The organism is Beijerinckiaceae bacterium (genome assembly GCA_004564215.1).
Lineage (GTDB): Bacteria > Pseudomonadota > Alphaproteobacteria > Rhizobiales > Beijerinckiaceae > Methylocapsa.
In genome coordinates, this window is record CP024846.1 from 230,414 (window position 1) to 288,084 (window position 57,671).

Here is a 57,671-nt window from a genome sequence, read left to right on the forward strand (position 1 = left end):
CGCATCGCGGCGAGCGCGCGATCGGCCTCCGCCGCCGGTACGATCGCGGCAATTTTCCCTTCATTGGCGAGATAGAGCGGATCGAGACCCAATATTTCGCAAAAGCCCCGGACATCCTCGCGGATCGGTGTCCTCGACTCTTCGATTTCGATCGCAACCCCAGAGGCATGCGCAATCTCGTTAAGGACGGTGGCTAATCCGCCGCGCGTGGCATCGCGAAGGCAGCGAACCCCGGGGGCCGCGACCAGCAATCGATCAACGAGGTCGTGCAGGGCGGCGCAGTCGCTCTCAATCGCCGCATCGAGGGCCATGTCGCCGCGCGCCGTGAGGATAGCGGCACCATGGTCGCCCAGGAGCCCATTCACCAGCACAATGTCACCCGGCTGAGCGAGATGCGCGCCGAGCTCAAGGCCTTGGCGGATCACACCCACCCCTGTCGTCGTGATGAAAAGCTTGTCGCACGCACCCTTTTGGACGACTTTGGTGTCTCCGGTCACGATCTGAACGCCTGCATCACGTGCGGTCTTCGCCATGGAGAGAGCGATCTGACGGATGAGATCGATGGCTACCCCTTCTTCAACGATGACGGCGCAGGCCATGTAAAGGGGCAATGCCCCTCCGACAGCCAGGTCGTTGATCGTGCCGCAAATCGCGAGTTTGCCAATGTCGCCGCCGGGAAAGCACAGCGGATCGACAACGAAGGAATCCGTCGTGAAGGCAAGCCTGTCGCCGTGCGAGGCGAGGGCTGCGAGATCGAGGCGGGCCTGATCCTCCAGCGGGGCCAATGCAGGATTGTCGAAGGCCGAAACGAAAACATCGTCGATCAGATCCTTCATGGCCTTACCGCCGCCGCCATGGGCAAGGGTCACGGTCGGAACGTGCACTTTGCCAAGCGGTCGCGCACGAGGCAAGGAGAGCATATTCATGCGGCGACCCCCGCTTTCTTTGCGGTTGCTTGTTTGATGCCTCCATATTGGAAATAAGCGGCGCAAGCGCCTTCGGAGGAGACCATGAGGGCCCCAAGCGGGGCCTCTGGTGTGCAGGCCGATCCGAAGACTTTGCACTGCCAGGGCTTGATGACCCCTTTCAAAACCTCGCCGCACTGGCAGGATTTGGGATCCGCGATCTTTGCATTGGGGATTGCGAACCGCCGTTCGGCATCGAAGCGCGCATAGGCGTCTCGGAGGGTCACTCCAGAATGGTCGATCGATCCGAGCCCTCGCCATTCGAAGAAGGCGCGCAGCTCATAGACTCGTGAAACGGCCGCGAGCGCAGGGCCGTTTCCGGCTTCCGGCACGACACGCTCATATTGATTTTCAATTTCGCACCGGCCTTCCTGGATTTGTTTCAGTACCATCCAGATCGATTGCAGAATATCGAGTGGTTCGAAGCCGGCGATGACCATGGGCTTGCGATAATATTTTGAAATAAATGCAAAGGGCTCGGTGCCAATCACCATGGAGACATGGCCAGGACCAAGAAACCCGGCAAGTTGTAGATCCGGGCTGTCGAGAATGGCCTTGATCGTCGGCACGATGGTGATGTGATTGCAGAATACGGAAAAGTTTTGGATCCCCTCGCGTTCCGCCTGTAGGATCGTTAGTGCGGTCGAAGGCATTGTCGTCTCAAAACCGATGCCGAAAAAGACGACTTCCCGCGTCGGATTGTTTCGTGCCAGCGCCAGCGCATCCATCGGCGAATAGACCATGCGGACGTCGGCACCCTCGGCCTTCGCTTGCAGTAGGCTTTTTTGGGAGCCCGGAACGCGCATCGCGTCGCCGAATGTCGCGAAGATCACCTCAGGTCGCTCGGCGATGGCAACGCAATCGTCGACCCGTCCCATCGGCAACACGCACACCGGGCATCCGGGGCCGTGCACCAACTCGATCTCCTTGGGCAACATGCCCTCTATGCCGTAGCGAAAGATCGAATGGGTATGACCGCCGCAAACCTCCATGATATGAATCGGCCGCTCGGCGGTCAGGTTCATGGCTCTGACGAGGCTTTCGATTTCGTTGACCAGAATCCGAGCCTTCCCATGATCGCGGAATTCATCGACATATTTCATGCTATGTCTCCGTGGAGGCCGCGGCGCCGCGGTCATCGGCGAGGAGCGTGTGCACAAGGTCCCAAAGAATGTGATAGGCCGCAACGTGGCACTCTTGGATGCGATGGATGGAGGTCGTCGGCACGATCAGGCAATGATCGACGATGCCGGCTGTTTTCATTTTGCCGCCATCGCCACCGGCGAGGCCGATGGTTGTGATGCCAAGTTGCTTGGCTTTGGCGAAGGCCGCGATCAAATTGGTCGAATTGCCGCTGGTCGAAATGCCGATGAGGGCATCGCCGGCCTTGCCCTGGGCAATGATCTGGCGCACGAAGACATGGTCGAATCCGACATCATTGCCGACTGCGGAAATCATGGCGAGGTCGGCGACGAGGTTGATCGCGGCAAGCGCGGGGCGCCCGGCGGTGATCGGATGGACAAATTCAACGGCAACATGCGAGGCATCGCAGCTCGAACCGCCGTTTCCCATGGAGAACATACGTCCGCCACGCCGATAGACCTCGGCGAGCGCATGCGCTGCGGCAATCAGCATCGGAGCCTGGTCGCTGAAAAACCGGGCATTTGTGTCCCGTGAGTCGCGGGCTTTTTCCTCCACCGAGTGGAGCAAGGCGGCGTCGAGCTTGGCTGGGTCCTGCGGTCTGCCGTGCAGGAACGGATAGAGTTCCATGAGGCCGGATTGATTAGACATGCCGCAAACTCCTATGCCAAAGCCTGCCCCGTCGATTCGAAGATGGTTTTCATTTCGGCCTGAGCCTCGCCGAGTTCGGTCAGGATTTTTAGGGTCTTTTGGGCCTGCGCCTCATCGATCCGGCTCATCGCAAATCCAACATGAACAAGAACCCAATCGCCGACACAGGCGGCAACGGGGTGATCTGGGTCAACAATGCAGGTGATATTGATCTGACGCCGAATGCCGCAGACATCGACGGTCGCCACCTCGTTCTCGAAATCGTCGATCTTTACGATACGGCCAGGGATTCCAAGGCACATGGCTTCATCCTATTGTCCGTGTTCGTCTGTGATCCTATGCATTTGGCAGCAGCGATTGCCGCCTGGCCCAGAGCCAGACCACCGTCATTGGTCGGGACGCGCGCGTGGGAGAGAACAACAAAGCCCTCCGTCTCCAGGCCACGCATCACGGCCTCGAAAAGAATTCGGTTCTGGAAGCATCCGCCCGAGAGCGCCACCGTAGAAAATTGCCGACGTTCTCGATGTCCAGCCAGACGCACGGCCATCGCCACGATCGCCAGGGCCAGGCCTTTGTGAAAGCGGCCGGCGATCAGCGGCGCGGGCTTTTGGTTCATGAGATCAACGAGGATCGCGTCCCACATAGGGGAGGGGTCCAACACCAGCATCTCCGACCCTTGCAGAGCCTTTACATCCAGTGGATAGGTTGATGTCTCGTCCTCATGCGCTTGTTCGCCTGCGGCTGCGATTGCCTCCAGCAGCATCGCGGCTTCGCCTTCATAGGCCTGTCGATTGCGAGAGAGATCGAGAGCTGCCGCAACAGCATCGAAGAGGCGGCCGCAGGAAGAGGCTTTCGGGGCGTTGAGGCCGTGCTTGATCATGGAGTCAAGAAGGCTGAGGGGCTTTCTCGCCAAATACCGGCAGAGATTGAGCGAGCCATATTTTGCGGTCATGTCGGACCAGCTTCTATCCGTGGTAAGATGCGCGTAAAGATTTCGCCAAGGTTCACGCACGGCGCTCGCACCGCCCGGCATGGCGACCGGTTTCAGGGCGGCCATGCGTCGATAGGTTTGATAGTCCGCAATCAGGAACTCGCCGCCCCAAATCGTCCCGTCATCGCCCCATCCCAAACCGTCCAGGACGATTCCAAGCACCGGGGGCCCTGCGAGCGGATAGGAATTTTCCGCAAGGCAGGCGCTAACATGAGCGTGATGGTGTTGCACCTCGATCAGGGGCAGGCGGTCTCTTCGAGCCCACTCGTCCCCCATTTTGGAGGACAGATATTCAGGATGCTGGTCGATTGCCAGAATGGATGGGGCATGGTCGAAGAGTTTGCCATAAAGCTCGAGATTTTTTCGATAATCGTCGAACGCGGCGGGATGTTCGAGATCGCCCTGATGCTGCGAGAGAATGGCGCTGCCATCCTTGACAAGGCAGAAAGTGGCCTTGAGCTCGCCTCCCATTGCCAAAAGATCGGGCGCCGTCTCAAAGCCTTCTGGAAGATTGAGCGGTTCAGGCGCATAGCCGCGAGCGCGTCGCATCACGCGGGGCGTGCCGGCCATGATCCGTGCGACTGAATCGTCCAGGCGATTGGCAATCGGGCGATCATGCGTCAAGGCATAGGACGCGATGGGGCTGAGCCGATCCCGCGCTTCCGCATCGTCGATCACTTGCGGCTCATCGGAAATATTTCCGCTGGTCATCACAAGCGGACGATTGATCCGCTGCAAAATAAGCAGATGCAGCGGAGTCGTGGGCAACATGAATCCAAGGACCTGCAAACCGGGCGCGACGGCTTCAGGCAATTTGTCGGGGCCCTTTGCACGAAGGAGAACAATCGGCGCGGACGGGCTCCCAAGGAGCTGCTCCTCCTCCTGGTTTACCGCGCAATAGCGCCTGATCATGCGCAGGTCCCGCGCCATCAGGGCAAACGGCTTGGCATCTCGTCGCTTGCCGCGACGTAAGCGGGCGATCGCATCGGGGTTGGTGGCATCACAGGCAATCTGATAGCCGCCGAGACCTTTGACGGCGACAATCTCTCCCGCTGCTATGAGTTCGCAAGCCGCCTCGATTTCATCTTGTGGCAGCATTCCCTCAAATGTGTTCTCGGTGAGTTGAAGGAGCTTGACACGCGGGCCGCAATCCGCACAGGCAATCGCTTCGGCATGAAAGCGCCGGTCCGCAGGATCATCATATTCGGCGCGACACTGCGGGCACATCGGAAATTCCGCCATCGTGGTCATAGCACGGTCGTAGGGAATGTCGTTCAGGATGCTGAGGCGGGGTCCGCAATGGGTACAGGTGGTAAAAGCGTAATTGAAGCGTCGCTCCCCGGGCAGCAAAATCTCCTTGGCGCACTGCGCGCAAATCGCGGCATCGGGAGAGACTTCCGTATGGGCCGAACCGGCGAGGCTCTCGGTCACTCTAAAGTCTGAAAAGAGAATATCTTCGTAAGCGCAGGTTTCGACCGCCTCGACACGCGCAAGCGGCGGCGCCTCGTCCTTGATCCGATTGATGAAGGCCTCGATTTCAGTGTCGCTGCCCCGGACCCGGATTAAGACTCCGGCGGCATCGTTCAGCACTTCCCCGGCAAGTCCAAGCTCGCGGGCGAGCCGCCACACCGTCGGCCGGAAGCCGACGCCCTGGACTCGTCCCCTCACACGAATTTCGATCGCCGAGGATGTCATCGCAGCTCCAAGAAGCACAGCCACCGGGCGAAAGGCTCACATGGCCCGAATTTTGAGGTAACGAATGATGTCGCGCAGATTAACCACGACGAGGCCGACGATCAGCAAAACAATGATAATCCCGACGATTGCCCAACCGCTCATGGCACGCTCCTTTTTCCCCTTTGATCAACCACATAGGACGATTTAGTGGGCCGGCAAGTTCAGCGGTGACGGCTCGACAGTTGAGGCGCCGATAAGATCGTGCAGCACCTCGTCGACCACGGCCAAGGCTCGGTCTACGGCGGACGCAACCGGCGCGCTCAAACCCATGAAGCCATCTTGATCGTCGCCGAAGGTCAGAGGTTCGCAAGCAATTAGGATAATGCGCTTGCAAGGGCTGCCTAAGCTTGTGGCCACGCGGAGCACCTTTGCGGGATCGAGCTCGTGTGGCGACATCAACAAATCTTCCGGCACGGGCGTGCCGGCGAGCTTTTCAGGTTCGATCACATAGAGCGTTCCAGGAAGCCCGCCGCGTTGCACCGTATCGACCAGCACCGCCGCGGAATAATCATCGAGCAGCGCATAGGTCAGGTCGATACCGCGTATCCCGAAATCGACCACTTTGACGTTGGGCGGCACGGGACGCCGCGCCAGCCGTTGGGCGACTTCCACGCCGAAGGCATCGTCGCCCTTGAAAATATTGCCGAGCCCGGCGATCAGAATGCCGCTCATGAACCAGCTCCATCGCCAAAAGGCTCGACCTCTTCCGGCGAGAAGAAGAAGCGGTGGCCGGGATAGCGACCAAGTCCGAGGTCGCGGCCGGGATCATCGATGAGGGTAACCGCGACGTGAATGCGGTCCTCGAAATCTCGCTCGATGGCCTCGATAACCGCGACCTTATCTTTAAGGGCGAGATCCATGATGTCACCGCCAGCCTTTGGATGGAGGCGCACCTGGTCGCCGACATTCAAACGGGCGGTACTGGATGAGGCTTCGATCGATCCTCCGCTTGCCGCTTTCAGCGGGCTGCCGCCGGCAGTGGCCGCTCGGGGATTTCGCAATACGCCATGAAGCTTGTAGAGATCGGCCGGGGTCAGGGACTCGGTGCGCCGAAGTAGGGCGCGGGCACGTTCATCCCCGGCAGCCATCTCTCGCTTTTCCTCATCGGTCAGAGCAAGAATACGCAGTGTGAGGATCTCGTCGATCTCGGTGCTATCGAACAGATCTCCCGGGCTTTCCGGCGCAATTTTTGGATAGTCATAAAGGATGATCGGAGACGACAAGAGCGTATCCGTGGCGCCTTCTTCGCCGGCTAGAACCGGCCAGGTTCCTTGATTCTCGCAATGCTGGGCGGCTTCCATCAGTTCTTCAGGCGGATCGAGGAGAGAGACGAAACTGCCTTCGCTCACCGCTAGGATCGTGTGGGTCGAGGCGAATGCGTAGCGTTGGGCTTGTTCCCGGCTGAGATCGTCAGTCGCCAGCGGCGTCGTATTCTCGATGCGCACCGTCAAGCGCCAAACATCGGCTGCGATAGGTTCGGCACTGAGGAAGAGGGCGCCTTCGATGGTGAGCGATGTCCGGACCAAATGCGCGGCGATCGCGCTGCCTTTGCCAAGGGGTTCGAACTCAGTCTTTCCAGGAAAGGCGAATTCTCGTCGCACAGGCGCCTCGGCCAGATCGGCCAGAGTTACTGGCATGGAAGCGACCTCGCGTTCGATCGCTTCCTCTCCGGGGAGGACCGGGAGATTGTCGAGCTCCATCGCTGGGATATTTGTGAAGATCGGCGTGGGATCGCAAGACAGGTTTTCTGTTGGGTCTTGCAGCTGGCCGATTTGACGCGCGACGAGATGTAAAAACCGGACCCGCGCCTCAATGACACTTCCAGGGGTGCCGCGAACCAGACATTGGGTCTGCATGCTGGAAGGATCGCCCTCGCCTGAGGCTGCGTATGCGGCTGGAAATATGCCGCCAAAAGTCCATCTCTGACGGTTCTTGATCGAAGACGCGCGATAGGGATAGAGGATATACCCTTCATAGAGCACGGCGGCGGCAATTTCCTTGACAGGATCGAGGTTCATGGCCGCGTGTCTCCGGTTCGCTCATCGAGCAGGGCCTGCAAGGCGAGTTCGAAGGTTGGCAGCCGTCGATGGCGTTTGTAGCGATAGAGCTGTTCGAACACGTCGCGCCGAAGCCGAAGCCAGGTGCTGTCTGGATAGTAGCAGTCCATCATGGTCTGCCAGAGTTTCACGGGAAGGCGAAAGCTTGCCTCCTTGCTCCAGGGAATCTGCGCCGCCTGCAAATTTCCGGCATTGTCGAGGTAGAACACCGACCCGCTGAACAGCAGCAGAAGTGGAACGTCGCCTTCGTTCAGGCCGTAGAAATATTTCGTCGCGGCAATGTTGAAATCATAGCTGCAGGGTACAGGGAGATCAATCGTGCACTGATCGGTGAAAGGAGGCGTCGACGCCGTGGTATGCACCCACAAAAAGCCTTGCAGCGTCTGACCCCAGCGCTCCGGCTCTCCGAATAAATCCAAAAGCCGATCATGATCGTCTGGGGCGTATCTTCGGCGCGTCGGCTCGATCCGCACTTGGCAATTGAGCATGAGGTTTTGGATCGGAACCGCTTGGGATTTATTGGTCACGTGAAGGCTAAAAAAAAGCATGGGTGAAGCGGCTCCCGGTTCCACCCTGGCGCTTTCGATTGCGAAATCGAGGTCAACCATGATGGGCTCCCACGGAGCCAACGGCTCCGTCCTGTTGGCGCAGGCGAGAGAAAAAGGAATTGATTGCGTCCCAGACTTCGGCGCCGCCGGATAGGCCACGCCATTGAGCCCGGATCAGCCCGGCAAGCGCAAAGCAATGATCGATCGACACGAGGTAATATTCGCGTTTTCTTTCGGTCCTGTTGACGAGCAAGGCTTCGACATCCGGGGCTATGTTGGCGAGCCCAGGATTGTTGGAAACAAGCATCGACCAGGCGTCCTCGCCGAGCGGCGATTCTGTCGTGCCAGCCGGCCCCGGATAAAGAGCAATCGGGCGTCGGTGCCAAGTACTGAACAAAAGAAAAGCCAAGCCGATCGGGATACACAAGCCATTCCATTCGGCGTCGGTGAGCCGAAAATCGGAGAGTCTCTCCGTTCGATGTGGCACATGTCGAAGCTTTCCGTCCGTTTTACCCTCAAACAGGAGTGAGCAGGCTTGGCAAGCGCAGACCAAGCGGCGCAACTCCACGTCAATCAGGTGTGAATGGTCTTGCGGGATTTCAGCGTGACAGAGCTCGCAATATTCCGTCGGCGGTGGGCAGACGAACCGTCTCAGCTTGACGACCCATCCCGAGGACGATGAAACGGCTTGCATTGGTCCGCCGCCTTTCGGATCGCATTCCAGGGAAGAGTGCCGATGCACCTTCCGATTTATCCAGCCAGAGCGGTCGTTTGGTTCGGGGCCGCCTCATTGTGTTCTTCGATGACGATCGACTCAAGATCAGGAGCGGCTTCCATCAGGGTTTGCTCGATCTCCCGTAGGCAGCTGCGCTTGGTCTCCAAATTATCGCCATGCACGCGCAGCCGAACAGTTGCGGAGGTGAGGTCGGCCAACTCGATCCGCAGCCCTTGCACGCCAAGCTCGGCTCGCAAGTGATTGACCGCCTTGCGGACTCTCATATCGAGTTCTTCGGGATGCAGGCCATGCAGGACGAGGACCGCCTTGATTTGCGGATCCTCGGCCAAGCTTGGGAGCAGGGTCCGATCGTCGGAATTGGAGGCAGCCGCCATAATCCGCGCAAGAGCCAATGCATGCATGTCGAGGACGATCTCGATCAGTTCGCGCGCCGGCTCTCGCGTGGCCGGGTAAGGGCTGGTCTCAAGCGCGGACAGCAACGCGTCTATGCGCTGCAATGACCGGTCGAGCCGTGCTCTGTCCTTGCTGCTCATCAAGGACTACCTGCTGACGCCGAACATGGGCGAGTGAAAGGTTTTCAGCGTCTTGCCTTCGCCGAGGAACATGTGAACACCGCAAGGAAGACAGGGATCGAAGCTTCGCACCGTCCGCATGATGTCGATGCCCTTGAAATTATCTGGGCCATTCTCCTCGAAGATCGGGGTATTCTGAACCGCATCCTCATAAGGGCCCGGAGTTCCATAGATATCGCGTGGATTGGCGTTCCAGGGCGTGGGCGGGTAGGGGTGATAATTCGCGATCTTGCCGTTACGGATCACAAGATGATGGGAAAGCACACCGCGCACAGCTTCATGGAAGCCGCAGCCGATGGCTTCGTTGGGAACCTTGAAATCGGTCCAGGTTTTGGTCCGCCCGGCCTGCAGTTCGCCAATCGCCTTTTCGACGAAATAAAGCGCTGCTGCCGCGGAATAGGCTTGGAAATAGGTTCGGGCTCGATCGCGCTCAATGGTATTGCTCCACTGCGGAACCTTCCATTCCAGTTCCATCTCGGGTTTCAAGGCCGTCCTCGGCAGATAGATCTTGACGCTATGTCCCGTCGCCTTGACATAGCCAATGTCGACAAGTGCAGCCAAAGCGGTGGCCCAGAGCCGCGCGATCGCGCCCCCGCCCGTGTCGAGGGCGAGATGGTCTCCTGTGCGCTTGTCCAACCAGCGCGGCGACATCACCCATGAATATTTGCCCTCGAAATCCCGCTTCTGCGGTCTGGGCGCGGTCGTCTGGTTCCACGGATGGTTCTGATCGATCTCATTGCCAAGAGGATCCTGGCGCACAAAGGTTTCGCGATTTTCCCAGCCGTCATAATAGGAGCTGCCGAGCAGAATGCGCATTTGAAGATTAATGTCGACAAGGCTGGTGGTCACCAGGTTGCCGTCGACGATCACGCCCGGCGTGACGAACATCGCGCGACCCCACTCGGCCATGTTCCGGTATTGATAGTCGCACTTGTCCGGATCCTGGAAAGAGCCCCAGCATCCAAGTAAGATGCGGCGCCTTCCGACCTCTTCATAGCCAGGGAGCGCTTCGTAGAAGAAATCAAAGAGATCATCGTGAAGGGGCACGCATTTCTTCATGAATTCCACATAGCGCATTAAACGCGTCAAATAATCGGTAAACAATTGCACGGACGGCACGGTCCCTACGCCACCGGGATAAAGGGTCGAGGGATGGACGTGCCTTCCCTCCATCAGGCAGAACATCTCGCGGGTGTAGCGGCTCACAACCAAAGTTTCGCGGTAGAAATCGCCCGTGAAGGGGTTGAGGGCTCGCATGATGTCACCGATCGTGCGGTAGCCATGGTCCGCGGCATGCGGCGCCGGCGTTGCCTCGGCTCGTGCGAGCAGGCCCGGATTGGTCTCCTTGACCATTTGCTCGCAGAAGTCGACGCCGACAAGATTGTCCTGGAAGATGTTGTGGTCGAACATATACTCGGCCGCTTCGCCGAGATTGGTGATCCATTCCGCGATCGCCGGAGGTTGAATGCCATAGGCCATGTTTTGGGCATAGACCGAGCAGGTGGCGTGGTTATCGCCACAAATCCCGCAGATACGACTGGTGATGAAGTGCGCGTCGCGCGGGTCCTTACCCTTCATAAAGATGCTATAGCCGCGAAAGATGGAAGAGGTGCTGTGGCATTCCGCGACTCGTCGATTCTGAAAATCGATCTTGGTGTAGATGCCCAGACTCCCAACGATCCGGGTAATCGGATCCCAATTCATTTCGACCAGCGAACCGGCCGCCGAAGCGGCCGCGCTTTTGCCCTCTACGTCACGCAGAAATTCGGCCATGACCATGTGCCTTTTTGCGATTGGGAGCCCTTGTCTTAATTAGGCGAGTAGCCGGTGGTCAGCTCAGGGCGGTTGTGTCGCCACCTCGGCTCTTTGTTAAGGGTCGTATTGGTGAGGCGGCGGAGGCGTCGAATAATCGCGCCATAAGGGAGGATCGCATTCGAGGAAATGCGCCCGCCTGGAGGTTCGTCCATAAAGGGCATGAATTTATCGGGGAAGCCCGGCATGGTGCAGCCGATGCAGATGCCGCCGACATTGGGACAACCGCCAATGCCGGCCATCCAGCCGCGCTTGGGAACATTGCACTGCACGACAGGACCCCAGCAGCCGAGTTTTACTAGGCATTTGCGGGAGCCGTATTCATGCGCGAAGTCGCCCTGTTCATAATAGGATCCGCGATCGCAGCCATTGTGGACCGTGTTGTCGAAAAGCCACGTGGGCCGTAAAGCCTCATCAAGCGGGATCATCGGTGCAAGGCCCGCGAGCTGGCGCAGGAGATAGAGCAGGGTCTCCATGAAATTGTCGGGTTGGACTGGACAGCCAGGGACGTTGACGATCGGCAAACCCGCTTTTGATATCCAATCCCAGCCTAGATAGTCCGCAAGACCCATGCAGCCGGTGGGATTGCCCTGCATCGCGTGAATGCCGCCATAAGTCGCGCAAGTCCCAATGGCGACCACGCCCAAGGCCTTTGGGGCGAGGCGATCGATCCAATCATTGGTTTTGATCGGCTGGCCCGTTGCGTGATCTGTGCCCATGGCCGCCCAATAGCCTTCGCCGCTGAGCTTTTCGTTGGGGATGGAGCCCTCGACCACGAGGACGAAATTGTCGATTTCGCCCTTCGCCGCGCTATGAAACGGAAGCAGAAATTCATCCCCGTTCTCAAAGGCCAAGACTGGATTGTGAAGGTGAACCTTGGGAAGGCCAGGGATCGCGCCTAGGATGACATCTTCAAGACTTGGTTGCGTCGCCGCCGTTATCGAGACCGAGTCCCCGTCACACCCCAGACCGGCCGTGATCCAGAGAATATGAACTTCCCTAACCTTGGGTGTGTGTTGGGTTTTGCGACCATAGGGAATTGTTGCCGTGTCGGAATCCATGCTGGTCCTCCCCACGTCTGCCTCAAAGCACGTCAAGCAGGCCAATTTTCCGCATGGCTCGCCCCAAAAGCGAATTGGCTAATCGCGTTCAAACGGTTTGGTTCCGTCCCCAAACAGATTTTAGGAATTGTCGAGGTGCAGTCAGCAGCAGCGGAGACTTAGCTGTTGGTCCTATCGGAATTCGCGACTTGCTTCGATGATGCCGAAAAGCTTGCCCTTGTCCGGGGCGCATTCCGATTCGGATCGTTCATTGGGAACGAACAACATATTGGGCAGCAGCGTGTCCTTCGAGCCCCAGCCGGAGTAGGTCATCGGCACCGATCTAAACTGCAGTGTCTCAAAAAACGCCTTGATGTCCGGGGTCGCATTTTCAAGGACGACGATCGGCCGGTCCCGGGCGATCAAGATTCTCATGCCGGTCAACGCCTGCAATTCATGGCGTTCGACGTCCAATTTTATGAATTTGATCTGGCGCCGCAAAACCTCATCCAGAGTATCGATCGGCACCTGTACAACATTCAAGAGCTGCACTTCTGTTTCGTTGCCCAAAAAATCCCTTGGGTCATGCAGAGAGGCAGCCCCGTCATGATTCTTGGGAAAAAAGAAGCACTCAACCGAGCATTTGTCGCCAGCGGCAAATGGCCAAAGTCGGACGTTGTCCCTCCCCACTAAAAGGGGCCAATGACATGGGTTTGGCTCAAAGGCATGGACGAGCCCTTGTTGCCCAACCAAGTCCGCAAAAGCGAAAAGGTGGAAGCCTTGATTTGCACCCACGTCGAGAACCGTATCACCGGCTTTGATGACAAGCTCTCCAATCGCGCGCGTCAACATTTCGTTGATGTAGTGCTGCTGCGTTGGGGTGGCCGACAAAAGGGCATTCAGTAACAATATTGGGTCTTGATGAGGCGCGTGGAACCCTTTCTGATCGCTTCGGGAGCTAAGCCAGTTTAACAACCCCATGATATGCCTCGGTAGGTTCAATCAGATTGGTAAGGACCGCGCCTGCAAAGCGTGACGAATGGCTACGAAGGCTGGCATTTATCCGGCCGAGATTGCCCGGTTGAGCGACTATTGGCAAGGTCAAACCCTAACTTTGAGACCCTTATTCCAAGTCACAAACTTCAGCAAAGACTAACGATTTCGCTATTGCGACTTAGCCGGCTGGCGAATCCGATGCAAAGTTCCGCAAATTGCGCGGCCAAGGGCGGCTTTAACTTCTTCATTATTGCGTGTTCAGGCCCTATGCAACCAATCGCCGCGGCGACTATTGCGGGTGATCCTTAGGATTGAACTGAAGCCCAGTTATGAGTGTCAAAACCCTTATTCTAGGGTCCAAGCTCAATCAGTCTGGCACCCTCATCTTGAAGCCTGAGGTCGCGATCGATCGCGACTCCATGACTCTGCTGCTCTGATTCTTCTTGTGCTGTGCTGTTTTGGTGGACAGCGGAACGAATTCTTCAGCCCTCGATTAGGAAGCAGATAAGCCGTCCCACCGATGGAGCCGACCGTGCAGACCATGGAAGAACTTTTTTATGCCCTTCTGCAGGACGTTTATTTCGCCGAGCAACAGCAGGTCAAAATCCTGCTCAAGCTTGCCAAAAAAAGCACCAATGAAAGATTGCAGGAGGCCTTTATCAACCACCGCGACGATACGGAAGAACAAATTAGGCGTCTCGAGCGTGTGTTTGATGCGATCGGAAAAAAGCCCCACGGCCGATCCTGCGATGCAATCCTCGGCATTATCGCGGAGGGTCAGGAAATTATGGATGATGTCGGCGACCCGGCCGTCCGCGACGCGGGCCTTCTGGCCGTCGCCCAGGCCGCAGAACACTACGAAATTGCGCGCTATGTGACGCTGCGATCCTGGGCCGAGCTTCTCGGGCTGGATGACGCCGTGGGTCTTCTCAGCGAAACACTTGCCGAGGAACAATATGCCGACGAGCTTTTGACAACAATTGCAAACGGCGGCGTCAACGAAAATGCGGCGGATCGACCCCAGGCCGCCGAATAGACAAAGCCGAATAGACAAAAATGCATAACTCTTCAGCGGTAGAACTGTCCATTATAGAACCGGCTGCCGTGCCAGCCGCGGTAGCCGATGCTACGTCCTGCGTATTTGTCGGCGGGGTACTGGGGCGCGCCAAAAAAGGCGCCAAAAGGCACTCCGTAAGTGACCTGATCGCCAGGCGCATCGTAGGCGTAAGAGCCGTAAGGCCAAGCATATATGCCGCCCTCTCCAGTACCCATGGTCCCGACGGCCGAACTATCCCTAGCTGCGGCTGAGTTTCGCTTCGGATGATGAACGTGGTGGATCGGCACTTTGCCTGCGGTATTTACGGTTGCGTCGACACTCATTGGATCCGCGAGCACGGACGGCGTTGCTGCGAGCAGAAGTGAAACGGTTAATGCAGAGGTGGTTCTGATTTTCATGTCGTGCCTTCTCTGAGCCGCGGCTGACCAGATTCCGACACTAAGGTTTGACCCGCCACCGGTGCGCACGATCGTCACGGCCCTCTCCCCAGATAATGGGAAGGGCGCGTCCGATACAAGAGAAAAGCCAATCCGCCCGGAACGCTTCCGCGAGACGGGGAATTGGAATTTTGCTCTGAGGCATGAGCCTCTTCGGCGCCTTTATTTTTGCAACGATCACGGCGTCCGGCGTTAACGGCGCCGTCCGAGGAACCTCGGATGTTGTGGCGCCGCGCAATTGCCGCCGGTTCGCAAGGTCGTTTCGCTGGCCTCGCAAGGGGTCGGCGCCTTATTTTTCCTGGAGGTGAAAAAAGAAAGCCCCTGGTCTGAGTGTCCAGACAAACCAGGGGCCCAGTTGAGGTGGCGAGGGAGCAGTGCCTGGGAGGGGGGCAGTAGAGCTCAACCTGGCCGCCACTGTGATCGCGTCAGTATCCCAAAAGTTCCCATGGACGGGCCATTTCAATGGCGCCTCACTTTGGGCCATGGATGCAATGTGCTCAAACGCGCCGGTTGCACTCTACGCCCCCAGTTTTAATCTATTCCATCACCCGCGGTGACACATCGCCCGAACGTATGATCATCATGGCATGGCGCTCCCGACACGGAGGCGGATCAGTTCGCGGACCTCAGGGCGCGTTGCAACAAGGCTCAACAGACGTGAGCTTAACAGAACGCAAAAAGGTACGGGAAGAGGTACTACCGAGGCTCCCCCTAATTTCCGATCATTGTTAGGCTGGGAATGACCGGGCGCTTTACGATCGGTTTTCTCCAGAGCGTTTGATTTGGAGAATACAATGATCCGCCTCGTGACCGCTGAAAACGAACACCATTACCGCGACGAGATGGATCAGGCCCTTCGGTTGCGACAACGGGTCTTGGTTCAAAAAAGGCGCTGGCGCGCTTTCGCAAAGCCCGCAGCGCGCGGCATAGATCAGGTAGACCACAAGCATGCCGTGCATATGCTCTACATGAATGGCGGCAAGGTGCTTGGCTATCAGCGCATGGTTCCGACCACTCGCCAACATTTGTTGTGCGAAGTGTCGCCGGAATTATGCAGGGTCGAGCCGCCGGTTGGCGCGCATATCTGGGAAGTTTCGCGCCAATGTGTGGAGCCGGATCATCAATCCCCCGGAGAGGTTGAATGCGAAATTGCCAACGCGCTTTGGTCGGGCCTTGTCGAATGGGGCCTCCAGCGGGGAATTTCAAACTTCATTGTAGAGATTGAGCCTATGTCCCTGATGTCTGCCATCGGACTCAATTTCCAACCGCTTCCCCTCGGGCTACCGTGCCAGATTGACGGTCAAGAATTGATGGCGGTGATGCTTGGCTTCGATCAACGGACGCTCGATCGCATTTATGAAATGAGGGCGGAGCGTAGGAGAGTTCTGGCCGAGCCCCGGCGCGCCAAACGGCTCCACGCCTGAAAGTCCGAGTGAAAAGCGGCTGGTACTTGGCCTTAGTCGCCACGCTCGGTTCAAAAACGGGTCCAGGTCATCCGGATCGGGCAACCGCGCATTGTAGGGTTGTCGTGGGCAAATCCTGTGCGAAGCAACATCTCTTCCGCGGGTTGGTTTTGGGCCTCAACGATCAGCGAAGTCACACCCGTGAGTTCCTGAAGATGTCGGACCATTGCGGTGCCGACGCCTCTTCGCCGGCACTCGGGTCGCACCACAAGATGCTGAATTCCGCAGATACATTTGGACCGTGCGCACCGATTCAGGATTGCGAGAGCTTCATACCCGTCCGTCGTCCAAACCGACGAGTAATAGCATTTCTCACGGATCCAGTTGAGGAGATCGTCACGCTTTTGTGCGGAGCAAACCGGCTCTTCCAAGCCAATTTCCCCTGCGGCCGAGCAAAGCAGTTCCGCGAGCGCTTCTGCGTCGCCGCGTCGACCCAGCCTGAACGCAGGCAAAGTCATGAGGTCCACGGCGAGGCCTCCTTTCTCCTAGCGCTTGATGAGCCCCGTCATGATCGCTGCCATCAGCAACACGCCTGCAATCAGCAGAACCCATCCCAGCCAATCAGGCATGTTCAACTCCGTTTTGGTTTGGCTCCAGTCATTGGAGGAACGCACCGCCGCCAGCGATTGAACCTGGATGCCTTGCTGGAAATCCCTAGTCACCTCCCATTTAGTGGACACGCGCGCGCTGGCAATTGTTTTGGAACTGCCTCGTCTTAGAATCGGGCGGGGGAGAGTTGGAAGAGCCGCCCGGCTGACGGCCAAGGCGCAAAAAAATGAAACGCGTTTGCCTAGGGGTCTTCGACCGGCCATCGGGCCAGCCGGAAGCCACCTGAATCACAAATATCGCTTCTGAGCGGCAAAAGTTCTGCCATGACCGGAACTTATGGGCTCCCAGTTAATTGGTATCATCCAGAGTTCGGGAGGAAGCAATGCAATCGCAGATTGGAAATTGTTTCATCGAATACATTTGGCCCGCGCGCGGAACCAGCAATCCGGAAGTCCTGGATCGCTTTCCCTTCTGGTCCGCCGATCCTGATGTGTATTACTTCCGCAGCTTGGCCCACGCTGGTTTCCGCAGCTTTTATCGCGCGGACCATCACCATGCGGAGGAGATATCCGTCGGAGGTTCATCCAAGAAGGTGGTGCCGGAGGCGGTGCGGGTCGTCGATCAAAATGGCAGGGAACTTTGCCGTTGGACCTCTGAAGACGAGTACGAAGAAATCCAGCATCATTGACCTTCGAACTGTCGAGACCCTGACGATGGGCCCTGCGGTGGGCCGCCCGCCATGGCTTCCCGAGGACGATGGCGCACCTGCAAGCTTTCCGCACTTATACGCGAATTCATTGGGAAATTGGCGCGCCCAAGGGGAATCGAACCCCTGTTTTCGCCGTGAAAGGGCGACGTCCTGGACCGCTAGACGATGGGCGCGGAGGCTGGTTGTCGACGGGCCTTACGACGTCATCACTCAGCGGGCGGACATATAAAGGGCGCCGGCTGCGCTGGCAAGTTCAGTCAGAGCACTTATTCAACAAGGTCTTGGCGAGGCGGCAGGTGCGAGATCGAGGAGCCGAAGCTGGACTCTGTCCACACCGCCCCAGCGGTCGAGGGCCAAGGATCCGGCAAGATGAACGAAATTGCCCCTCGCCGCATAAAGCGCCTGTCCCAGGGGTTCGTTCGCGCTGCGAAAGGCAATTCCCTCAATTTTGGCGCCACTGCTCGCCTGCGCCCGCAGCCGAAGGTGACCGTTGCCGATCATGGCAACATCGACGAGACGATGCGCGGGCAGCACAAATATCGGCTCGGGATTGCCGGCGCCATAAGGGCCGCCCCGCGCGAGATCGTGGATCAGGGCCGGGTTGGCCCCGGCTGCGGTCAGTGCAGCGTCGATCAGCAGCGCCTCGCCCGCTCGCGCCGAGATGACGGCGCCGGCAAGGGAGGCTTCAAGGAAGCTTTGAAAATCGCTCAACCGCTCCCGCGCAATGGTGATACCCGCCGCCATCGCATGGCCGCCGCCTTTGAGGAGAATTCCGGCTTCGAGCGCCGCACGCACCGCGCGGCCGAGATCGACGCCGGCAATCGAGCGGCCCGACCCGGTGCCGATCCCGGCCGCGTCGAATGCAATGGCGAAGGCCGGCCGCCCGGTCTTTTCCTTGAGCCGTGAGGCGACGAGACCGACAATGCCCGGATGCCAGCCGTCCTCGGCCACCACCACGGCGGCAGAGCCGTCCCCATCGCGGCCGGCCAGCGCTTGCGCTTCCGCCGCTTCGAGCGTGGCGCGCTCGACCTCCTGTCGTTCGCGATTCAGCCGGTCGAGCTCCTCGGCGATGCGCCTGGCTTCGACCGGATCGGTCAGGCTCAACAGTTTTGCCCCAAGTGCCGCATCGCCAATTCGTCCCCCGGCATTGATTCGCGGCCCGATGAGAAAGCCGAGATGATAAGGGGTTGGCGGGCCCTCCAGGCGGGCAATATCGAATAGGGTTTTGAGACCCACGCGGGCTCGGGCGTGGATCACCGCAAGACCTTTGGCGACAAAGGCACGGTTGAGCCCGGTCAGGGGCGCAACGTCGGCGATGGTTGCCAGCGCCACGAGATCGAGCCCGGCGAGCAAATCCGGGGCTTCTCGCGAGGCGGAAAAAAAACCGCGCCCACGCAAGAGCCGCTGCACCGCCACGAGAGTCATGAAAACAACACCCGCCGCGCAGAGCTGCCCGAGGCCTGAAAGATCGTCCTGCCGGTTTGGATTGACGACGAGAGCGGGGGGCAGGATTTCTGGCGCTTGATGATGGTCGAGAACGATGGGATCGAGGCCAAGCCGGACCGCCTCGGCCAGCGGACTGTGGCTCGAGGTCCCGCAGTCGGCGGTAATCAAGAGGGTCGCACCGTCGCGGGCAAGAGTCTGAATCGCTTGGATGTTGGGGCCATAGCCTTCAAAAATCCGATCCGGGATGTGGATCAGGCAGGGGGCGCCGCAGTCACGAAAATAATCGAAGAGAAGTGCGGAGGCGGCGGCGCCATCGACGTCGTAATCGCCAAAAACCGCGATTGTTTCGCGCTGCTCGATGGCCCCCGCAATTCGCTCGGCCGCGGCGCCCATGTCTTTGAGCTTATCCGGATCGGGCAGAAGGTTTCGCAGGGTAGGGTCCAGATAATCTTGCGCCATGTCCGGCGTGATGCCGCGTCCCGCCAAAACCCGCGACAAGAGATCGCCGGCGCCGTGGAGTTGCGCGATGGCAAGGGCCTGCGCTTCGCCGGCAACATTGAGCCGGTCGCGCCAAGGACGACCGCGCGCCGAGCGCTCGACTCCAAGAACCGGGCGGCGGGAGCTGGTTGGAAGGGAATCACCCATGCCCGATGTTAGCGAAGGGTAGGGCGGATTTCGAGGGGCAATTCCAAAGGAAAGGGTGCCGGCAGGGGCAAAGTCGTTACTCAAAAATTAAGCCCCCTGAACGCCGGTTTGCTTCCCTTTGAATTGCATGTCCTTGATTTCGCAGATGCGAGAATGAAACCAAACGAAATGAAGTGCTTCTTTTGTCACAGCCGCCAGTATTCGAACGGGAAAAGAGGGTTCAGACTTGCGAAGTGCTTATCTCCCCGCCTTTAATGGATGTCATAATCTGTACAATTGGAGCGAACTCCCGTGGACAGCATAAATTTGAACAAGATCACAAAGGCTTTGGCTTCCATCTACCCGGTCAAAGGCAAAAAATTTCGGTTTGGGCTTGCTTTATCGATGGCTTTAACAAGCTGGGGATCGGCTCGCGCGGCGGATTTTCCGGCTGCGATCGTCGCCCCGCCGCCCCCGGTGGAATATAATTGGACCGGTTTTTATGTCGGCTTCCATGTCGGCTGGGGGACGGATCATTTTGCGTTTCCCTACAGCCTCACGATCCCCGGCCCGTTCGGCTATACCGCAGGGACAAGCGGCATCGATGCTTCAGGTCCGATTGGCGGTGCCCAGATCGGATTCAATTATCAGCTTCCCTTCTTCCATCTCGTGGCAGGGATAGAAATCGATAACAGCCCCTCGGCGATTAGGGGACAGGCCACCGTCAATACCGTCTTGATTTCTGGCACCCCTACGACCGCCACCTTTGGAGCGAGATTCCTCGATTTTGGCACCGTTCGGGGGCGACTTGGCTATGCCTGGGGCAACTTCATGCCCTATTTGACTGGAGGCTTTAACTACGGAACCGTCGAGACGACTTATAGCGTCTTTTCCGGTGGTTTCTTCAATGCAGGATCGACCACAGCAACCCGCACGGGCGTCTTTCCGCATGTCGGAGTTTTTGGCATCGGCGCCGAATATGCGTTCACCCCAAATTTCACCGTGAAGGCCGAATATCTCTACGATTTTATCAATGCGCACCGTTCGATTCACAATCCAGTGACCGGAGCATCGATACAATTTGGAACCCGCACGATGTATCATATCGCGCGCGTCGGCATAAATTATAAATTCGATTGGTTTTCGCCACAGCCGACCCCTGTCGTCGCAAAATATTAAGCTGCGCGACGAGAGACGCCATTTCACGCAACGCGTTTATTCTCCTGCGTGAAGCGCCCGTAAAACGAGCCGCCGGTGGCAGCCATATCGACAAGGATTTGCGGCACAGAGAAACGCTCTCCGTATTTTTGCCGTAGGGTTTCGCAAAGCGCGACGAATTTGGCCGCGCCCATCCCGTCAATGTAGCTCAATGTCCCGCCGGTGAAAGGCGCGAAGCCGAAACCGATGATGGAGCCGACATCTGCCTCACGTGGATCCGTGACAACGCCTTCCTCGACCACACGGGCGGCTTCGAGCGCCTGGGTCAAGAGAAAACGCTGTTTCAGTACTTCAACGTCGATTGTATCCGGATCAAGTTTGGTCGGTTGAAACTCCGATAGACCCGGCCACAGCGTCTTCTGACCCTGGCTCGGGTAATCGTAAAAGCCTTTGCCGTTCTTGCGGCCAAGGCGGCCGTGGCGCGTGACCATGCTCTTCAGCAGGTTTTCCTGCGCCGGGTCCACCGCCTGCGGACCCAAATCCTGTTTCGCGGCCTCGATAATCTTCAGCGCGAGATCGAGGGCAACTTCGTCGTTGAGCGAGAGCGGACCGACCGGCATCCCGGCCATTTTCGCAACCGTCTCGATCATCGTCGGAGGGACGCCTTCGAGGAGCATGATATGCCCTTCGTGGATAAAATTGCCGACGCAGCGATTGGCGTAAAAGCCGCGTGCGTCATGCACCACGATGGGTGTCTTCTTGATCGCGCGAACATAATCGAGTGCGAGCGCAAGCGCGCGATCCCCGGTCTTTTCGCCAAGGATCACCTCGACGAGAAGCATTTTTTCCACCGGCGAGAAAAAATGCAGACCGATAAAGTTTTCCGGCTCGGCATAGGCCTCCGCCAACGAGGAAATCGGAAGGGTGGACGTGTTCGACGCAAAAATCGTTTCCGGTCCCAGTGCCGCGCGCGCCTTTCGGGTTGCATCGCTCTTCACAGCGCGGTCCTCGAAGACCGCCTCGATCACAAGGTCCGAACCGGCGAGATCGTTGTAGTCGGCCGAAGGTTTGATTTTGGAAAGGAGCGCGTCCTTGTCGGCGGCTTTTGCGCGGCCCTTCAGAACCTGGCCGGAGATAAGCTTGTCGCAAATATCCTTGCCCTTATCGGCCGATGCTTGATCTCTGTCGATCAGCACCACATCCATCCCGGCGCTCGCGGTCACATAGGCGATCCCCGCGCCCATGAATCCTGCCCCGAGAATGCCAACCTTTTTGATCGAGGTCGCCGGGATTTGCTTCGGGCGTCGGGCGCCCTTGTTCAATTCGCCCATCGAAATGAACAGCGTGCGGATCATGGCCGCGGCTTCGGGCGAACGCAGGATTTTGGCGAACCAGCGCGACTCGACGCGCAGCGCCAAATCCATCGGAAGCTGAAGACCCTCATAGACGCTGTGCAGAATCGCTTTTGCTGCGGGATAATTGTCATGCGTCTCACGCCGATAAATCGCGTTGGCCGCCGGCCATACCATCATGCCCTGCGGCGAGAACACTTTGCCGGAGGGAAGCCGGAAGCTTTGTTCGTCCCACGGCGCAACCCCTTTTCCGCCCGCCGCGATCCACGCCTTGGCTCTAGCGACGATCTCCTCGGCTGGCGCGACCTCATGGACGAGGTTCATTGTCTTGGCGGCTTTCGGCCTGATCTGTTCGCCCTTGAAAAGCATTTGCAGCGCATCGCCGGTCTGCATCAATCTGGCGACCCGTTGTGTACCGCCGGCACCCGGGAACAGTCCGACCTTGATTTCAGGCAGGCCGATCCGCGCCTTGTCCTTGTCCGCGATCACCCGGTAGTGACAGGCGAGCGCGAGTTCGAAGGCACCGCCTAGACAGGTGCCGTTGATCGCCACGGCGAAAGGCTTGCCGCATGTCTCAAGCTTGCGGTAGAGCAACGAGAGCCGCCGGGAGCTTTCAAAAAACAATTTCGTTGCCGCTTCTTCGCCCTTTTCCTGCTTGGCTTTCAGATATTCGCTCGCTGCCACCTGCAGCATGGAAAGATCGGCACCGCCCGAAAATGCCTCCTTGGCAGAAGTGATCACACAGCCCTTGATCGAAGCATTGGCCGCGACATGGTCGATGACCTGCTCGAGCTCGTCCATAACCTGCGGCGTGATCACGTTCATCGAGCGGGAAGGCATGTCCCAGGTGAGCAGCGCAATCTCGTCTGGGTCCGTTTCGAAGCGGAAATTGGTGAGGTTCATGGGTCGCTCCTTAGATTCGCGCGGCTTGGGCAAGCGTGGCGGGGACGATCATCCGGTGAAACGGCAGAACCACGGCCAGATAAACCCGGCAGAGCAAATTATGCGGGCGAGCCAAGGTTGTTGCCGTAATCCAACTGTACGAGGCATTGATCTTGATCACATCGACGACGAAACGAAAATCAAGATGCTTGTCATCGAACCCAAGAATAATCCCCTCCGGCGCGCGGGCAATTACCGGAAAGGCTCCTATGGACGTGCTCCTGTCCGGCTCGTCCAGCGCCAGCCGCGCCGGTTTGAGACCCAGCACCGACGTCGCTCGATTGCTTTCAGGCAGGACTCCTTGCACTTCCACGGCAAACTCCGTCAATTGATCTCACGCGCGGATGAACGGCGCTTGCCCATCGCCCTATGATTGTCTGCTCATTTGTGTAAGCGCCAAGGCTACACCCGTTCGATGATCGTTGCAGTGCCCATGCCCGCACCGATGCAAAGGGTGATGAGTGCCGTCCCCTTGCCCGTGCGCTCAAGTTCGTCGATCGCCGTGCCCAGCAGCATGGCGCCGGTTGCGCCGAGAGGATGGCCCATTGCGATAGCACCGCCGTTGACATTGAGTTTCCCGAGGTCAAGGTCGAAGGCCTGGAGGTAGCGCAGGACAACCGAGGCAAACGCTTCGTTGACCTCGAAGAGATCGATGTCCTCGATCCTCATGCCGGCACGCGCCAACACTTTCCTTGTGACATCGACCGGTCCGGTCAGCATCATGGCGGGCTCCGAGCCGATATTCGCGAAGGCCCGGATTTTTGCGCGCGGCTTGCGCCCCATGGCCTGGCCAGCCTCGGCCGAGCCTATGAGGACGGCAGCGGCGCCATCGACAATGCCCGAGGAATTGCCCGCATGATGGACATGAACGACGCGTTCGACCTCCGGATGGGCATCGACCGCGACCGCATCGAAACCGCCTTGTTCGCCCATCATTGTGAAGGATGGTTTGAGCGCGGCGAGCGACTGCATGTCGGTCGTTGGCCGCATATGTTCGTCGCGGTCGAGGAGGGCGATGCCGTTGATGTCGCGCACGGGGACGATTGAATTCTTAAAGTGACCCTCGCTCCAGGCCTTTGCCGCGCGTTGTTGCGAGGTGACCGCATATTGGTCGACGTCGTCACGGGAAAATCCATATTTGGTGGCGATGAGATCGGCCGACACGCCTTGCGGCATGAAATAGGATTTGATTGCAATCGCCGGATCGACCGGCCAAGCGCCCCCCGATGCGCCGATACCGACCCGACTCATCGATTCGACGCCGCCGCCCACCGTCAGCTGATGCTGTCCGGCCATCACTTGAGCGGCCGCAAAATTGATCGCATCGAGACCGGAGGCGCAGAAACGGTTGATCTGGACGCCGGGAACATGATTGCCGTAATCGGCGGTCAGGGCCGCGGCTCGTGCGATGTCGCCGCCGGCCTCGCCCACGGGATCGACGCAGCCAAGAACGACATCGTCAACCAGATGAGTGTCGAGGTCGCCACGCTCCTTGATCGCCTGCAAGACGGTGGCGGCAAGTCCGAGTGTCGAAACCTCGTGCAAGGCGCCATCCGGTTTACCGCGTCCGCGCGGGGTGCGCACATGATCGTAAATGAAAGCTTCGGGCACGGGGTCCTCCCGGTTGGTTCGCAAAAAAGCGGGATGCGGGCAGATCAGAATTGTTCGGCCGACAGCGCCATCAAGGTTTCGGCGCCGGCGGAAATGCGGGCGAAATGAGCGCTCGATTCCGGCATGATGCGTTCCATGAAATATCTGCCGGTCATTAGTTTGGCTTCCATGGCGGCGGCATCGCCATTGCCGGTCTTTTTGATTACGAGAGCGGCCTTGGCGATCCGCGCCCACATGAACCCAAGGGCGACCAGCCCGAATAAATGCATATAGTCATAGGAACCGGCGCCGGCATTTTCCGGCTTTGCCATGGCATTTTGCATGAACCACATCGTTGCCTGTTCGAGATGTTCGACGCCGAGCTTCAGCCCTGAAACATAGGGCCGCATCTGCTCGTCGGACTCATTGTCCTTGATGAAGGATTTGACCTCGGCGAAGAAATTCATGATCGCGCGGCCGCCGTCCTTGGCGAGCTTGCGGCCGACAAGATCGAGGGCCTGAATCCCGTTGGCGCCTTCGTAGATCATGGCGATGCGGGCATCGCGGACGAATTGTTCCATGCCCCATTCCTCGATATAGCCGTGGCCGCCGAGGATTTGCTGGGCCTTGACCGCATTCTCGAACCCGAAGTCGGTCAACACGCCTTTCAACACGGGGGTCAGCAGGCCCAAACTATCCGAGGCCGCCTGAACTTCGGCCTTGTCATTCGAGCGATGCGCAATGTCGCTTTTCAGCGCGGTCCAAACGACGAGCGCCCGGGCGGCTTCATTGAAGGCGCGGATCGTCAACAAATTGCGCCGCACGTCGGGGTGAACGATGATCGGATCCGCCGGCTTGTCGGGATATTTCGGCCCTGAAAGTGAGCGTCCCTGCAAGCGATCCTTGGCGTAGGCGGCGGCATTTTGATAGGCGATTTCCGAGATCGCCAAACCCTGGATCGCCACACCGAGACGGGCCTCGTTCATCATCACGAACATGGCATTCAAGCCCTTGTTGGGCTCGCCAACGAGCCAGCCCTTGGCTCCGTCATAATTCATCACGCAGGTGGCATTGGCGTGAATGCCCATCTTATGCTCGATCGAACCGCAGGTGACATTGTTGGAGGTCCCGACCGAACCGTCCGCTTCGATCAGCAATTTAGGCACGACGAAAAGCGAAATGCCTTTGACGCCGGCGGGCGCTCCCTCGATCCTGGCCAACACGAGATGGATAATATTATCCGCAAGATCATGCTCGCCGGCCGAGATGAATATTTTTTCGCCGGTAATGGCATAGGAACCATCAGCTTGAGGCACCGCCTTGGTTTTCAAAAGACCGAGATCGGTACCGCAATGCGATTCGGTCAGATTCATGGTTCCCGACCATTCGCCGCTGATCAGTTTCGGCGTGAAAATCTTCTTCTGTTCGGGGGAGCCATGAGTCATGAGGGCGGCAAGCGCGCCTTGGCTCAAGCCGGGATACATGGCGAAGGCCATATTAGCGGAACTCGCGAATTCGTTGACGATCGCCGCTAACGTATAGGGCAGTCCCTGTCCACCGTAATCGGGATCGGCGGCAAGGCCGATCCAGCCTCCGCCGACAAAAGCACGATAGGCATCTTTGAAACCCGCTGGTGTCTCAACGCGGCCATCCTTGTGGCGGATGCATCCCGCGCGGTCGCCAGCCTGATTCAAGGGGTGGAGGGTTTCCTCACATAGCTTCGCGGCTTCGGAAATGATCGCTTCGACGACGTCAGGCGTCGCGTCGGCGAATCCAGGCAAATTATTCAAACGCTGGATCGGAAAAACATCACGGAGAAGGAAAAGAACTTCTTCGACCGGCGCCTTGTAACTCGGCATCAAACGACCTCCCGGCTTCCATTGGCGGCGCAGATGTCTTGCCGGCAAATTGCGCAACTCAAGTCCGGGAACGTCGGTTCCGGAAAATGCGCTACCGGTTAGCGAATCCCGGCTATGAGATAGTCTTTCCCACCCCCCTCCGCAAGATTCGAAGGCTCGCGGCCGCGCTTTAGGCCGGGATGCGAAATTTGAAACGAAGGAAAAGTGGACGGACGAGGTTAACGGGCGGCTTAAAAACCCCGTTGGCACGAAAAAATAGTCTCAAATCGGAGATCAAACAAAGGGAAGGCGCGTCGAGCGCGGCTTTGATGCCAAACTGTCATGTTCGCAATTAAATTTATGCAGAAATTCTGCCGCTGAAGAATCTGCGGGCAACACGGATCGCCCGCAGCAAAAAGCGACATTGGCTAAAACATTTGTCGCAATTTTTTTGGAATGCGTTCTAACGCCCGGATTGATTGACAAAGCGCGCTGCGCGAGGGGCTGGATCCCGACGCCCGCCGATGCGCGAGTTGCAAGGCGCGGATCGCCTGGTCGATTTTGACGCGTTGACGTTCGAGATGGCTGATTTGAGCATCGATTTGTTCCGGCACCGGGTCCCGTTCCAGATCCCCGACTTCCTCTTCGTTGGAAGCTAAAATGCCCTCGATCTCGGACAGGCTAAATCCGAGTTCCTTGCCCGCTAAAATCATCCTGAGATGCAATTTGTTGCGCGCATCGTACCTGCGGGCGTTTCCCACCCGCCGGGGGTGCAGGAGGCCGCAGTCTTCGTAAAAACGGAGCGCGCGGATGCTGATCCCAAAATCCCGGACCATTTCACGAATGGTACTCAATCGCGGTTCGTCGACCGACCCATCGCGATATTGCTCCCCATTCGCTCCCGGTTCGGGACCGTTTGGAACGGAATGAAGCAGGTAGGGATTCATATCCCAGCGGAAATGCTGTTGCCCCATCGTATCCATAATTCAATCCTGTTTGATTGATCAAAGCTCCAGCCGGACAATACAAAAATCCCAGCAAAGCGCAACTAATGAGGGAAAAAATAATACGTCACACCTCAACTATTAACAACATTTTGTAAACTTGGCCGCATAAGTCACCTAAAATCACTGATCTAACAGTCATATTTAAAGCTGTATATTAAAATCAAGAAAGACATTTTGAACAAACCCGCATCTCACATTGCGAAGATTGCTCTTAAACTGGGCAGGAATTGAGGCGCGCGTCGCCGTTGATCTGGATCATGGCAAACGTCTCAGCTGCGATCTGGTCGAGTCGTCCACAAAGAATGGAGTGAGCGCTGGCTTTGGTCGCAAATTTGCCTCGGGCCCAGCCTTTGCTGTGTGAAGCAACTGCGATTCACCAAGCGGCAACACAATGCGCGGCATAGACCCCGGTCGGGGAGAGGCAGAATATTCTGGTCCGCCTCGGGCAAGCCAAGCACGCGATGAGAGGGATCATCAGCCTGGTTTTGACGACGAAAGGCGGCGCGTGTCTCTTGGTTTGTCCGTAGACCAAGGCGGTCCTAAATCGCTCGACCCCGAACCGCTTTCGGACATGCGATCGCAGCCGGCCGCCGACGTCCTTGCGGCGGTGGCTCGCATGATGTCGTCCCATTCGGTGACAACCGGCGCCGCCCGCAAAAATCTGCTGCGGTTGCTTGATGATTTGGAGGCGGTCGTTCGCGCGCGCGGCGATAAGCCTAGCCTGCCGGTCAGGGATGCTTTGATGGAGCTTGAAGGCAGGCTTAAGCTATTTTCGCGACAGCGGGCTTTGACCCCGGATGAATTGGCTGCTTGCGGAGATCTGCTCCGGCAAACCCGTCACGCCGTTTCTGCCGATGAAGCTTGCGCGGCCGAAGCGGCTCTCGATCCGAATCCCCCAATTGCCGGGGCAGGCCATGCGACCCAAGCTGGCCCATTCGACCGGATGGCGCGCGAACTTATGCGGTCTCTGGAGCGATTTGGCGCGGCAAAAAGCCAATCACCTGCTCCCACTGAATCCGAACGCGAAAGCTCGGTCACGGCACGACAAGCTGAAGTTTCGCAGGATCTCGCGGCGACCGCCCGGGAAATATTGGATCTCCTGAAAGACCCCGCCCGTGACGATTCCATCCGCGCCCTCGAACTGCGCCTCGACAGTCTGGCACGGACGGCTGAAGAAGCGATCCGAAAAGCCGGTCGCGACGATCAATCTCTTTCAGCACAAATTGATGCCGGGCATCAATTTCTTGCCGCCCGGTTCGAGGCCGGTTTGGCCGCGGCCTCAAGCGAAATGGGGGCTTTGAAGGATTTAATCCAAGACCTTCCGAAGTCGGCTGAGCTCCCGCACGCTCAGCCGGTGGTTCCGACGGACGAGCTTAGCCGAGAGATCGCCAAGCTCGCCGAACGGCTGGATCGCGTCGGCGAAGGGTTTGAACGGTTGCGGACCACGTCGACGCTCTCACCGGAGGCAGCTTTCGACGATGCGCACGGACTCCTGCGTGAGATCGCAGATTTGCGGGCACTCCAGGACGAAAACGGACGCCGCGCCCAGATTGTTTTGGCAAGCGTCCAGGACGCCATGGGGCAAATCGCCGATCGCCTCACCAGGCTTGAAACACGATTGGGTGAAATGGAGGCCGATCCTTCCGCCCTTGCCCCGTCGTCGCCGGACGCCTTTGCGCCATTCTTCGCATTTCTCGCCGAGCAACGGCAGGAGAGCGGCAACCCCCATTTACCGGCAGCAAAGGGCGACAAGGGGTTCGATGAGGGCAATCAACCTTCGGCGAAACTTCAAATCGAAAGCCGCTCGCTCGGCATCAGTGGGGATGTCGATGCGTTCTTGATCGAACCCGGACTTGGCTACCCTGGCCCATTCCGCGATCGCGAAGCCACGGAGCAAGGGGCACCGCCGAAAGTCGACCGTATTGCTCACGAAAATACGAGCCGCGCTGAATTAATCGCCGCCGCGCGTCGCGCTGCGCGGGGTGCCAAAGCGGGGCCAAGCGATGCGGTGGCAAGCCCCATTCCGCAGACGGAGCCAGATCCCCAGCCCCACCCGGCTTTTTTTCAGTTGAAACTCAGTCCTCTGCGGCTTCTGCAGCGTCCGTTGACTTGGGGCATCGGGGTTCTTGTCATGGCTTTAGGAGCCTATACGATCGTCCAAACGCTGACCCATCGCAGCGAATTAGTTCCAAGCCTTTTCAACCAGTTCCACAATAATATTAAAGTGAATTCGTCAATGCCGCCCCCAATGGGGCAGGCCGAGACACAAGGCAAAATGCCGGCAAGCCAGGCCGCAGGCGATCCGGAAACGGCGGAGCCGGCGCGGTCAAGCCTGCCAGGGGGCGTCTATCTCGATCCGTCGCCTCTTGTTCCGCCGAACGGCTCCGGCACGGCTCCCAACGCCATTTCAGTCGCAACATTGAAGTCGGCAGCCCGCATCATAGCCGGGAGCGGCGCGATCGTAACCGGGACCATCGGTCAGAGCAGCGGAGCCGGCAAAGCGCCCGCCCAATCAGCCAACGCCGCGGCCTTCGCGCCGATCTTTCCACTTTCCCCTTTGCCGGGTCCCGCTTCACCGTCCGACCCCGGCAACCCAGCCCCCGTCGCAACCGAGCCGCCGCCCGCCAAAACGCTGATGGAACGCGCCGAAGCCGGCGATGCGGCGGCGCAATTTGACCTTGCGGTGCGGGCCGCGGAAGGCAAAGACGGACCACCAAATTATAGCCTCGCGGTGCAATGGTACGACAAGGCAGCGCAACAAGGTTTTGCGGCGGCTGAATATCGGCTTGGATCGCTTTATGAAAGAGGTCTGGGGGTCGGCAAGGACATGCAGCGCGCGAAGGCCCTCTATCGGCTGGCCGCCGAAAAAGGCAACATCCGCGCCATGCATAACCTCGGGGTTCTTGCAGCCGAGGGCAATGATGGCAAGCCGGATTACGAAGCGGCCGCGCTTTGGTTCGGCAAGGCTGCCGACTTCGGCGTTCGCGACAGCCAATTCAATCTTGCGGTTCTGCTCGCGCGGGGGCTTGGGGTCTCTAAAGACCTTGTGAAATCCTACACATGGTTTGCGGTCGTTGCGGCCGCAGGCGACGAGGACGCCGCAAAAAAGCGCGACGACGTCGCAGCGAGGCTGACATCGTCCGAGCTTGCGGCGGCCAACGCATCGGCGGCAGGCTTTAGGCCTCGCCCTGCGGACCGGACGGCCAATGAATCTGCGGCGCCGGAATGGATCTCCGAGGCAAGTCCCCCCCAAAAACCGAAAGTTTCCGGGCTGTAAGCCAATCCTCGCACGGCACGTACGCCGCCGATCAATCCGGCAAGCAGCGCCCATGGGGAATGTCGTAAACCTCGCCGCGGCTCAGGACATGGGCACGGCAATCGCCGGCTCCAAACAGGGGCGTGAAAGCGGCATCCCGCAAATTGAGCCCGCCGGTGAAGGCGCCGAATGCGGGCAGAATGCAGCGCGTTGCATTGGCCACAAAGCAGCGCCGCCGGATCGAGCCGGCGCGCCCGGCAACCCTGGCAACAGGATGCAAATGCCCAGCGATCTCGCCCGGGGAGGGCGCGGCGCGCGGTTCGTGCCGAAAAACGATGGGGCCGATCGAGACTTCGTCTCTTCCTTCACCCTCCAAGCCGGCAGGCAAATCGCGATCATGATTGCCGGCGATCCAGATCCACTCCCGTCCGGCCTGCAAAGCGCGAATCATCGCGCGATCGCGCATGGCGAGGCGCTCACCCGCGCGGCCGTCATGAAACGAATCGCCGAGCGCCATAACCGCGCGGGGTTTGTAGAAAGCGATCAGGCGGGCGAGCAATTCGAGCGTGGCCGCTGTGTCGTAAGGCGGCAGAAAGACTTTCCGCGCGGCAAAGGCCGAGCCTTTTTCGAAATGCAGATCGGCGACGATCAGCAGCCTCTCTTCGTGCCAAAAGAGCGCCCCCGCCGAATCGACGACAAACCCCCTGTCCAGAATTTGCAGGACCGCAGGTGGCCGATGGGTTTGACGGGCGGCGCTCGGCATTTTTTTTCAAAGCGACTCATGGCGGTGCGGATCAATCTGATCTTTTGACCAAGGCATGGGCAATTGCAACCTGCCGAGGTCGCTCTCCTAAGCAAAATACCCGTCTCGCCTGAGTTGCTGAGCTTTGCGCGTAGGAGATAGGATCAGACAGAGCCTTCGGCGGCTTGCTTGAGGTTGCGAAGCCAATTCTGCAAAGTTTTGTCGAGCGTCTTTTGCAACATCCCGGGGAGCAGGCTTGCGAGCCAGCCGGCGAATGATTCGGACGTCTCGACCGCGACGCCGGTCGTCGTCGGCCTCAAGCTCCATGTATGGACAGCGTGAAGGCCCAAGGCTTTTCCGGTCCAGCTGATGCGGTGTTCAGGCACGACATCCTGTAAGGTCGAAACGAGCGAAACGCCGCCCGATTTCCAGGCGAAACTTGTACCTTCCTGAATAGGACCGTTCAGTTTCGAGCGCGCAATTGCAGGATTCCACTGCGGCCAGGAATCAATCTCGGTGAGGAGGCGCCACAGGGTCGCGGCCGGGGCATTCACTATGATTTCGTGACGTGCTCGGACCGGAGCGTAATAATCAATATCCATAAATCAATCCTCTATGTGCCGCCCCAAGTGGTAAATGGGGTTTGTGACCAAAGGATTTCATGATGTTTCGGATCGTCTTTCTCCTCGCCCTGCTGATACCTGGATATGCTTACGCTCAGGCCAATCCACACCATCATTCAGGTGGGATGCCGTCCGATCCTCAATCGGCGTCAACCCCGATCCAAGCCGGTCAGGCGGCATTTGCGGCTATTCAGGAAATCGTCGAAATCCTGGAGGCCGACCCGGCCACCGACTGGAGCAAAGTGAATATTGAGGCTCTGCGGCAGCATCTCATCGACATGGACAATGTCACTCTTCGCGCGGAGGTGAAAAGCGAGCCAGTTGACGGTGGGGTGCGGTTCATCGTTTCGGGCGTCGGTCCGGTAAAAGACTCGATCCAGCGGATGGTCATGGCGCATGCCGCGACGATGGATGGCGTCGAGGACTGGACGTTCACTGCCACCCCTACGGACGCCGGTGCGATCCTGACGGTCACGACACCTGCCAAGGACGCCGAAAAACTCCGTGGGCTCGGTTTTATCGGAGTCATGACACGCGGCATGCACCACCAGCAGCATCATCTGATGATCGCACGGGGTCATCATCCGCATCACTGAACAGCCTTGCCCTCATCCTGAGGAAGCCCGAAGGGCTGTCTCGAAGGATGAGGAGTTCATAAACGGGGCATCACGAAGGATACGCCGCTCGGCGACCGAGGCGCCCTCGCCCTTCGAGACAGCCCTTCGGGCTTCCTCAGGGTGAGGGCTTGGGTTCCGTGCGAGCTTTTGAACAGGTTCTCAATGCGCATAATTTGAGAACCGAGTACTGATTTATGGCCGCGGTACCAGCTGCCCCATCACCTCCTCGACAAGGCTTTCGGCGGCTTCGGCAAGAATCGTTTCCCGCGCTTCGCCATAGACAGGTTCGCGGCCGATTTCGAGCATGATCGGAACCGCCAAGGGCGACACACGGTCGAGCGCCTTGTGAGCAATCTTGCCCTGAACACGCGCGAGCATCGCGCCGAGACGCTCGATGTCGAGGAGACCTGTTGCCGCGTCGGCTCGTGCAGCGCGCAAAAGAATATGATCCGGTTCGTGTTTCCGCAGCACGTCGTAAATGAGATCGGTCGAGATCGTCACTTGGCGGCCGGTCTTTTCGCGGCCCGGAAAATTCCGCTGGATCAAGCCGGCAATGATCGCACAATTACGAAACGTTCGCTTCATCAAGGCGGACTCTTGCAGCCATTCCTCAAGATCGTCGCCGAGCATGTCTTGCCCAAAAAGATCCGCAAGATGTTTGGGATGTTTTTCGAACAAGGCGCCGATATCGGTCAGCGACCAGACGCACAGCGCATAATCATTGGCGACGAAGCCGAGTGGTTTTAGTCCAGCACGTTCCATCCGACGCGTGAGCAGCATTCCGAGCGTCTGATGCGCAAGCCTGCCCTCAAAGGGATAGGCAACGATATGAAATCTCTGGCCGCGCGGAAAGGTTTCGACGAGCAGACCATCGACCTTCGGCAAGGCCGAATGAAGTTTTTGCAATCGCAGCCATTGCGACACTTGCCCCGGCAAATGCTTCCATTCGGCTGGCATCGCGAGCAATTCGCGCACCCGCATCGCGAGATAGGTTGAAAGCGGAAATTTGCCGCCCGCATAGGACGGAATCTTGGGCGCGTCTGACGAGCTTCGCGCAACCAGAGCCTCGTTCTCGACAACACCCTGAAGCGCCAGAATTTCGCCGCCGAACAAAAACGTGTCGTTGGGCGCCAGCATTTCGATAAAATATTCCTCGATCTCGCCCAACACACGCCCGCTCCGGCGCAGCGGCCCGGTGTAGGCCGAAGCCGCCGAGCCGCCTCGCACGAGCCGGACTTTCAGCATGTCGGCCTCGACGATCGTGCCGATGTTCATCCGATAGGCTTGCGCTGCGCGCCCATTGGCGATTCGCCAGCGGCCGTCCTTCATGCGCTTGATCTTGGCGAAGCGCTCATAGGTCGAAAGTGCATAGCCGCCGGTTGCGGCAAACCTCAATGCCGCCTCGAAGGTGGCACGGTCGAGTGCGGCGTAGGGCAGGGCGCTTGTCACCTCTGTAAAAAGCTCCCTTTCGTCGAAGGGCTCGGCACAGGTCATGCCCAAAATATGCTGGCACAACACGTCGAGGGCACCGCTGCGGGCTTGCGCTGTATCTTGCGCGCCCTTCCGCGCGGCCTCCACCGCGGCATGGCATTCGAGCACCTCGAAACGATTGGCCGGCACCAGCAGTGCGCGGGAAGGCTCGTCAAGGCGATGGTTGGCGCGCCCGATCCGCTGCGCGAGACGGCTTGCGCCCTTCGGCGCGCCGATGTTCACGACAAGATCGACGTCGCCCCAATCGATGCCGAGATCGAGCGTCGAGGTACAAACTACCGCTTTCAATTTTCCTGCCGCCATCGCGGCTTCGACACGGCGGCGCTGCGCCACATCAAGCGAGCCATGATGGAGCGCAATCGGCAATGCGTCGTCATTGCGCCGCCAGAGCTCCTGAAACACAAACTCCGCCTGCGCGCGCGTATTGACGAAAATAAGCGTCATCCGCGCGGCTTTGATCCTTTGGTAAATTTCGAAGAGCGCATGGCGGGCGCTATGTCCGGCCCAGGGCAAATGCTCGGCGGTATCGAGGATCGAGATTTCAGCCGGCGCGCCGGGCGGGGCTAGGGCGAGCTTTGCGAGGGAGTTGGTTGATGTTTGGGAAACCAGCCAGCCGCGCAACTCGTCCGGGTCGCGCACCGTGGCGGAAAGGCCGATGGCCGTGAGGCCCGGCGCAATCCCACGCAGGCGGGCGAAGCCGAGGCTCAAGAGATCACCCCGCTTCGAAGCAGCGATCGCATGCAATTCATCGAAAATCACATAGCGAAGCGTGGCAAAGAGATGCCGTGCGTCGGCGCTGGCGACAAGCAGGGCAAGCTGCTCAGGGGTGGTCAGAAGGATTTCCGGCGGAGACCGGCGCTGGCGCTGGCGCTTGGAAGCCGATGTGTCGCCGGTTCTGGTTTCAATTCGGGGCCATAGCCCCATTTCCTGCACCGGTATCTTAAGATTGCGTTCGACGTCGACGGCCAGCGCCTTCAGGGGCGAGATATAGAGCGTATGAAGGCCACTTTGATTTTTCTTCTGTTCGAGATCGACCAGCGTCGGAAGAAATCCGGCGAGGGTCTTCCCGGCGCCCGTTGGGGCAATGAGAAGGGTGCTGTTTCCACTACGGGCCAGGCGCAGGAGGTCGAGCTGGTGCTGGCGCGGCACCCAGCCGCGCGCGGCAAACCAGCGCGCAAAACGCTCCGGCAGCAAGAGATCGGTGGAAGGCGAGCGTCGCACCATGTTGATATAGGGTCAAACAGCGGACTTTGCCTGCGATTTTACAGGTTTTAATTCAAAGTCCGATGCTGCGGCTTGCCGGATCAATGCTCAACTTTCGGCCCGCTTCGCCCTGAAAAGACAAACAATTTCCCAACGATGACGGCGGCGCGCGGCGGAGGCTGGCCGGGCTGAAGCGAAGACCCTGTTCATTATCCAGGCACTTGATTATAGAAACTACCGTAAATATAGGCTTAGGCCCTCACCCAAGAAAACTGCGTTCGTTTGGGCTCTGCGCGGCCACCGCGAAGGAATATGCGAGATCCATGGTCAAAATTACTTACATAGATTCCTACGGCGAAGCCCGGACTATCGAGGCCCAAGAGGGTGCGACCGTGATGGAAAACGCCATCCGCAACAATATTCCCGAGATCACCGCCGAATGCGGCGGCGGCTGCGCCTGTGCGACGTGCCATGTCTATGTTGACGAAAAATGGTTGGATCTCGCCGGAAAAGCGTCGGACCAGGAAGAAGACATGCTGGACTTTGCCTATAAGGTTCAGCCCAATTCGCGGCTGTGTTGCCAGATCATCGTCACGCCGGAACTCGACGGGCTTGTCGTTACAACCCCGGACCGCCAAGGCTAGGGCACATTTGCCGCCTTCGACGCCCATGATGCAATTCGACGACAATCGGCGCAGCCAGATCAATTTTAGCTAGATTTCGGAGCAAGGCATGAGTGAAAGCATAAAGACCGACGTGCTCATCGTCGGCGCGGGGCCGGCTGGCCTCTTCGCGGTGTTCGAATTGGGGCTCCTTGATATCAAGGCCCATTTGGTGGACATCCTGCCGAAACCCGGCGGCCAATGCGCCGAGCTTTATCCGGAAAAGCCGATCTATGACATTCCCGGTTTTCCGAAAATATCGGGCCAGGAACTCGTCGATGCTTTGCTGCAGCAGATCGAGCCGTTTCACCCGACCTTCCATTATGGCGAAATGGTCGAGGGGCTGGAAGTTTCGGGGACCGCCGAGGCGCCCTTGTTCCGGGTTCGGACTAGCGGAGGGCAAAGCTTCGAATGCAAGGTCGTGATTGTGGCGGCGGGCGGCGGATCGTTCCAGCCTAAAAAGCCGCCGATTGCGGATATTGAAGCCTATGAAGGAAACTCGGTTTTCTACGCTGTGCGCAAGATCGAGGATTTTCGCGGCAAGCATGTCGTGATCGTCGGGGGCGGCGATTCGGCGCTCGATTGGACGCTCAATTTGCAGCCGGTCGCCAAGCATCTGACTTTGGTCCATCGCCGCGATGATTTCCGGGGCGCGCCGCATTCGGTCAATGCGATGCGCGAACTGGTCGCCGGGGGGCGGATGGATTTGCAGATCGGTCAGCTCTCCGAACTGCATGGCGACGCGGGTCACCTCACCTCGGTCACGTTCAAACATGCCAGCGGGGCCACGCATGAGATCGCGTGCGACCGGCTGATCCCGTTTTTTGGGCTCACCATGAAACTCGGCCCGGTTGCCGATTGGGGTCTCAACCTACACGAAAATCTGGTGCCGGTCGATACCGCGACGTTCGAGACCAATATCCCGGGCGTTTTCGCGATCGGCGACATTAACTATTATCCAGGCAAGCTTAAGCTAATCTTATGCGGCTTTCACGAGGGCGCGCTGGCGGCTCAGAAAGCCCATCGCTACATCTATCCGGAAAAGCGCCTGACATTCCAATACACAACCTCGTCGTCCAGCCTCCAGAAGAAGCTTGGCGTGAATTGAATAAGTTCCTCCAGAGGCTGATGCTTCAGGCTTGAAACCGGAGGGCAGGGAATGCGCGTCGCACTCTATGCAGGATCTTTCGATCCCTTGACCAATGGGCATATCGGGGTGATCGAAAGCGCGGCATCGGTTTGCGACGAACTCGTTGTGGCGATCGGCGTCCACCCCGGCAAGACGCCGATGTTCAGCCCGGAGGAGCGGGCCCATCTGATCGAAAACGCCTGTGGAAGCGCTCTCGCGGCGCGGTCCTGCAAGCTTTCGGTCAGGACCTTCTCCGGCCTGGCGGTGGAGGCTGCCCGCGCTGCCGGCGCCAAACTGATCGTGCGCGGCCTGCGGGACGGGACCGACCTCGACAATGAAATGCGGATGGCGGGCACCAACGCCGTGATGGCACCGGAGATCAAAACGGTGTTTTTCGTGGCTCCGCCCGCAGTCCGTCATATTAGCGCGACATTGGTTCGGCAGATCGCGGGCCTCGGCGGCGATGTATCGGCTTTTGTACCTCCCGTGGTCGCCGATGCGCTCGCCAAGCGGCGGGTGACTTGAACGGCCGGCTGTTATTGAAAAGGATTCAACCGCATGATGATTCGACGGATGATGATTGGCCTGACCTTGGGGTTGGGATTAGCCATGGTATCCAATGCGGTCCCGGCCGCGCCGGCGCAAGATCTGGCTAACACGATTTACCTCGACACCAAGGACGGTCGGATCACCATCGTGCTTCGTCCTGACCTCGCTCCCAAACACGTTGCCCAGATTGAAGCCTTAACGAAGCGCGGCTTCTATAATGGAATCGTTTTCCATCGCGTGATCGATGGATTCATGGCGCAAACCGGAGATCCGACTGGAACCGGGACGGGAAAGTCCGACCTCCCCAACATCCCCGCCGAGTTTTCGAGCGAGCCCTTTAAACGCGGCACTGTCGGCATGGCGCGCTCACAGGATCCGAATTCGGCCAACTCGCAATTCTTCATCTGCTTTGGCGATGCGTCGTTCCTGAACAATAAATATACCGTGGTCGGTCAAGTGGTTTCCGGCATGGATGTCGTCGACAAGATCAAGAAGGGTTCCAAGGACGAGAACGGTTCGGTCTCCAACCCCGACAAAATCGTAAAAATGCAAATGGCACCCGACGCGACAGCCGGCAAAAAATAGCTTCGGGCTCAGCGCCAATGCGTTGCGATTCCGCCATCACGAAACGCAACGCTTCGTCATAAAATTTGCAACTTTGTCCTGTGGCGGACGAACAGCTTTGCCCTTGCCGCTTTAGACTTGGATCTAGGCTCGTTTCTCGAATACGCGCAACAAACAATGCTGCCCCGAAGGCCCTCCTCAATACTTGCGAGGCGCCTGTCGATTCGAGTAGGTTTAAGTCGCCCGTCGCGCCATGATTTGGGTGCGAAGCGGCTCTCCGGGGAGGCCTCCGGCCCGGCCGCGAGCGGTGGTTCTTAGAGGTGCTGGCGGACTTACGCCTTAAGTGCAATTGCCGGTTAGCAAGCCCATTGTCGAGGTTCCTGCGCATCCGCCAGTAGATGCGCAGGGACATTTTGTTTTCCCGATATTAGCGTCGCCTCGCTGTCGCTGTCGCTGTCGCTCCGCGATTTTAGAGGCAATGGCGGACGTGCTGTTTACCTCGGCGCGGGCATGGGCTATGGCAACCCGACCAAATAGCTAGCCTCACCGCTTGAGCCGCCGCTTTTCGAGCCGAAGCTTATCAAAACACAGGCAGGAGTTTTCAATGCCGAATACGGGTAAGACCCTCACCTTGGAAACCACGCAAGGACCTGTGGTGATCGAAATGCGGCCGGATCTCGCGCCCGGCCATGTCGAGCATATCAAGAAGCTCGTTGCTGAAAAATTCTACGATGGGGTGGTCTTTCATCGGGTGATCGACGGTTTTATGGCCCAGACGGGATGCCCGCATGGAACGGGAACCGGCGGTTCGAAATATCCCAATATCAAAGCTGAGTTCAATGCCGAACCGCATGTGCGCGGCACCTGTTCCATGGCACGCGCCCAGGATCCGAATTCCGCCAATTCTCAATTCTTCATTTGCTTCAACGACGCCCGTTTTCTCGACAAGCAATATACGGTGTGGGGCAAGGTCACATCGGGCATGGAAAATGTCGACAAGATCAAACGCGGCGAGCCGGTGCGCGATCCCGACAAGATCCTGAGGGCGACCCTCAGCTGACGGTTGCAAGACTTAACTCGGGGCCTCGGCGGCGCGGCGGTGTGACTGCGCCCCCAACACGATCACGGACTTGCGGGCGGCACGCCGGCAATGAACTCATTCATGCGTGTCAATCTCTTCGATTTCGAGCTGCCGCCTGATCGCATCGCCCTGCGTCCCGCAGACCCCCGTGACACGGCGCGGCTCCTTATCGTCCGCCCGCAGGACTCGCCCTCAGTTCAAGATAGCAGCATGCTCGCCTTGCCTGCGCTATTGGCGCCAGGCGACGTCCTCGTCGTGAACGATACGCAGGTGATCCCGGCGCGGCTTGAGGGCTTTCGGACACGCGAAGATGCCACCGCCGGGATCGAGGCGACCCTGCATAAGCGCGAGGGACCAGCCCTATGGCGCGCGTTCGTCCGACCGGCCAAAAAGCTGAAGCGCGGTGAAACGGTCCGGTTTTTGGCGCCCGGAGATAGCCTCGGCGCCAGTCCGTCGCTGGATGCCGAGATCGCCGAGAAGGGGGACGAGGGCGAAGTTTTGCTGAGCTTCGCGCTCTCGGGTGCGGAGCTCGACGAAGCCATCGACCATATCGGACAAATGCCCTTGCCCCCGTACATCGCAGGGCGCCGGCCAACCGATTCGAAAGATAGCCAGGATTACCAGACCTTGTTTGCACGCCGCCCAGGAGCGGTCGCAGCGCCGACGGCGAGCCTTCATTTCACGCCGCGGCTCCTCTCGGCCCTGACCGCGCGCGGTGTGGCAATTGAGAAAGTGACCTTGCATGTGGGCGCGGGCACTTTTTTGCCGGTCAAAGCTGAGGATACAACCGGCCACAAAATGCATTCCGAATGGGGCGAGGTCTCCGCCGCAACCGCCGCCGCCCTGAACAAGGCGCGTGCCGCCGGAGCACGAGTGGTTGCGGTTGGCACGACTAGCCTACGAATTTTGGAATCCGCAACGCGTCAGGACGGCAGGATCGAAGCGTTTTCGGGGGAAACTGCGATCTTCATTACCCCCGGATATGAGTTCAAGGCAGTTGATGTGCTGCTGACCAACTTTCATCTTCCACGCTCGACGCTGTTCATGCTCGCCGCCGCTTTCTCCGGGCTCGAGACCGTGCGGGCGGCCTATGCCCATGCAATCGCGCAAAATTATCGCTTCTATAGCTACGGTGATGCTTGTCTTCTCTTTCCAGAGGGCGCGAGGAGGGTCAGCGGGTGACAGAGGCTTTTCATTTCAAGGCGACAAGCCAGGACGGCGATGCGCGCGCGGGGATGATCACGACGCCGCGCGGTCAGATCCGCACGCCAGCCTTCATGCCGGTAGGGACGGCCGCGACCGTCAAGGCGATGCATCCGGAGGCGGTCAAAAACCTCGGCGCCGACATTGTGCTCGCCAATACTTATCATTTGATGCTTCGGCCAGGTGCCGAGCGGATCGCGGTGCTGGGCGGCCTGCATAAGTTCATGAATTGGCCTTGGCCGATTCTCACCGATTCCGGCGGCTTCCAGGTCATGTCCCTCGCCAAGCTCAGGAAGCTCGACGAAAACGGCGTGACGTTCCAATCCCATATGGACGGCGCTCGACATGTTTTGACGCCGGAACGGTCCATGGAGATTCAGGATCTGCTCGGCTCGGATATTCAGATGCAATTCGACGAATGCGTCAAACTTCCCTGCGAGGAATCAGAAGCGCGTCGGGCCATGCTCTTGTCGCTGCGCTGGGCGGAGCGCTCGAAGGCGGCTTTCGTTGCCAAACAAGGCCGGGCCTTGTTTGGTATCGTTCAGGGCGGCGCCGTGGAGCCCCTGCGGGTGGAAAGCGCCAAAGCGCTGACCGAGATCGGGTTCGATGGCTACGCTGTGGGCGGCCTCGCGGTCGGCGAGCCGCAAGCGATCATGCTCGCCATGCTCGATTGTGTTTTGCCTTGGCTTCCTTCGGCCGCACCCCGCTATCTCATGGGGGTCGGAACCCCGGACGATCTTGTGGAAAGCGTGCGGCGCGGGATCGACATGTTCGATTGCGTGATGCCGACGCGGGCGGGTCGCCACGGACTTGCCTATACGAGGTCGGGGCGGCTCAATTTGCGCAACGCCTGCCACGCCGAGGATCCGGCCCCCGTCGACCCGCTATCCTCTTGTGCCGCCGCGCGAACCTACTCCCGCGCCTATTTGCATCACCTCGTGAAATCGGGCGAGATTCTCGCCATGATGCTGCTGACCGAGATCAATCTTGCGTATTATCAAGATCTGATGGCCGACATGCGCGGCGCCATTGCCGCGGGGCAGTTCGAGCCATTTTGCGCCAAGACGAAAGCCGCATGGCAAACGGAAGAAACAGCCGAGAATGCGATGCGAGGAATCATTGGCCAGGCCGCCGACTGACTTCCGCTGCAAGTTGATTCAATAGCTCCGGAGTCGTGTGGCCGTCCGCCGGACGGACTTTGGTTGCGATCTGAAAATCATGGATGGCGTCGCGCGAGGCCTGGCCGAACCGCCCATCCAATGTCCCCCGATAAAATCCAAGCCTTTCGAGTTGCTTTTGGATTTCGGTTTTTTGTGTCCGGCTCAAAAAAACCTCGCCCTGCGGCCAATGACCATGCAGAGCGGGTCGCCCCTTGATTCGATCCGCGAGCAATGACAGCGAAAGCGCATAGGAATCTGAATTATTGTAAGCTTTCAGAATCCAATAATTGGAGGACAGGAGGAAGGCGGGCCCGGCCCCGCCGGACGGCAGGAACAAGGTTGCCTCTCCTTGCGGAAACGGAGTTCCATTGGCGCTTCGCACGCCCTGCGCCGCAAAGGCCGCAAAACTTCCGTGCAGCGAGGCGAAGCTGAAATTTTCCGGCAGGACGACTTCCACCCCCCAGGGAAGATTTGGTTGCCATCCCGATTGGACCAGGAAATTGGCGATCGAGGCCAGAGCGTCGAGGGGCTTTTCCCAAATATCGGCGAAGCTCGCCCCATCATAACTGACCGCATATTTGAGGTATGCCGTCGGCAGAAATTGCGGGCCTCCCATGGCGCCGGCCCAGGATCCTTTCATGATCGCGCGGGCAACACTGCCTTTGTCGAGAAGGATCAGCGCCCCGATCAGCTCATCGCGGAAGATCGGCCGGTCTTGCCGCTGGTAAGCCAGGGTCGCCAGCGAGCGGATGACATCCTTGCCGCCCTTCGCCCGCCCATAATCGGTCTCGATGCCATAGGCCGAGAGAAGAATTTCGGCCGGCACGCCGAAACGTTGTTCGATCCGCTTCAAAGCCTCCTGCAATGCCAAGAATAATTCGCGGCCGCGCGCGATTCGGCGGAGAGAAACAGCCTCGTCGAGGTAGGATTTCAGCGGCTTGTCGAATTCTGCCTGCTGGTTCGAGGCGGCGGGAGTCGAAGGGTCCAGCGTCAGCCCGGCCACAGCCAGATCAAAAGTCGCCCGTTTGACCCCTTTGCCTTCAGCGAGGGGCCAGAGCGCTTGCAAAAATGTGCGAAACCCTGCCTCGGAGCCTGCCGGCGCGGTGCTTGTCGGATCGAGCGCCAAGCCCGAGGAGGGCGCCGCGCAAAGCGCAAACGTTATCATCCACAGGACGCAAAGGATCTGCTTAATTTGCCGCATCTTAACGATATGCAGCCAATTTCTGGCAAAATAGCAACCCTGCCAGTTAACCAGACAAAATCTTCCAACGGCTGGCATTAACCTTTTGCGGCAATTGTGACGGTCGGATCCAACAATTCAACTGGGTCGCGATTCACTTGGCTTTCGCATAAAGTTGGCGGATTCGCTCTTTAGATCTTTGAGTCGGGCCGTTTCGAGAGGCGTGGATGCATTGGCGTTGGCGCCAAGGGAAGGCGGGATTGGCGCAGCGCGGGGGCAGCGTTGCCGCCGGACTTTGCCTCGGTTTCCCGATGGCCTCGCCCGCCGCCGCTCAGAACCTCGACAAAAGCCGGTTTGTTGCCGGTCTGTGCGACCATGCGGGTGTGGTCGGCTTGGCCTTGATCGCCGGGCTCATTCTTATTTCGATGGTCGCCGCACTTTTGTATCTTTCGGCCCAGCACAGCAGGATTCAACGAGAGGCAGAGGGCCATCTTGAGCTTTCCGAACTGCGCGAAAAGCTCGACCGCGCCAAGCTGTTTCTTAGGGCAGAAACGCAGACCATCATAAGCTGGGTGGGCTCGCGGGAGGAGCCCGAAATAGAAGGCGATCTCGGGCTTGTCGCGGATAGATCGAATCCGGGACAAGTACTCGTCTTTGGATCCTGGTTGGCGCCGGAGACTGCGCAAACCGTCGAGGGCTCCGTCGCAAGCCTGCGCGCCCGGGGAGAATCGTTCCGCTTTACTGTGACCAACCTCAACGGGCGGCATTTCGAAATTGAAGGGCGACCCGTGAGCGGCCTCGCCGTCCTGCGGATCCGCGACGTATCGAGCGATCGCCTCGAGGTCATCCGTCTTCAGGAGCTTCAGGCGCGCGCCAGCCAGGAACTCAATGCCTTGCGGGCAATGCTCGACGCGATCCCCAATCCGGCGTGGGTTCGGGACGGTGAGAACAGGCTGAGCTGGGTCAACGCCGCTTATGCCCGCGCGGTCGAGGCCAAGGACCCAAATGGCGCCGTTACGGGCGGCATCGAACTGATCGAAAGCGAAGCCCGCCAGGCAAGCGAGGGGACGCGCGCCAATGGCAAGGTCTGGCGGGGACGCGCACCGGCCGTCGTCGCCGGGGAACGCCGGATGCTCGAAATCGTCGACGCCCCAGCGGATTTCGGTTCGGTCGGAATGGCCGCAGATGTGTCCGAAATCGAATTCATGCGCGCGGCTCTCGATCGCCAGATGCAGGCGCATGCCCGCACACTCGACCAGCTTTCGACGGGGGTTGCCATATTCGATGGCGCCAAACAGCTGGTTTTCCACAATGCCGCCTACCGTCAGCTTTGGGCGCTTGATCAAGTCTGGCTCGACCAAAAGCCGACCGATTCGGAGATTCTCGACCGGCTTAGGGCTGCGCGGCTGTTGCCCGAACAGGCGGACTTCCGGGCCTGGAAAGAAGGTCTCCTGACTGTCTACCAATCGATCGAAACCGACGATCAGGTCTGGTTTTTGCCGGACGGGCGGACGCTGCGCACGGTCATCAGCCCCAATCCACAAGGTGGGGTGACCTATCTCTTCGACGATGTCACCGAGCGGTATCACCTCGTTTCGCAGTTCAATGCCTCGGTCAGGGTGCAGAGCGAAACCCTCGACGCCTTGAAGGAAGGGGTCGCTGTGTTCGGCAGCGACGGCCGTCTCAAATTGTTCAACCCCGCCTTCGCGAACATGTGGACGCTCAATCCCAGCGATCTCGACAACCGGCCGCATATTGATCGCGTGGCCCTGATCTGTGCCCCCCTATTCGCCGATCAGGAGGCTTGGGATGCGCTGCGCGCGGTCGTCGCCGGCTTGCCGGACAGACGGATCGGTTTCGAACGCCGGCTGGCACGCTTGGACGGGTCCGTGCTCGATTGCGCGGCGGCGCCGCTTCCCGATGGCGCCACGCTTCTAACGTTCATTGACATGACCGCGAGCGTCAATGTCGAACGCGCGCTGATCGAACGCAACCAGGCCCTCATCGACGCTGAAAAACTGCGCAATGATTTCGTCCATCATGTTTCCTACGAGTTGCGTTCGCCTCTCACCAATATCATCGGCTTCATCCAGCTTCTGGATGATCCGTCGATTGGCCCGCTCAACGACAAGCAACGCGAATATGCCGGCTATGTGAAGAGTTCCTCTTCGGCGCTATTGGCCATCATCAATGATATTCTTGATCTTGCCTCGATCGACGCGGATGCGATGGAGCTTTCGTGCGAGGAAATCGATATTGCGCAGACCATGAAGGCCGCGGCGGAAGGCGTCCAGGACAGGCTCACCGATTCCTCTCTCGACCTTCACGTCGCGATCACGGAGGGCATCGGCTCGCTGGTTGCCGACGGCAAGAGAATCCGCCAAATCCTTTTTAACTTGCTTTCAAACGCCATCGGCTTTTCGGCGCCTGGCCAAACCATCGATCTTGCCGCAACGCGTCAAAATGGGGAAATCCTCTTCAGGGTCAGCGACAAGGGCCGCGGCATTCCCCCGGAGATCGTCGAACATGTTTTCGACCGATTCAAAACCCATACGACGGGGACGCGTCACCGCGGCGTGGGATTGGGTCTTTCGATCGTGCGCTCCTTCGTCGAACTGCATGGCGGGCGAGTCGAGATCGATACGGCGCCAGGCGAAGGCACGACCGTGACTTGCATCTTTCCGGCACAAGATGCCAAGTTGAACTAAAATAGGGAGCCCAAAAATGGCCGCTGAGACGGTCCGGGAAGCCGGTTCCGAGACGACGATCTGGATGAGGGATCTCGAAGAAGAAGCAGAGATCGTCGCGCTTGCTGCCGACGTTGCAGCGTTAGTCGGTCCGGGCGATCTCGTGACCTTGTCTGGCGACCTCGGCGCCGGAAAAACGGCTTTCGCGCGCGCCCTGATTCGACTTCTGACCGATGAACCCGACCTTGAAGTGCCAAGCCCCGCCTTTACCCTGATGCAGGTCTACGAGGGCGAGAATTTCCCGATCGTTCATGCCGATTTTTATCGCATCGAGAAGCCGCAGGAGCTTGTGGAATTGGGATTCGAGGAGAGCTGCGAAGACGCTCTCGTTTTAGTCGAATGGCCCGAACGCGCCGGCGACTTGTTGGGTGCCGACAGGCTCGACATCGGTTTGAAGCTCGATAAGGACCGCCGCCAAAGCTATCGCGCCGTGACTCTGACCGGAATGGGCTCCTTTGCTCCGCGTCTCGCGCGCGCAAAAGCGATTCACGACGTTCTGGAGCGCAGCGGCTGGAGCGGCGCCGAACGCGAGCCGATGCGGACCGATGCTTCGACCCGCAGCTATGAGCGCCTGGTCAAATCGGATGGGCAGGGCGCAATTTTGATGATCTCGCCGGCCCGTGCGGATGGTCCGCCCTTACGCTATGGCAAGCCCTATAGCGCCATTGCGAAGCTCGCCGAGGACATCCGGCCCTTTATCGCCATCGACCAAGGCTTACGCGACTTAGGCCACTCGGCGCCCGAAATCTTTGCGTTTGATGTCGCGGCCGGTCTCGCCATCATCGAAGACCTCGGCAATCAGCCCCTGGTCGACGAAGACAGCATCATCGAGGAACGCTACGCCGTCGCGGTGACCGCGCTCGCCCATTTGCATGCTGCGAATCTTCCCGACACCTTGCCCGTCGATGGCGGCGAGATCTATCGGGTTCCGATCTACGATGTCGATGCATTGTCCATCGAAGTCGAACTGCTGCTTGACTGGTACATCCCCTACGTCGCCTGCCAGCAACTGGCCTCCGGCGCAAAAGCCACCTTCATCAATCTTTGGCGTCAGGCCGTGCAAGACGTCCTTGCGGCGCGGCCGACCTGGACGCTGCGGGACTATCACTCGCCCAATCTGCTTTGGCTCGCCGAACGCGAAGGCATTGCCAGGGTCGGCGTCCTCGATTTTCAGGACTGCGTCCTAGGCCATGCAGCCTATGATGTCGTGTCGCTTTTGCAGGACGCCCGCGTCGACGTTTCCGAGGAAGCCGAACTGCGGTTGCTCGTGCATTACGCCCGGCTCAGGCGGGAGACTGATCCGAGCTTCGATATGGCCTCCTTTGCCCGCGCCTATGCGATCTTGGGTGCCCAGCGTGCGACGAAGATCCTGGGCATTTTCGTCCGGCTGGACGAGCGCGACCACAAACCGCACTATCTCGCGCATCTTCCGCGGCTCGAGAAATATCTCGCGAAGGATCTCAACCATCCGGCTTTGGCCGAGCTCAAACTCTGGTTTGAGACGCATCTGCCACAAATATTTAGTCGGGCGTTCTAAAAAACGCGCGAAAATTCGTCCAAGCTGCATGGTCCGTCTTTTCGATCGCGTGGTAGGGTAGGCGACAGTTGGCGTACCGATTAAAAATGGAGCCGCTTCAACTTTTCCTTTGATTGCGATGATTTTGGATTGACTCGATCCAAAATCATCGTGATCGATTCCAAAAGTCTAGAGCGGGATGCAGGCGGAAAATCGGTTTTGACTCTTCCTCATCCCGCTCTAGCGCCCTTTCGATCTCAGCCTTTGATCGACAATCGCTTTAGGCTTCGACATGCACCCATATTTGCCTGCCAAGGCCATGGTCTTCGCTGCGGGACTCGGCACAAGGATGCGGCCCTTGAGCGACGTGACGCCGAAGCCATTGATCAAAGTGGCGGGCAAGCCGCTGATCGACCACATGCTAGACCGTTTTGCCGTCGCCGGGGTTGAGACCGCCATTGTCAATGTGCATCATCTGGCTCGCCAGATCATCGCGCATCTGGCCGACCGCAAGGTCCCCGAGATTGTCGTCTCGGACGAAAGCGAAATGCTTCTCGATCAAGGCGGAGGGATTGCCAAAGCTCTGCCTCTGCTCGGCCGGGAGGCGTTTTTCATCGCCAACACCGATGCGTTCTGGATTGAGGGCCCGGCGGACAATTTGCGGCGTCTCGCGGCGGCCTGGAATCCGGACCAGATGGACATATTGCTGCTCGTCGCCGCGGTGACCGCCAGTGTCGGCGCGGAAACCTCCGGAGATTTCAAGATGGCGCCGGACGGCCGCCTCGTCCGACGCGGGGAGCATGAGATCGCGCCTTTCGTCTATACCGGCGTCGGAATCATCAAACCCGCCCTTTTCGAAACCGAAAAGCGAGCGATCTTTCCGTTGGCGCCATACTTTTTCGAGGCGGCCAAGAAAGGCCGGCTGTTCGGGCAAAGGCTCGATGGCCTGTGGCTGCATGTCGGTACGCCGCAGGCGATCGAGGAAGCAGAACGAAAGATTGCGCACGGCTTGGTTTGAGGGCAGGCGACCGGCGTCAAGGTTTCCGCCATTCGACCGCAACGGCTTTATCTTATTTTCGACAATTTTCAGCGAGAATTGTTAAGTTGCGTTAATCATTACTGTCGAAACCCAGAAAATATTGTATTTTCAGGGTTTCCGGTTTTTCTCGCCTATGTGTTGCAAAACATTGACTGCAAGAAAGGCTTGCCTGAGCTAAGATTGGGTCGACTCCCTGGACCATCCCGGTCTTTTCATAAAGCGAGGGCAATGTCCGTCGCCGTGCGATCAAGTGATACCCCGGCCGCGGATGCGGCAAAACTCCTGATCCGGCTCGGTTTGGCGATCCTCTTTGTCGGCCTGCCTTGCACCGGAGTTTTTTGGCGTGGCGCGATTTATGTGCTCCTTCCGGTCGGCGGGGTCTTGATCCTGGGCGGGGCGGCTCTCGCCTCGCCGGAACACAAGTTCCGTCGGCTGCGCGATGCGCTTGTCTCGCCGACCGGAGCCACCGCCTTGTTTCTGGCATTCTGGGCGGCGCTCTCCCTGATCTGGACCCCTTTCCCCGCGGAAGCCGGCGATCGCTATCTCAAATCGGCGGCCACCACTTGTCTTGCGATCCTCGTCGCCGTCTTTCTTCCCGAGCGAACCAAGACTGTGGATCTTTACCTTCTGCCCGTGGGCCTGGCGCTGGCGAGCGTCGCGACGCTGGTCCTGGCGCTTTTTGGTCCGCCCTGGTTTTTGAGCAGCTTCGCCTTCGACGAAACGCTGTTCGAGCGTTCGATGGTGACGTTGATCGTCTTGATCTGGCCCGCGCTCGGAATCCTCTCGTTGCGCGAGCATTGGATCGCGGCCGCAATTCTAGCTGTTTTAATCGCAGCCGTGTCGCTCGCAGGATTTGCGCAGATCGCGCTTTTGGCAATGGGGGCGGGCGCTTTTGTTTTCGCTATGGCCATGTCGGGACCGGCCAAGACAGCACGTATTCTTGGCTTTGGACTTGCGCCGCTGATCATCCTGGCGCCGGCGATTCCCTTGCTCTATCGCCTGATTTTACAAGTGTCGGGGATGGAAGTTGGTCCTGGGTCGCTACCCTTGCTGATCTGGAGCGAACTGATCACTTCGCAATGGCCCCGGCTGATCACCGGACATGGCCTCGACTTTGCCTATCGCAGCATGAGCTTTGGCTATTTGCCCGAGCAGGCTCCAAAAAGCCTTCTCTTCGTGATTTGGTACGACTTCGGCCTCGTCGGCGCCGTTGGCTTTGCGACTCTGACCGCACTGGCCTTTTCGGCGGCCGGACGGGTCGCAGCTCAAGCGGCCCCCGCCGTGCTTGCCGGCCTCGTCACGGTTTTGACAATCGCCTTTCTGGGAATTGCCACCGCCCAAATCTGGTGGGTGACCCTTCTCGATTGTGCTGTGATTGCATTCGCCCTGTTGGTCAAGGGCGTCTACAATGTGCAGCGGCCAGATGTGCAGGCGATTCGGGCGATGGAGCCGGAAGCTCGGCAAGAATTGTCACACAACGGCGCCGGCCTTTCCGATCAGTTTCCTGCTTCATCTTAACAGTCGCGAATTTGTGATCAGGCGCGCCGAATCGGCAAGCTTACGCTCTTGCGAGGCGGCCGAGCGTGTTCCGCGCGCCATAGACGCCAATGAATTTCAGATCAACCAGAAGTAGCTCTTGCGGCGATGCCCCAAGCGGACTTAACATCACTGCATGATTGAGGCAGTCATCACCATCAGAAACGCGCGCGAAGGCGATGCCGAAGGGATCGCCGAGGTGCACGACGCCGCTTGGCGCGATGCCTATCGCGGCATTATTCCCGGCCGTGAGCTTGAACGGATGATCGCCCGGCGCGGACCGCATTGGTGGCACTTGGCCATCAAGCGGGGATCGCGCCTTCTGGTACTGGATTTCGACGAAACCATCGGCGGCTATGCGAGCTATGGGCGCAATCGCGTTCCTTCCCTGCAGTACGGCGGGGAAATTTTCGAACTCTATATCGCGCCGGAATTTCAGGGACTGGGATTCGGAACAAGGCTTTTCGACTTGGCCCGAAAGGACCTCGCCGAACATGGCTATGATTCATTTCTGGTTTGGGCCTTGGCCGACAATGATCGGGCGGTGCAGTTCTACACCCGGCTTGGGGGAAAGAACGTGCGGCAGGCCAATGAGCGATTCGGCTCGGAGACGCGCGCGCGCATCGCATTTGCGTTCGACTAGAGCGCTTCCAATGCGTAGACTCTCTTGGTCGAAACAGTTGCGCAATCCACGAGATTAAAGCGGTCCAAAAAAATCTTCAATCCGCTGAGGATTAGCCTAAATGTCGGTCTATGGCGTTTAAGGCTGCTTGGCCAAGACACCCGGCATCACAAAACAATCGAAGGCTTTGGAGAGGCATATGCAGCTCGATGAGATTTCCGTCGGCAATAATCCGCCTTACGAAGTCAATGTTCTTATCGAAGTGCCGATCGGCGGCGAGCCGATCAAATATGAACTGGATAAGAAAGCGGGAGTTCTTGTCGTGGATCGGTTCCTCTACACGTCGATGCGGTATCCGGGGAATTATGGCTTCATCCCTCATACCTTGTCGGAGGATGGAGATCCCTGCGATGTGATCATCGCCAACACCCGTGCGATTGTTCCGGGAGCCATTATGAGTTGCAAGGTGGTCGGCGTCCTCCTCATGCGGGACGAGGCCGGGCAGGATGAAAAGATCATCGCTGTTCCATCTGCGAAGCTGACGAAACGCTATCAGAATATCGAGAACTTCACGGATCTTCCGGAAATTACGCTCAGTCAATTCGAGCATTTCTTTGCCCATTACAAGGATCTCGAGCCGGGCAAATGGGTCAAGATCGAGCGTTGGGGTGACGCCGAGGAGGCGCGTCGGATCATTCTTAAATCCATTGAAAGGGCAGCTGGGAAATAAGTCTTAAGCGAATCTATTTTTTCTTGCGGGCGAGACGGAACACGCCCTGTTCGCCAAAAAAATTCCAGATCCAGGGCTCGCTATATTTAAGCGGCGCTCCGAAACGATCGAGCGCCACACCGCGCTCGATCCGCGCGTCGATTTCATTCACAAGCGAGATGAAATCGCGGATCGTGCAGAAATGGATATTCGGCGTCTCGTACCAGGAACAGGAAAGATTGCGCGTCAGCGGCATCCGTCCGCCAATGGCCACCTGGTAGCGAATGCGCCAATGGCCGAAATTCGGAAACGACACGATCGCATGCCGGCCGATGCGCAACATATGTTCCAACACGGTGCGGGGGTTGCGCGTTGCCTGCAAGGTTTGCGACAGAATCACATAATCGAAGGCATTATCCGGATAGTCGGCAAGGTCGGTGTCGGCGTCGCCCTGAATGACCGATAGACCTTTGGCGACGCAATCGTTGACGCCGCGTTGAGACAGCTCGATCCCGCGGGCATCAACCCCTTTGTCCTCGCTGAGCAGCCGCAGCAGCGTGCCGTCGCCGCAGCCGACGTCGAGGACGCGGCTCTTCGCTTCCACCATATCCGCGACGAGCAGAAGATCGACGCGCGCCGAGGCCATGAGGGCCGCCCCGTTCCCATTAGACCCCTTCTTGGTTGCCACGGCTCAGCTCGACCCGGGTTTGGCTGGCGCGATGCCCATGGCCCGTGCTGCGGCCTCGAGAAATCCGCGCGAGGTCGCAATGAACTCAGGCGTATCCAACAAAAATGCATCATGGCCACGGTCGGTCTCGATGTCGACGAAAGAAACCGAGGCGCCCCCCGCATTCAAGGCGTGAACGATCGCGCGCGAGGCTTGCGTCGGATAGAGCCAATCGGAATTGAAGGACACCACGCAAAAGCGCGTCTTGGCGCCCTTGAAGGCGTAGGCGAGAGAGCCGCCATAATCCGCGGCGAGATCGAAGTAATCGCAGGCCCGGGTCACATAGAGGTAGGAATTGGCATCGAAGCGGTCGACAAAACTCGTGCCTTGATAGCGAAGATAGTTCTCGATTTGGAAATCCGCATCGAACGAAAAAGTGGGCGCGCTGCGGTCCTGCAATTTGCGGCCAAACTTGCTCTGCAAGGCATCATCCGACAGATAGGTGATGTGGGCCGCCATTCTGGCGACCGCGAGCCCCTTGGTTGGAATGACACCCTCTTCGAGATAGCGGCCCTGACGCCAATCCGGATCGGCCATCACGGCTTGCCGCCCGACCTCATGAAAGGCGATGTTTTGGGAGGAGTGGCGGGCCGCGGTCGCGATGGGCATCGCGGCAAAGACCCGCTCCGGATAGCTCGCGACCCATTGCAAGACCTGCATGCCGCCCATCGAGCCACCGGCAACGCAGAACAGCATGTCGATGCCCAGATGATCGATGAGCATCGCTTGCGCCCGGACCATGTCCCGGATGGTGACGATCGGAAGATCAAGGCCATAGGGCCGGCCTGTCGCCGGATTGAGCGAAGCCGGGCCGGTGGTACCCATGCAGCCGCCAACGACATTCGAAGAAATGACGAAATAGCGGTCGGTGTCGATGGGGCGGCCCGGCCCCACCATGGTATGCCACCAGCCGGACTTGCCCGTGATCGGATGTTCATTGGCGACATGCTGGTCGCCGGTGAGCGCATGACACACGAGGACCGCATTCGATTTCTTGGCATTGAGCGTGCCATAGGTTTGGTAGGCGATCGTCAAGGGGCTCAGCGCGATCCCTGCATCCGTCTGCAAGGGACGATCGGCGCCGAAATGCACGACGAGGCTGTGCGGCGCATCGACTTCGCGAAGACCCGTCGCTCTACTGGCCGGAACAAAATGCACGATTGTGCCGATCGTTCGATATGGCGAACATAATGTTCGTTATATGGGAGATTGCCGGAGGCGGAGTCAAGATCGAGCTGGCGGATTCCGCCGTCTAATCAAGATCAAGGCTAAAGAGCTTTTGAAAATTTGCAATTCCTTTGGCTCGCTGCGCCCCGCTTTTTCAGCGCGCCTTTGTTTTAACGGCGGCGGCCTTCAAGGGGACCTTGAGCTTGGCTCCTTGCCCGTCGAGAATCGCGAACTGATACCGCCCTAAATCGTCAAGGCTGACGGCGTATCGCAAAGTTTCAACGATATTGTTGTCTTCGTCCAACGTCACCACGGCCGGGTCGAGCCCAACGATGCTTTCGCTCGGCAAGAAGACTGAACTGCAAATGATCAGTTCGTCGCCCGGCTGGCAGGTCCGTGCCGCCGCCCCATTGACGATGCAGCAGCGCGAACCCCGTTCGCCTAGGATCACATAGGTCGAAATCCGCGCGCCGGAGTGCTTGTTCCAGATCTCGACGAATTCGAGCGGCAGAATGCCGGCAGCTTCGCAATGATCGGGATCAAGCGTGATCGAGCCGTGGTAGTCGAGGTTTGCATCAGTGACACGGATGCCATGAAGCTTGCCGCCAATGACCTTTCGCATGTTCTTTCAAATTCCATCGCAGGAACTAACGGGTTTGGCCCAATCTTGAGCCAGGGCGCCTCTGCTTAGAGCATTTTTCGGCAGAGCGCGACCTGGTTTGCGCAGTCGCATATAATTGGACAGAATCAAGAGTGGAGCCCCTCGCGTGGCCTCGCGGCCTCGTCGAGCTTTATTTAGGCATTGTTTCGCAGAATTCATCCAGAAGGCTCGGACGGGACGTCGGCCTCGAACAAAGCGAGTTCTATGCCCTCGGCCACCTGATCGCCCAGCTTGAACCTGAATTCCTTGACGATCCCGCTTTTCGGCGCCCGCAGCATATGCTCCATTTTCATCGCTTCCAGCACCATCACCGGCTGGTTCGCCTCCACGCGGGCGCCCGTTTCGACCAGGAGCGCCGCAATTCGGCCCGGCATGGGAGAAGTGAGCCGCCCCGGCCGTTCATCGCGCCCCTTCGTCTCTGCGCTCTTGTCTTCCAACAAAAACCGATGCTCGGGCTCAGCTCCTGAAAAAACGATGATTTCCCGGCCAGACCGCATAAAGAGCGCCTTGAGGCGATGACCCTCCAAATCGACGATGAGACGTCCATCGGGCGCCAACGAGCCTGCCACGTGGATCGAGCCTGTGTGCTGAAAGTCGAGCCGCCACCCCTTACGCAGATAGGTAATTCCGATTGTGCTCGGTTCGGCGCCGTTGAGTGAAATCTCATGCAAACGCAAGGTCTCCCGTGCATCCTCGTTCAGGCGCCAGCCAATCTGGCTGTTCCAGGGACTTGCGGGGTCACGTGTGCGTTGTGCCGCGTCGTTTGCCTCGGCGGCCCGCATAAGGAGAAGACCGATGACGGCCATCGCCAAAATCTGGTCTTCCGCAGGTTTTAGTGGCGCCAGAAGATCGTCTCGATAGCGCTCGACAAAAGCTGTGTCCGGCAAAGCCCGGTTGAAGGCCGCATGCGCTGCAATCGAGCGCAGAAACGAAAGATTGGTCGCGGGCCCGACGATGCGGATGTCTGCGAGCGCCGCCTGTAACCGAAGAAGGGCGCTGTCGCGGTCGCTCCCCCAGACGATCAGTTTAGCGATCATGGGGTCATAATCGACCGGGATCGTGTCGCCCGCGCGGACCCCGGCATCAACCCGGACATGCGGCCCAGCCTCGGGGAAATCGAGCCGCTCGACACGTCCGGCTTGCGGCAAAAAATCGCGCCGCGGATCCTCAGCGTAGAGGCGCGCCTCGATCGCATGGCCGTTCACCGAGATTTGCTCTTGGGACAGTGGCAGCGCGACGCCTGCCGCCACTTGAATCTGCCATGCGACGAGATCGATCCCGGTGATCATTTCCGTGACCGGATGCTCGACCTGAAGCCGCGTATTCATTTCAAGAAAATAGAATTCACCATCAGGGGACAGTAAAAACTCGACCGTGCCGGCGCCGACATAGCCGACCGCGCGGGCTGCCGATATAGCAGCTTCCGCCATCGCCCGGCGCAGTTCAGCGGAAAGGCCGGGCGCCGGGGCCTCCTCAATAATCTTTTGATGCCGGCGCTGGATCGAACAATCGCGGTCGAAGAGGTGAACGAAATTCTGCTGGCTGTCCGCGAAAACCTGGACTTCGACATGACGTGCGTGGGGCAGGTATTTTTCAATGAGAATGCGATCGTCACCGAAAGCAGAAGCGGCCTCGCGTTTCGCGCTTTCCAGCTGCGACATGAAATCCGACGGGCTCCCGGCGATTTTCATGCCTTTGCCGCCGCCACCCGCCGCAGGTTTGAGCAAGACCGGATAGCCGATCGCCGACGCTTCCTCGACGAGCCGGGCGGGGTCTTGTCCGTCCCTATGATAGCCGGGCACCAAGGGAACCCCGGCCTTTTCCATCAAGGTCTTGGCTTGCGCTTTGTCGCCCATCGCCCGGATCGCCGCGCTTGGCGGGCCGACAAAAGTAAAACCTTCCGCGCGGCAGGCATCCGCGAACTCTGCATTTTCCGACAAAAACCCATAGCCAGGGTGGATCGCCTGCGCGCCGCAAAGGCGCGCCGCCGTCAAGATCTTCTCCCCATCGAGATAGCTTTCGCGCGCCGGTGCCGGTCCGATGAAAACAGCTTCATCGGCAAGCGCGACATGCATCGCCGCTTCGTCGGCGTCGGAATAGACGGCCACGGTCGCAATACCGAGCGGGCGTGCCGTGCGTATGATCCGGCAGGCGATCTCACCGCGATTGGCGATCAGGATTTTGGAAAACATCGCGGCCATCCAATCTGAACAAGCGTCTTATCGTGAGTCTTCAACGGCCGGAAATACGCTGAATTTTTTGAAAGAGCCCAGCTGTATCAAGTTACCTTGACGCACGCGGGAAGAAAAATCCCAAACCAGGCCGCTTCACAGCCGGAACACGCCGAAGTGCGTCTCTTCAATCGGCGCGTTCAAGGCGGCTGAGATCGAAAGACCCAAAACCATGCGAGTCTCGGCCGGGTCGATGATGCCGTCATCCCAAAGCCGGGCGCTCGCATAATAGGGATGCGCCTGGCGTTCGAACTGATCGCGGATCGGCGCCTTGAAGGCTTCCTCTTCCTCGGCCGACAGCTGCTTGCCGGCCGCTTCCAAATTGTCACGGCGCACTTGCGCCAGCACATTGGCGGCCTGCGCGCCGCCCATGACCGAGATTCGGGCGTTAGGCCACATCCAGAGGAAGCGCGGACCAAAGGCCCGGCCGCACATGCCGTAATTGCCGGCGCCGAAACTGCCGCCAATGATGACGGTAAATTTTGGCACATTCGCGCAGGCGACCGCCGTCACGAGCTTGGCGCCATCCTTGGCTATGCCTTGCGCTTCGTATTTTTGGCCGACCATGAAGCCGGTGACATTTTGCAGAAACACGAGCGGAATTTTGCGCTGGGCGCAGAGTTCAATGAAATGCGCGCCCTTGAGCGCCGATTCGGAAAACAAGATCCCATTGTTGGCGAGGATGCCGACCGAACAGCCAAAGATATGTGCGAAGCCGCAGACCAAACTCGTTCCATAAAGAGCCTTGAATTCGTCCAGCACGCTGCCGTCTACAATGCGGGCGATAATTTCGCGCACTTCATAGGATTCGCGCGGATCGGCCGGAACGATGCCGTAGATCTCTTTTGGATCATGGAGCGGTTCGATCGGCGATAGCAGAGCAGGGCCGGGCGGTTTCGTGCGGTTCAGCGTGCCCATGATCCGGCGGGCGATTGCCAGCGCATCGGCGTCGTTAATGGCGTAATGATCAGTCACGCCCGAAACCCGCGAATGGACCTCGGCACCACCCAGATCTTCCGCCGAGACGATTTCGCCGGTCGCCGCCTTGACGAGCGGAGGGCCGGCCAAAAAAATCGTCCCTTGGCCGGCGACGATGATCGCCTCGTCGCTCATCGCGGGGACATAGGCGCCCCCGGCGGTGCAGCTTCCCATGACGACCGCAATCTGCGGAATGCCCGCGGCCGACATCCGCGCCTGATTGTAAAAGATGCGGCCGAAGTGATCGCGATCTGGAAAAACTTCGTCCTGATTGGGGAGATTGGCGCCGCCGCTATCGACGAGGTACACACAAGGCAAATTGTTTTCGCTGGCGATTTCCTGCGCGCGTAAATGCTTTTTCACGCTTAACGGATAATAGGTTCCACCCTTTACCGTGGCGTCATTGGCGATAATGATGCATTCCTGTCCACGTATGCGGCCAATCCCAGAGATGATCCCCGCCGCCGGAATGGGCTCCGCATAAACCTCGTATGCGGCCAATTGGGAAAGCTCCAAAAACGGCGCACCAGGATCGATCAAGGCCGCGATGCGGTCACGTGGCAGGAGCTTTCCGCGACCTATGTGCCTCTTGCGCGCGATCTCACCCCCGCCTTGCGTGATATGAGCGACCTTGCTTCGCAAATCCTCGACAAGGCTTTGCATGGCGGCTTTGTTGGCGGCAAAATTCAAGCTATGCGGATCGATGCCGGATTTGAGAACGGTCATTGCCCTAATTTCCGTCAAATAATTCGCGGCCGATCAACATGCGCCTGATCTCGCTCGTGCCGGCACCGATCTCATAGAGCTTGGCGTCCCGAAGCAGGCGGCCGGTCGGATAATCATTGATATAGCCGTTTCCGC

The 57,671-nt window shown here is 58.8% G+C and carries 51 protein-coding genes, 1 tRNA gene and 1 pseudogene (2 of these 53 running past the window's edge); 20 read left to right on the forward strand and 33 right to left on the reverse strand.

Features of this window, described 5'->3' with window-relative positions; all coding sequences use genetic code 11:
- The 14 genes from hypE to CU048_01050 all read right to left on the reverse strand — a co-directional run.
- Positions 1 to 926, reverse strand: the 5' portion of a protein-coding gene (gene hypE, locus CU048_00985; GenBank protein QBR70086.1) for a hydrogenase expression/formation protein HypE. 142 nt of this gene lie to the left of the window's left edge; 926 of the gene's 1,068 nt are visible here — the first part of the coding sequence; its start codon is at positions 924 to 926; its stop codon lies beyond the left edge, outside the window.
- A complete protein-coding gene (locus tag CU048_00990; GenBank protein ID QBR72555.1) occupies positions 923 to 2,068 on the reverse strand; it encodes a hydrogenase formation protein HypD in 1,146 nt (381 codons plus the stop codon). Before CU048_00990 ends, hypE begins: the two co-directional genes overlap by 4 nt.
- Position 2,069: 1 nt before the next feature.
- Positions 2,070 to 2,756: a phosphoheptose isomerase gene (locus tag CU048_00995; GenBank protein ID QBR70087.1), complete on the reverse strand. Its 687-nt coding sequence runs from the start codon at positions 2,754 to 2,756 to the stop codon at positions 2,070 to 2,072.
- 11 nt (positions 2,757 to 2,767) lie between these two features.
- Positions 2,768 to 3,058, reverse strand: a complete 291-nt coding sequence (gene hypC / locus CU048_01000) for a HypC/HybG/HupF family hydrogenase formation chaperone (GenBank protein QBR70088.1) — start codon at positions 3,056 to 3,058, stop codon at positions 2,768 to 2,770.
- Positions 3,028 to 5,442 (reverse strand): carbamoyltransferase HypF, encoded by a 2,415-nt coding sequence (gene hypF / locus CU048_01005; protein QBR70089.1) that lies wholly within the window; start codon positions 5,440 to 5,442, stop codon positions 3,028 to 3,030. The genes hypC and hypF overlap by 31 nt, the downstream gene beginning before the upstream one ends.
- A gap of 36 nt (positions 5,443 to 5,478) precedes the next feature.
- Positions 5,479 to 5,586: a hypothetical protein gene (locus CU048_01010; protein ID QBR70090.1), complete on the reverse strand. Its 108-nt coding sequence runs from the start codon at positions 5,584 to 5,586 to the stop codon at positions 5,479 to 5,481.
- Positions 5,587 to 5,628: 42 nt separating this feature from the next.
- On the reverse strand, positions 5,629 to 6,156 hold the full coding sequence (locus CU048_01015) for a hydrogenase maturation protease (protein QBR70091.1): 528 nt from the start codon (positions 6,154 to 6,156) through the stop codon (positions 5,629 to 5,631).
- Entirely contained in the window at positions 6,153 to 7,502 is a 1,350-nt protein-coding gene (locus CU048_01020; GenBank protein ID QBR70092.1) for a hypothetical protein, read from the reverse strand. The genes CU048_01015 and CU048_01020 overlap by 4 nt, the downstream gene beginning before the upstream one ends.
- A complete protein-coding gene (locus tag CU048_01025) occupies positions 7,499 to 8,149 on the reverse strand; it encodes a hypothetical protein (GenBank protein QBR70093.1) in 651 nt (216 codons plus the stop codon). The genes CU048_01020 and CU048_01025 overlap by 4 nt, the downstream gene beginning before the upstream one ends.
- Complete coding sequence (locus CU048_01030; GenBank protein ID QBR70094.1) at positions 8,142 to 8,783, reverse strand: hypothetical protein; 642 nt, start codon at positions 8,781 to 8,783, stop codon at positions 8,142 to 8,144. The genes CU048_01025 and CU048_01030 overlap by 8 nt, the downstream gene beginning before the upstream one ends.
- A 56-nt stretch (positions 8,784 to 8,839) precedes the next feature.
- Positions 8,840 to 9,358, reverse strand: coding sequence for a hypothetical protein (locus CU048_01035; GenBank protein ID QBR70095.1), 519 nt, complete (start codon positions 9,356 to 9,358; stop codon positions 8,840 to 8,842).
- Positions 9,359 to 9,364: 6 nt separating this feature from the next.
- Positions 9,365 to 11,170, reverse strand: coding sequence for a hydrogenase (locus CU048_01040; protein QBR72556.1), 1,806 nt, complete (start codon positions 11,168 to 11,170; stop codon positions 9,365 to 9,367).
- 35 nt (positions 11,171 to 11,205) lie between these two features.
- Positions 11,206 to 12,270 (reverse strand): hydrogenase expression protein HypE, encoded by a 1,065-nt coding sequence (locus tag CU048_01045; GenBank protein QBR70096.1) that lies wholly within the window; start codon positions 12,268 to 12,270, stop codon positions 11,206 to 11,208.
- 171 nt (positions 12,271 to 12,441) lie between these two features.
- Positions 12,442 to 13,230 carry a hypothetical protein gene (locus tag CU048_01050; protein ID QBR70097.1) on the reverse strand — a complete coding sequence of 263 codons (789 nt, stop codon included), beginning with the start codon at positions 13,228 to 13,230 and terminating at the stop codon, positions 12,442 to 12,444.
- A gap of 535 nt (positions 13,231 to 13,765) precedes the next feature.
- Here CU048_01050 and CU048_01055 point away from each other — a divergent pair.
- Positions 13,766 to 14,281: a hypothetical protein gene (locus CU048_01055; protein ID QBR70098.1), complete on the forward strand. Its 516-nt coding sequence runs from the start codon at positions 13,766 to 13,768 to the stop codon at positions 14,279 to 14,281.
- 1,252 nt (positions 14,282 to 15,533) lie between these two features.
- Complete coding sequence (locus CU048_01060; protein QBR70099.1) at positions 15,534 to 16,163, forward strand: autoinducer synthase; 630 nt, start codon at positions 15,534 to 15,536, stop codon at positions 16,161 to 16,163.
- Positions 16,164 to 16,213: 50 nt separating this feature from the next.
- Here CU048_01060 and CU048_01065 read toward each other — a convergent pair whose 3' ends face one another.
- Entirely contained in the window at positions 16,214 to 16,660 is a 447-nt protein-coding gene (locus CU048_01065) for a hypothetical protein (protein QBR70100.1), read from the reverse strand.
- A 27-nt stretch (positions 16,661 to 16,687) separates the two neighbouring features.
- Positions 16,688 to 16,882 (reverse strand): hypothetical protein, encoded by a 195-nt coding sequence (locus tag CU048_01070; GenBank protein QBR70101.1) that lies wholly within the window; start codon positions 16,880 to 16,882, stop codon positions 16,688 to 16,690.
- A 251-nt stretch (positions 16,883 to 17,133) separates the two neighbouring features.
- Here CU048_01070 and CU048_01075 point away from each other — a divergent pair, with 251 nt between their 5' ends.
- On the forward strand, positions 17,134 to 17,439 hold the full coding sequence (locus CU048_01075) for a hypothetical protein (GenBank protein ID QBR70102.1): 306 nt from the start codon (positions 17,134 to 17,136) through the stop codon (positions 17,437 to 17,439).
- A 118-nt stretch (positions 17,440 to 17,557) separates the two neighbouring features.
- Here CU048_01075 and CU048_01080 read toward each other — a convergent pair.
- Positions 17,558 to 17,633, reverse strand: a tRNA-Glu gene (locus tag CU048_01080).
- Positions 17,634 to 17,730: 97 nt separating this feature from the next.
- Positions 17,731 to 19,551 carry a single-stranded-DNA-specific exonuclease RecJ gene (recJ, locus tag CU048_01085; protein ID QBR70103.1) on the reverse strand — a complete coding sequence of 607 codons (1,821 nt, stop codon included), beginning with the start codon at positions 19,549 to 19,551 and terminating at the stop codon, positions 17,731 to 17,733.
- A 291-nt stretch (positions 19,552 to 19,842) separates the two neighbouring features.
- Here recJ and CU048_01090 point away from each other — a divergent pair, with 291 nt between their 5' ends.
- Complete coding sequence (locus CU048_01090) at positions 19,843 to 20,709, forward strand: hypothetical protein (protein ID QBR70104.1); 867 nt, start codon at positions 19,843 to 19,845, stop codon at positions 20,707 to 20,709.
- A gap of 23 nt (positions 20,710 to 20,732) precedes the next feature.
- Here the strand turns inward: CU048_01090 and CU048_01095 are convergent, their stop codons facing one another.
- The 5 genes from CU048_01095 to CU048_01115 all read right to left on the reverse strand — a co-directional run bounded on the left by CU048_01095 (position 20,733) and on the right by CU048_01115 (position 27,393).
- Positions 20,733 to 22,943: a 3-hydroxyacyl-CoA dehydrogenase gene (locus CU048_01095; protein ID QBR70105.1), complete on the reverse strand. Its 2,211-nt coding sequence runs from the start codon at positions 22,941 to 22,943 to the stop codon at positions 20,733 to 20,735.
- Positions 22,944 to 22,953: 10 nt separating this feature from the next.
- Positions 22,954 to 23,310, reverse strand: coding sequence for a hypothetical protein (locus tag CU048_01100; GenBank protein QBR70106.1), 357 nt, complete (start codon positions 23,308 to 23,310; stop codon positions 22,954 to 22,956).
- Between the two features lie 74 nt (positions 23,311 to 23,384).
- Positions 23,385 to 24,593 carry an acetyl-CoA acetyltransferase gene (locus tag CU048_01105; protein ID QBR70107.1) on the reverse strand — a complete coding sequence of 403 codons (1,209 nt, stop codon included), beginning with the start codon at positions 24,591 to 24,593 and terminating at the stop codon, positions 23,385 to 23,387.
- A gap of 44 nt (positions 24,594 to 24,637) precedes the next feature.
- A complete protein-coding gene (locus tag CU048_01110) occupies positions 24,638 to 26,431 on the reverse strand; it encodes an acyl-CoA dehydrogenase (GenBank protein QBR72557.1) in 1,794 nt (597 codons plus the stop codon).
- Between the two features lie 407 nt (positions 26,432 to 26,838).
- Complete coding sequence (locus CU048_01115) at positions 26,839 to 27,393, reverse strand: MerR family transcriptional regulator (GenBank protein QBR70108.1); 555 nt, start codon at positions 27,391 to 27,393, stop codon at positions 26,839 to 26,841.
- A gap of 415 nt (positions 27,394 to 27,808) precedes the next feature.
- Here CU048_01115 and CU048_01120 point away from each other — a divergent pair, with 415 nt between their 5' ends.
- Complete coding sequence (locus tag CU048_01120; protein ID QBR70109.1) at positions 27,809 to 30,694, forward strand: hypothetical protein; 2,886 nt, start codon at positions 27,809 to 27,811, stop codon at positions 30,692 to 30,694.
- A gap of 31 nt (positions 30,695 to 30,725) precedes the next feature.
- On the opposite strand, the gene CU048_01125 is transcribed toward CU048_01120, so the two are convergent.
- Together CU048_01125 and CU048_01130 are read right to left on the reverse strand one after the other, a co-directional pair.
- Positions 30,726 to 31,436 (reverse strand): phosphoesterase, encoded by a 711-nt coding sequence (locus CU048_01125; protein ID QBR70110.1) that lies wholly within the window; start codon positions 31,434 to 31,436, stop codon positions 30,726 to 30,728.
- A gap of 143 nt (positions 31,437 to 31,579) precedes the next feature.
- The gene (locus tag CU048_01130; protein QBR70111.1) at positions 31,580 to 32,017 is read right to left on the reverse strand and encodes a polyketide cyclase/dehydrase and lipid transport; all 438 of its coding nucleotides are present in this window, start codon (positions 32,015 to 32,017) and stop codon (positions 31,580 to 31,582) included.
- Positions 32,018 to 32,079: 62 nt separating this feature from the next.
- Here CU048_01130 and CU048_01135 point away from each other — a divergent pair, with 62 nt between their 5' ends.
- Complete coding sequence (locus CU048_01135) at positions 32,080 to 32,634, forward strand: hypothetical protein (protein ID QBR70112.1); 555 nt, start codon at positions 32,080 to 32,082, stop codon at positions 32,632 to 32,634.
- Positions 32,635 to 32,847: 213 nt separating this feature from the next.
- Here CU048_01135 and CU048_01140 read toward each other — a convergent pair whose 3' ends face one another.
- Positions 32,848 to 35,370: a DNA ligase-associated DEXH box helicase gene (locus CU048_01140; GenBank protein QBR70113.1), complete on the reverse strand. Its 2,523-nt coding sequence runs from the start codon at positions 35,368 to 35,370 to the stop codon at positions 32,848 to 32,850.
- A gap of 302 nt (positions 35,371 to 35,672) precedes the next feature.
- On the opposite strand from CU048_01140, the gene CU048_01145 reads away from it, so the two are divergent.
- The 7 genes from CU048_01145 to CU048_01175 all read left to right on the forward strand — a co-directional run bounded on the left by CU048_01145 (position 35,673) and on the right by CU048_01175 (position 41,676).
- Positions 35,673 to 35,993, forward strand: a complete 321-nt coding sequence (locus CU048_01145) for a 2Fe-2S ferredoxin (GenBank protein ID QBR70114.1) — start codon at positions 35,673 to 35,675, stop codon at positions 35,991 to 35,993.
- A gap of 88 nt (positions 35,994 to 36,081) precedes the next feature.
- Complete coding sequence (locus tag CU048_01150; protein ID QBR70115.1) at positions 36,082 to 37,119, forward strand: ferredoxin--NADP(+) reductase; 1,038 nt, start codon at positions 36,082 to 36,084, stop codon at positions 37,117 to 37,119.
- A gap of 51 nt (positions 37,120 to 37,170) precedes the next feature.
- Entirely contained in the window at positions 37,171 to 37,665 is a 495-nt protein-coding gene (locus tag CU048_01155) for a pantetheine-phosphate adenylyltransferase (protein QBR70116.1), read from the forward strand.
- Positions 37,666 to 37,716: 51 nt separating this feature from the next.
- Positions 37,717 to 38,274, forward strand: coding sequence for a peptidylprolyl isomerase (locus CU048_01160; protein ID QBR72558.1), 558 nt, complete (start codon positions 37,717 to 37,719; stop codon positions 38,272 to 38,274).
- A 583-nt stretch (positions 38,275 to 38,857) separates the two neighbouring features.
- On the forward strand, positions 38,858 to 39,313 hold the full coding sequence (locus tag CU048_01165) for a peptidylprolyl isomerase (GenBank protein ID QBR70117.1): 456 nt from the start codon (positions 38,858 to 38,860) through the stop codon (positions 39,311 to 39,313).
- A 102-nt stretch (positions 39,314 to 39,415) separates the two neighbouring features.
- Complete coding sequence (locus tag CU048_01170; protein ID QBR70118.1) at positions 39,416 to 40,516, forward strand: tRNA preQ1(34) S-adenosylmethionine ribosyltransferase-isomerase QueA; 1,101 nt, start codon at positions 39,416 to 39,418, stop codon at positions 40,514 to 40,516.
- Positions 40,513 to 41,676: a tRNA guanosine(34) transglycosylase Tgt gene (locus CU048_01175; protein QBR70119.1), complete on the forward strand. Its 1,164-nt coding sequence runs from the start codon at positions 40,513 to 40,515 to the stop codon at positions 41,674 to 41,676. The genes CU048_01170 and CU048_01175 overlap by 4 nt, the downstream gene beginning before the upstream one ends.
- On the opposite strand, the gene CU048_01180 is transcribed toward CU048_01175, so the two are convergent.
- Positions 41,654 to 42,862, reverse strand: coding sequence for a lytic murein transglycosylase (locus CU048_01180; GenBank protein ID QBR72559.1), 1,209 nt, complete (start codon positions 42,860 to 42,862; stop codon positions 41,654 to 41,656). The two genes, CU048_01175 and CU048_01180, sit on opposite strands and share 23 nt — an antisense overlap.
- A gap of 242 nt (positions 42,863 to 43,104) precedes the next feature.
- Between CU048_01180 and CU048_01185 the strand changes: the two genes are divergently transcribed.
- From CU048_01185 to CU048_01215, 7 genes and pseudogenes are all read left to right on the forward strand, one after another.
- A complete protein-coding gene (locus tag CU048_01185; GenBank protein ID QBR70120.1) occupies positions 43,105 to 45,585 on the forward strand; it encodes a two-component sensor histidine kinase in 2,481 nt (826 codons plus the stop codon).
- Positions 45,586 to 45,601: 16 nt separating this feature from the next.
- Positions 45,602 to 47,161: a tRNA (adenosine(37)-N6)-threonylcarbamoyltransferase complex ATPase subunit type 1 TsaE gene (locus CU048_01190; protein ID QBR70121.1), complete on the forward strand. Its 1,560-nt coding sequence runs from the start codon at positions 45,602 to 45,604 to the stop codon at positions 47,159 to 47,161.
- 120 nt (positions 47,162 to 47,281) lie between these two features.
- A pseudogene (locus CU048_01195) lies at positions 47,282 to 47,383 on the forward strand (SAM-dependent methyltransferase).
- 76 nt (positions 47,384 to 47,459) lie between these two features.
- A complete protein-coding gene (locus CU048_01200) occupies positions 47,460 to 48,158 on the forward strand; it encodes a mannose-1-phosphate guanylyltransferase (protein ID QBR70122.1) in 699 nt (232 codons plus the stop codon).
- Positions 48,159 to 48,407: 249 nt separating this feature from the next.
- The gene (locus CU048_01205; protein ID QBR70123.1) at positions 48,408 to 49,697 is read left to right on the forward strand and encodes a hypothetical protein; all 1,290 of its coding nucleotides are present in this window, start codon (positions 48,408 to 48,410) and stop codon (positions 49,695 to 49,697) included.
- A 154-nt stretch (positions 49,698 to 49,851) separates the two neighbouring features.
- Entirely contained in the window at positions 49,852 to 50,358 is a 507-nt protein-coding gene (locus CU048_01210) for a GNAT family N-acetyltransferase (GenBank protein ID QBR70124.1), read from the forward strand.
- Positions 50,359 to 50,536: 178 nt separating this feature from the next.
- Complete coding sequence (locus CU048_01215) at positions 50,537 to 51,067, forward strand: inorganic diphosphatase (protein ID QBR70125.1); 531 nt, start codon at positions 50,537 to 50,539, stop codon at positions 51,065 to 51,067.
- A 13-nt stretch (positions 51,068 to 51,080) separates the two neighbouring features.
- On the opposite strand, the gene metW is transcribed toward CU048_01215, so the two are convergent.
- The 6 genes from metW to CU048_01245 all read right to left on the reverse strand — a co-directional run.
- Positions 51,081 to 51,692: a methionine biosynthesis protein MetW gene (gene metW / locus CU048_01220; protein QBR70126.1), complete on the reverse strand. Its 612-nt coding sequence runs from the start codon at positions 51,690 to 51,692 to the stop codon at positions 51,081 to 51,083.
- 45 nt (positions 51,693 to 51,737) lie between these two features.
- Entirely contained in the window at positions 51,738 to 52,931 is a 1,194-nt protein-coding gene (locus CU048_01225) for a homoserine O-acetyltransferase (protein ID QBR70127.1), read from the reverse strand.
- A gap of 163 nt (positions 52,932 to 53,094) precedes the next feature.
- Positions 53,095 to 53,562, reverse strand: a complete 468-nt coding sequence (locus tag CU048_01230; protein QBR70128.1) for an aspartate 1-decarboxylase — start codon at positions 53,560 to 53,562, stop codon at positions 53,095 to 53,097.
- Between the two features lie 194 nt (positions 53,563 to 53,756).
- Positions 53,757 to 55,793 (reverse strand): 3-methylcrotonyl-CoA carboxylase, encoded by a 2,037-nt coding sequence (locus CU048_01235; GenBank protein QBR72560.1) that lies wholly within the window; start codon positions 55,791 to 55,793, stop codon positions 53,757 to 53,759.
- Positions 55,794 to 55,928: 135 nt separating this feature from the next.
- Positions 55,929 to 57,536 (reverse strand): methylcrotonoyl-CoA carboxylase, encoded by a 1,608-nt coding sequence (locus tag CU048_01240; protein QBR70129.1) that lies wholly within the window; start codon positions 57,534 to 57,536, stop codon positions 55,929 to 55,931.
- Between the two features lie 4 nt (positions 57,537 to 57,540).
- Positions 57,541 to 57,671, reverse strand: the 3' portion of a protein-coding gene (locus CU048_01245) for an acyl-CoA dehydrogenase (GenBank protein ID QBR70130.1). 1,030 nt of this gene lie beyond the right edge of the window; only the last 131 of its 1,161 coding nucleotides appear in the window; its start codon lies off the right edge, out of view; it ends in the stop codon at positions 57,541 to 57,543.

Coding starts and splice junctions, on each gene's coding strand:
- CU048_01230 (QBR70128.1), bottom strand. CDS start 53,562: ATGCGAAAGGTCATTGGCGGCAAGCTTCATGGCATCCGTGTCACTGAT.
- CU048_01035 (QBR70095.1), bottom strand. CDS start 9,358: ATGAGCAGCAAGGACAGAGCACGGCTCGACCGGTCATTGCAGCGCATA.
- CU048_01055 (QBR70098.1), top strand. CDS start 13,766: ATGGAGCCGACCGTGCAGACCATGGAAGAACTTTTTTATGCCCTTCTG.
- CU048_01075 (QBR70102.1), top strand. CDS start 17,134: ATGCAATCGCAGATTGGAAATTGTTTCATCGAATACATTTGGCCCGCG.
- CU048_01170 (QBR70118.1), top strand. CDS start 39,416: ATGCGTGTCAATCTCTTCGATTTCGAGCTGCCGCCTGATCGCATCGCC.
- hypF (QBR70089.1), bottom strand. CDS start 5,442: ATGACATCCTCGGCGATCGAAATTCGTGTGAGGGGACGAGTCCAGGGC.
- CU048_01050 (QBR70097.1), bottom strand. CDS start 13,230: ATGGGGTTGTTAAACTGGCTTAGCTCCCGAAGCGATCAGAAAGGGTTC.
- CU048_01135 (QBR70112.1), top strand. CDS start 32,080: ATGTTTCGGATCGTCTTTCTCCTCGCCCTGCTGATACCTGGATATGCT.
- CU048_01190 (QBR70121.1), top strand. CDS start 45,602: ATGGCCGCTGAGACGGTCCGGGAAGCCGGTTCCGAGACGACGATCTGG.
- CU048_01155 (QBR70116.1), top strand. CDS start 37,171: ATGCGCGTCGCACTCTATGCAGGATCTTTCGATCCCTTGACCAATGGG.
- CU048_01210 (QBR70124.1), top strand. CDS start 49,852: ATGATTGAGGCAGTCATCACCATCAGAAACGCGCGCGAAGGCGATGCC.
- recJ (QBR70103.1), bottom strand. CDS start 19,551: ATGGGTGATTCCCTTCCAACCAGCTCCCGCCGCCCGGTTCTTGGAGTC.
- CU048_01040 (QBR72556.1), bottom strand. CDS start 11,170: ATGGCCGAATTTCTGCGTGACGTAGAGGGCAAAAGCGCGGCCGCTTCG.
- hypC (QBR70088.1), bottom strand. CDS start 3,058: ATGTGCCTTGGAATCCCTGGCCGTATCGTAAAGATCGACGATTTCGAG.
- CU048_01145 (QBR70114.1), top strand. CDS start 35,673: ATGGTCAAAATTACTTACATAGATTCCTACGGCGAAGCCCGGACTATC.
- CU048_01150 (QBR70115.1), top strand. CDS start 36,082: ATGAGTGAAAGCATAAAGACCGACGTGCTCATCGTCGGCGCGGGGCCG.
- CU048_01215 (QBR70125.1), top strand. CDS start 50,537: ATGCAGCTCGATGAGATTTCCGTCGGCAATAATCCGCCTTACGAAGTC.
- CU048_01160 (QBR72558.1), top strand. CDS start 37,717: ATGATTGGCCTGACCTTGGGGTTGGGATTAGCCATGGTATCCAATGCG.
- CU048_01060 (QBR70099.1), top strand. CDS start 15,534: ATGATCCGCCTCGTGACCGCTGAAAACGAACACCATTACCGCGACGAG.
- CU048_01045 (QBR70096.1), bottom strand. CDS start 12,270: ATGGATTCCGACACGGCAACAATTCCCTATGGTCGCAAAACCCAACAC.
- CU048_01235 (QBR72560.1), bottom strand. CDS start 55,793: ATGTTTTCCAAAATCCTGATCGCCAATCGCGGTGAGATCGCCTGCCGG.
- CU048_01115 (QBR70108.1), bottom strand. CDS start 27,393: ATGGATACGATGGGGCAACAGCATTTCCGCTGGGATATGAATCCCTAC.
- CU048_01010 (QBR70090.1), bottom strand. CDS start 5,586: ATGAGCGGTTGGGCAATCGTCGGGATTATCATTGTTTTGCTGATCGTC.
- metW (QBR70126.1), bottom strand. CDS start 51,692: ATGGCCTCGGCGCGCGTCGATCTTCTGCTCGTCGCGGATATGGTGGAA.
- CU048_01110 (QBR72557.1), bottom strand. CDS start 26,431: ATGCCGAGTTACAAGGCGCCGGTCGAAGAAGTTCTTTTCCTTCTCCGT.
- CU048_01180 (QBR72559.1), bottom strand. CDS start 42,862: ATGATAACGTTTGCGCTTTGCGCGGCGCCCTCCTCGGGCTTGGCGCTC.
- CU048_01165 (QBR70117.1), top strand. CDS start 38,858: ATGCCGAATACGGGTAAGACCCTCACCTTGGAAACCACGCAAGGACCT.
- CU048_00995 (QBR70087.1), bottom strand. CDS start 2,756: ATGTCTAATCAATCCGGCCTCATGGAACTCTATCCGTTCCTGCACGGC.
- CU048_01130 (QBR70111.1), bottom strand. CDS start 32,017: ATGGATATTGATTATTACGCTCCGGTCCGAGCACGTCACGAAATCATA.
- CU048_01025 (QBR70093.1), bottom strand. CDS start 8,149: ATGGTTGACCTCGATTTCGCAATCGAAAGCGCCAGGGTGGAACCGGGA.
- CU048_01205 (QBR70123.1), top strand. CDS start 48,408: ATGTCCGTCGCCGTGCGATCAAGTGATACCCCGGCCGCGGATGCGGCA.
- CU048_01095 (QBR70105.1), bottom strand. CDS start 22,943: ATGAACCTCACCAATTTCCGCTTCGAAACGGACCCAGACGAGATTGCG.
- CU048_01065 (QBR70100.1), bottom strand. CDS start 16,660: ATGACTTTGCCTGCGTTCAGGCTGGGTCGACGCGGCGACGCAGAAGCG.
- CU048_01125 (QBR70110.1), bottom strand. CDS start 31,436: ATGCCGAGCGCCGCCCGTCAAACCCATCGGCCACCTGCGGTCCTGCAA.
- CU048_01240 (QBR70129.1), bottom strand. CDS start 57,536: ATGACCGTTCTCAAATCCGGCATCGATCCGCATAGCTTGAATTTTGCC.
- CU048_01020 (QBR70092.1), bottom strand. CDS start 7,502: ATGAACCTCGATCCTGTCAAGGAAATTGCCGCCGCCGTGCTCTATGAA.
- CU048_00990 (QBR72555.1), bottom strand. CDS start 2,068: ATGAAATATGTCGATGAATTCCGCGATCATGGGAAGGCTCGGATTCTG.
- CU048_01140 (QBR70113.1), bottom strand. CDS start 35,370: ATGGTGCGACGCTCGCCTTCCACCGATCTCTTGCTGCCGGAGCGTTTT.
- CU048_01120 (QBR70109.1), top strand. CDS start 27,809: ATGCGCGGCATAGACCCCGGTCGGGGAGAGGCAGAATATTCTGGTCCG.
- CU048_01015 (QBR70091.1), bottom strand. CDS start 6,156: ATGAGCGGCATTCTGATCGCCGGGCTCGGCAATATTTTCAAGGGCGAC.
- CU048_01030 (QBR70094.1), bottom strand. CDS start 8,783: ATGCAAGCCGTTTCATCGTCCTCGGGATGGGTCGTCAAGCTGAGACGG.
- CU048_01200 (QBR70122.1), top strand. CDS start 47,460: ATGGTCTTCGCTGCGGGACTCGGCACAAGGATGCGGCCCTTGAGCGAC.
- CU048_01185 (QBR70120.1), top strand. CDS start 43,105: ATGCATTGGCGTTGGCGCCAAGGGAAGGCGGGATTGGCGCAGCGCGGG.